The sequence below is a fragment of the Rathayibacter sp. AY1C9 genome, assembly GCF_002932315.1.
Lineage (GTDB): Bacteria > Actinomycetota > Actinomycetes > Actinomycetales > Microbacteriaceae > Rathayibacter.
In genome coordinates this window covers 57672-112795 of sequence record NZ_PSVZ01000011.1, presented here as the reverse complement: position 1 = coordinate 112795, position 55124 = coordinate 57672, and the positions used below count along the sequence as shown (strand labels likewise).

Below are 55124 nucleotides of genomic sequence, written 5' to 3'. Positions count from 1 at the left end.
GGAAGACAGGACTAAAGACTGTCGGAGCTGACCGGTACTAATAAGCCGATAACTTGATAATCACTACACTCATACCGTTGTAAAGGCTGGTAGGAGTGGCCAGAGATTGCTTGCGTCCACTTTGTGGTTCCCAGAAGACGGGCACCCCGCATCCTCCTTCGGGAGGAGCGGAACAATTGAATACACGCACGGCGTGTAACCCAGATTTGACCATGTGCCCTCGGGTGCGTGTGTCGCCAGGGTTACGGCGGCCATAGCGAGAGGGAAACGCCCGGTCACATTCCGAACCCGGAAGCTAAGACTCTCAGCGCCGATGGTACTGCAGGGGGGACCCTGTGGGAGAGTAGGACACCGCCGGACACCATTCACGATGGCCACCCAGAAATGGGTGGCCATCGCTGTTTAACCGGTCGGTCTCTGTTCGAGGACGAACAGGGCCGGCCGGAGCGACGATGACCGTCGTCGCCCGACTCCGGAACGAGGAGCAGCGATGACTCAGCACGACCCGACGCCCTCTCCGGAATCGAGGCCGCTCCAGAACGGCTTCGACGTCGTGGAGGAACACGTCCTGTCAGACGAGCTCCTCCGGCTCGAGCAGACTGCGCTCGACAAGAGGGCAGCCGGATACGTCCAGCTGCAGGAGCAGCTGCACATCCGACTCGAGAACGCGGACCGCGACCGATGACCGACGACTCGCGACTCGACTCGGCTCTCGCCGAACGGGGCATCGCCCGGTCCCGCACCCATGCCGCCCGGATGATCGCCGACGGTCTGGTGACCGTGGACGGCGTCCCTGCACTGAAGCCCTCGATCCTCGTCCGCGACGATCAGGACGTCGCGGTCGCCTGCCTCGACCACTACGTCAGCCGGGCCGCCCACAAGCTGCTCGCCGCCCTCGACACCTTCGCGACGGTGCGAGTCGCCGGCCGGAACGCTCTCGACGTCGGGGTGTCGACGGGCGGGTTCTCGCAGGTCCTGCTCGAGCGCGGCGCCGCCTCGGTGATCGCCCTCGACGTCGGGCACGCGCAGCTCGCTCCCCGGATCCGGTCCGACGATCGCGTCCACGTGGTGGAGGGGTTCAATGCGCGGGATCTCACCGCCGCCCGGCTCGCCGAAGCAGCCAGGACCGAGATCGTCCCGGACCTGGTCGTGTCCGACGTGTCCTTCATCTCCCTGCGGATGGTTCTGCCTCCGGTCGCTGCCTCCGTGAATCCGCTCGCCGACTTCGTGGTGCTGGTGAAGCCGCAGTTCGAGGTCGGCCGCTTGGGAGTGCGGGAGGGGATCGTCCGGGATCCGGAGCTGCGTCGCGAGGCCCTCTCGGACGTCCTGTGGTCGGCGTGGGACCTGGGGCTCGGCGTCGTCGGGCTGGCCGAGTCGCCACTCCCGGGGGGCGCTGGGAATCGTGAGTATCTGGCGCACCTCCACCGCGACCGCGGAACGATTCCGACAGAATGGAGGGACGCGGTCACCGCGCTCACCACCGGGTGACGCGATCGTGTCCGCCGCTGTCGACCGACCAGAAGGACACACCCTCGATGCAGTCCCCTCGTGACGAGCGCAACATCCTCGTCGTCGCCCACACCGGACGGACGGACTCCCTCGATGCGGCGGTCCTCGTCGTCGAGCGCCTCCGGAACTCCGGCGCCCACCCCGTCCTCTGCGCCGACGACAAGGGCGACATCGTCGCGGTCGCTCCGGATCTGAGCGACGTCGCCGTGCTCGGGTCCGACGTGCCGCTCGAGTCCATCGAGCTCGTGTTCGTGCTCGGCGGGGACGGGACCATCCTCCGCGCGGCGGAGATCGTCCGGTCCGGGACGGCCCCTCTGCTCGGCGTGAACCTCGGCCACGTCGGGTTCCTCGCGGAGAGCGAGCGGGACGATCTCGACGACGCCGTCGCCCGTGCGCTCGACGGCGACTACGCGGTCGAGGAGCGGATGACACTGCAGGTGCGCGTCAAGATCGACGAGGCCGTCGTCTACGAGACCTGGGCGCTCAACGAGGCCACCGTCGAGAAGGGCAGTCGCGAGCGGATGCTCGAGGTCATGGTGGGCGTCGACGGACGTCCGCTGTCGAGCTTCGGCTGCGACGGCATCGTCGTGTCCACTCCGACCGGTTCCACCGCTTACGCCTTCTCCGGGGGCGGCCCCGTCGTGTGGCCGACCGTCGAGGCGATGCTCCTCGTTCCGCTCAGTGCCCATGCGCTCTTCGCACGACCCCTCGTCGTGGGCCCGTCGTCGAGCCTCGCCGTCGAGGTCAAGGAGAGGACCGACGGCGTCGGCGTCCTCTGGGCCGACGGCCGGCGCGCCTACGAGCTGCCGCCGGGAGCGCGCGTCGTCTACCGTCGCTCGCCCGTGCCCGTGCGCTTCGCGCGCCTGCACGACGCCCCCTTCACCGATCGACTCGTGCACAAGTTCGGTCTCCCCATCCGCGGATGGCGGGGGTCGGCGGAGACGGAGTAAGGCCCGATGCTCGAAGAGCTGCAGATCCGCGACCTCGGAGTGATCGCCGAGGCGACGCTCCCGCTCGGACCGGGCTTCACCGCGGTCACCGGCGAGACCGGCGCCGGCAAGACGATGGTGGTCACGGCGCTCGGCCTCGTGCTGGGCGCGCGCTCGGACGCGTCCGCGGTGCGCTCGGGAGCGAAGCAGGCCTGGGTGTCGGGGCGCTGGCTGGTCCCCGAGGAGGGCCCGGTCGCCGAGCGCGTCCACGACGCCGGCGGCGATCTCGACGGCCCGGAGCTGCTCCTCGCGCGGTCCGTCTCGGCGGAGGGACGCGGGCGAGCCGTCGTCGGCGGCCGGAGCGCACCGGTCAGCGTGCTGAGCGAGCTCGCCGATCAGCTGGTCGTCGTGCACGGGCAGTCGGACCAGATCCGCCTCCGCTCCGCCGCGGCGCAGCGCGAGGCGCTCGACCGGTTCGGCGGACCCGGTCTCGCCGACGCCCTCCGCGACTACGCGAGCGCCTTCGAGCGCTGGCGGGCCAACCGGGAGGAGCTCGACTCGCTCACCGAGGCCCGGGAGACGCGCGCCCGCGAAGCCGAACGGCTCCGCTCCGCCCTCGCCGAGATCGAGGTGGTCGCCCCCCAGCGCGGGGAGGACGTCGAGCTCGCGGCGCAGTCCGCCCGGCTCGGGAGCATCGAGCAGCTCCGGCTCGCCGCCGGCGAGGCCCGCGAGGCGATCTCGTCCGAGGAGCTGGACGGGCGGGACGCGCTCGGGCTCCTCGAGACGGCGCGGCGCGTGCTGGAGCGGGCGGCCGAGCACGACGCCGCCCTGCAGCCGACGGTCCAGACGCTCGGCGAGGCGGCGGTGCTCCTCGTCGACGCCGCCGGCGGGCTCTCCTCCTACCTGGCGGAGCTCGACCTCGACGGCGCGCACGACCTGGAGCTGATCGAGAACCGGCGGGCGGAGCTGTCCCTGCTCGCCCGCACCTACGGACCGACCCTGGACGACGTGCTCGACCTGGTGGACTCCTCCGGACTCCGCCTGCTCGAGCTCGACGGCGACGACGAGAGGATCGCGGCTCTCGAGGCCGACACCGCTGCCGACGCGGACCTCGTCGACCGCCTCGCGACCCGGCTGACCGAGCTGCGGACCGCGGCGGCCGCCGAGCTGGGGGAGCGGGTCAGCGACGAGCTCACCGCGCTGGCCATGGCGGATGCGCGCCTGCACGTGAAGGTGACGGCCGCGGGGGAGCCGAGCGTCCACGGGCGCGACTCCGTCGAGATGCTGCTCGAGCCGCACACCGGGGCCGCACCCCGGCCCCTCGCCCGCGGAGCCTCGGGAGGCGAGCTCTCGCGGGTGATGCTCGCGATCGAGGTCGTGGTCGCCGCCAACGACCCCGTGCCGACGTTCGTCTTCGACGAGGTCGACGCAGGGGTCGGCGGAGCGGCGGCGATCGAGATCGGCCGACGGCTCGCGCGGCTCGCCGAGACGTCGCAGGTCATCGTGGTGACCCACCTCGCGCAGGTCGCCGCATTCGCCACGAACCACCTCCGCGTCGAGAAGGGCTCGGACGGCGCGGTGACCTCGAGCGCCGTGACGCAGCTCGACTCCGAGGAGCGGGTGTCCGAGATGGCGCGCCTGCTCTCGGGGCTCACCGACTCCGCCAACGCTCTCGCTCATGCGCGGGAGCTCCTCGAATCGAGTCGGCGGGGCTGATCGCGAGCGGCCCGGGACGACATCGATCCGTCCCGGGCGGTCCGCCGCCGCCGTTCTGCTGTTACGGTGGAACCCCGTGGTGGACTTTACGAACGCGGGCCTTTCCTCTTCTTCTCCCTCGGATCCCGAGGGCTCCTCCGGGTCCTCGACCCGGAACGCTTCGACGGCCGGGCAGGACGCCCCCTCGAAGATCACGAAGCACATCTTCGTCACCGGCGGTGTCGTCTCCTCGCTCGGCAAGGGACTCACGGCCGCGAGCCTGGGCAACCTGCTGACCGCGCGCGGGCTGCGCGTCGTCATGCAGAAGCTCGACCCGTACCTCAACGTGGACCCGGGGACGATGAACCCGTTCCAGCACGGCGAGGTCTTCGTGACCGACGATGGCGCCGAGACCGATCTCGACATCGGCCACTACGAGCGCTTCCTCGACATCAACCTGAACCAGGCCGCGAACGTCACGACGGGCCAGATCTACTCGAGGGTCATCGCGCGCGAGCGCGCCGGCGAGTACCTCGGCGACACGGTCCAGGTCATCCCGCACATCACGGACGAGATCAAGCGGCGCATGCGCCTCCAGTCGGAGGACGACCCGCAGCCGGACGTCATCATCACCGAGATCGGCGGCACCGTCGGCGACATCGAGAGCCAGCCGTTCATCGAGTCGGCCCGCCAGGTCCGCCACGAGCTCGGCCGCCGCAACGTCTTCTTCGTGCACGTCTCGCTGGTGCCCTTCATGGGCGCCTCCGGGGAGCAGAAGACCAAGCCCACCCAGCACTCCGTCGCGGCGCTGCGCTCGATCGGCATCCAGCCGGACGCCCTGGTGCTGCGGAGCGACCGGCCCGTGTCGGAGTCGAACAAGCGCAAGATCGCGCTGATGTGCGACGTCGACGAGCAGGCCGTGGTCAACGCCAAGGACGTCGCGTCGATCTACGAGATCCCGCAGATGCTCAACGAGCAGGGCCTCGACGCCTACATCATCGACCAGCTGGGCCTCCCGGCCGGCGAGGTCGTCTGGGACGGCTGGTCGCGACTGCTCGAGGCCGTGCACGAGCCCAAGCACGAGGTCACCATCGGCCTGGTCGGGAAGTACATCGACCTGCCCGACGCCTACCTCTCCGTGACGGAGGCTCTGCGGGCCGGCGGCTTCGCGCAGCAGACGAAGGTCGCCATCCGCTGGATCGCCTCCGACGGGCTCGAGGACCCCGAGGCTGCGGCCAAGGCGCTCTCCGAGCTCGACGGCATCTGCGTGCCCGGCGGCTTCGGCATCCGCGGCATCGAGGGCAAGCTCGGCGCGCTGCGCTTCGCGCGGGAGAACGGGATACCGACCCTCGGGCTCTGCCTCGGCCTGCAGTGCATGGTCATCGAGTACGCCCGCAACGAGGCCGGCCTCGAGGGGGCCTCGTCGTCGGAGTTCGACCCGGAGACGGAGTTCCCCGTCATCGCGACGATGGCCGAGCAGGTCGAGATCCTCGCGTCCGGGGACATGGGCGGCACGATGCGCCTCGGCCTCTACACGGCCGAGCTCGCCGAGGGCTCGATCGTCGCCGAGGTGTACGGCGCACCTGAGGCTGCCGAGCGCCACCGTCACCGCTACGAGGTCAACAACCGCTACCGCGACCGGATCGCCGAGGCGGGGCTCTGGTTCTCGGGCCTCTCGCCCGACGGCCACCTCGTGGAGTGCGTCGAGCTGCCCCGCGAGAAGCACCCCTACTACGTGGGCACGCAGGCGCACCCGGAGCTCCGCTCGCGCCCGAACGCCGCGCACCCGCTCTTCCGCGGTCTCGTGACCGCCGCCCTCGAGCGCCAGGAGGCCTCGCGCCTCTTCCCGGCATCGGAGGCGGGCGCCGATGAGTGAGCCGCTGTCGGACGAGCTCGTCGAGCCGGAGGTCCTGACCAGTGAGCGCGTCTTCGACGGGATGGTCTGGGGCGTCCGCGCCGAGACGTTCCGCTACGGCGGCGGCGAGCTGCGCCGGGAGTTCCTCGATCACACGGGAGCCGTCGCCGTGCTGGCCCTCGACGACGAGGACCGCGTCGCCCTGATCAAGCAGTACCGGCACCCTGTCCGCACCCGCGAGTGGGAGATCCCGGCCGGCCTGCTCGACGTCGAGGGCGAGGATCCCCTGGTCGCCGCTCAGCGGGAGCTGGGCGAGGAGACGGACCTGCAGGCCGAGCGCTGGGACCTGCTCTCGGAGTTCGCCACCTCGCCGGGCGGCAGCGACGAGGTCATCCGGATCTACCTGGCCCGCGGGCTCTCGTCCACCGGCTCCGCCTTCGACCGCGAGGCGGAGGAGGCGGACATGGAGCTGCGGTGGGTGCCGCTGGACGAGGCGGTCGAGGCGGTCCTCGCCCGCCGGGTGCAGAACCCCTCGCTGACGATCGCGGTGCTCGCGGCGCACGCGTTCCGCTCGCGCGGCTGGGACGGGCTGGGCGACGCGTCCTCGCCGTGGACGCGCCACCCGCGGGTCCGCCACCCCCGGGGGTGAGCCCCCGCGCCTGCGCCGAGGCGTACCTCCGGCAGGCGAGCGTGGAGCGCGGGCTCTCGGCGCACACGCTTGCGGCCTACCGGCGCGACCTGGAACTCTACCTCGGCTGGCTCGAGGAGCGCGGGACCGTCGATCTGGCGCAGCTCGGACGGGTCGACGTGGGGGAGTTCTCCTCCTGGCTGGCCGCACGCCCGGAGCGGCCGCTCGCGGCGAGCTCGCGCGCACGGATCCTCTCGACCGTCCGAGGGCTGCACCGCTTCGCCCTCGAGGAGGGGGTCGTCGCGGACGACGTTGCCCGGGACGTGGTGCCGCCGAAGATCCCGATGACCCTGCCGAAGGCGGTCACGGTCGAGCAGATGGCGGCACTGCTCGACGCGGCGCGCGGCGAGGAGCTCGCGGACCTGCGGGACCGGGCCCTGCTGGAGCTGCTCTACGCGACGGGCGCGCGCATCTCGGAGGCGGTGGACCTGAACGTCGACGACGTGGTCGCCGCGGAGGTGGTGCGGCTGACGGGCAAGGGGTCCAAGCAGCGGATGGTGCCGCTCGGCCGCTTCGCCCGCGAGGCGGTCGACGAGTACCTCGTCCGTGCGCGGCCCGAGCTCTCGCGGAGGGGGCGCGCGACGCCGGCGCTCTTCCTGGGGGTCCGCGGGAGCCGCCTGTCGCGGCAGAGCGCCTGGCTGGTCATCCGCGCCGTCGCCGAGAAGGCCGGGCTGGACCGGGAGATCTCGCCGCACACCTTCCGGCACTCCTTCGCGACCCACCTGCTCGCGGGCGGCGCCGACGTCCGCGTGGTGCAGGAGCTCCTCGGGCACGCCTCGGTGGCGACGACGCAGATCTACACACTGGTGACGGCGGACACGCTCCGGGACGTCTACACGTCCGCGCACCCGCGAGCGCGGCGCTAGAGCCGCGGCCCCGCGCGGCGGGGCGCGGCGGCCGGGGAGCGGGGCGCCGGTACACTCGTCGGAGGCCGCGCGGGAGCGCACGCCGCCACGGAAGCGAGGACGACGCAGGTGACACGCAAGACGGACGACAAGGCCGAGCTCACCGGTCTCGAAGCCCCGACGCTCGGCCCGACCGGCCGCCCCCTGCGCGACTTCCCGCTGCCGGTGGAGCTCACCGGTCACGGCCCCGCTCGGATCATCTCCCTCTGCAACCAGAAGGGCGGCGTCGGCAAGACGACGACGACCATCAACCTGGGCGCGACCCTCGCCGAGTACGGCCGACGCGTACTGGCCATCGACTTCGACCCGCAGGGCGCCCTCTCGGCCGGCCTCGGGGTCACGACCTACGACGCCATCACGATCTACGACCTGCTCCTCGGCACCGTGAAGGACCCGGCCGAGGCGATCCGGAGGACCCGCGTGCCGGGCCTGGACGTCATCCCGGCCAACATCGACCTCTCCGCCGCCGAGGTCCACCTCGTCAACGAGGTCGCGCGCGAGCAGATCCTCGCCCGGGTGCTCCGCAAGGTGAGCGCGGACTACGACGTCATCCTGATCGACTGCCAGCCCTCGCTGGGCCTGCTCACGGTCAACGCGCTCACCGCGAGCCACGGCGTCCTCATCCCGCTCGAGTGCGAGTTCTTCGCGCTGCGCGGCGTCGCCCTGCTGATCGAGACGATCGACAAGGTCCGCGACCGGCTCAACCCGGTGATCGAGCTCGACGGCATCCTGCCCACGATGTACGACTCCCGCACCCTGCACTCGCGGGAGGTGCTCGACAGGGTGGTCGACGCCTTCGGCGACAGCGTGCTCGAGACGGTGATCGGCCGCACGGTGAAGTTCCCGGACGCCAGCGTGTCCGGCGTCCCGATCACCCAGTTCGCGCCCGAGCACAACGCCGCGAAGGCGTACCGCAAGCTCGCCAGGGAGCTGATCTCGCGTGGCGCGGTCGCCTGAGGTCCTCCTCGAGGAGCGCGCCGCTCCCACCGGGTTCCACCTCGCGCTGACCAACTTCGAGGGTCCGTTCGACCTCCTGCTGAGCCTCATCGCGAAGCAGCAGGTCGACATCACCGAGATCGCGCTGAGCGCCGTGACGGACGAGTTCCTCTCGTACCTGCACGGGATCGACTCGCTCGAGGGGCTGGACCGCGCGTCGGAGTTCCTCGTCGTCGCCGCGACGCTCCTCGACCTGAAGATCGCCGGACTCCTGCCCCAGGGCGAGCTCGTGGACGCGGAGGACGCGGCGCTGCTGGAGGCGCGAGACCTGCTGTTCGCCCGGCTCCTGCAGTACCGGGCCTTCAAGCAGGTGTCGTCGTGGTTCGCCGAGCGGATCGCGATCGAGACCGCCCGCCACGTGCGCGACGTGCCTCTGGAGGAGGAGTACCGGTCCGCGAAGCCGGAGCTCGTCTGGACCCTGTCGCCCGCCGACTTCGCCGCCCTCGCGACCGTCGCCCTCGCTCCGCGCGAGCTGCCGACGGTGGGCCTGGACCACCTGCACGCCCCGCAGATCAGCATCCGGGAGCAGGCCGCCCACGTCGTGGCGATGCTGCGCGCCCGCGGGAGGGCCACCTTCGGCGAGCTGATCGCGGACGCCGACGAGAAAGGCGTGATCGTCGCGCGCTTCCTGGCCGTGCTCGAGCTCTACCGGCACGCCGCGATCTCGTTCGACCAGCCGGAGCCGCTCGGCGAGCTCACGCTGCGCTGGGTCGCCGAGCAGTGGAGCGATGCGAGCCTCGCCGCGCTCGGAGCCGACTATGACTCCTGACGCCGGCCCCGGGACCGTCGCGTTCGAGATCGACCGGGCGATCGAGGCGATCCTGATGGTCGCGGACGAGCCGCAGCCGCTCGCCTCCCTCGCGACCGCGCTGTCGAGGCCGATCGCCGTGGTCCGCCAGTCGATCGAGCGCCTGGTCGCCGACTACGACGGCGCCGACGGGGCGATCCGCCGGGGCTTCGAGCTGCGCGAGGTCGGTGCCGGCTGGCGGATCTACGTGCGCCGCGAGTACGACCCGGTGGTCAAGGACTTCGTCCTGACGCAGAACCCGACGCGGCTCTCGCAGGCGGCGCTCGAGACGCTCGCCGTGATCGCCTACAAGCAGCCGGTCTCGCGCGGTCAGGTCGCGCAGATCCGCGCGGTCAACGTCGACTCCGTCGCGCGCACCCTCCTCGGCCGCGGCCTCATCGCGGAGGTCGGCCACGACCCCGAGACGGGCGCGGTCCTCTACGGCACCACCGAGCAGCTGCTCGTGCACCTCGGCCTCACCTCGCTCGACGAGCTGCCGAAGATCTCCCCCCTACTGAGCGACGGAAGAGACGGATTCGATGAGCGCGCCTGACAGCGGCCCCGACGGCGAACGACTGCAGAAGGTCCTCGCGGCAGCGGGGGTCGCCTCCCGACGAGTGGTCGAGGAGATGATCGTGGCGCGGCGGATCCGCGTCAACGGCGAGGTGGCGGACGAGCTCGGCCGCCGCATCGACCCGGCGACCGACCGGATCGAGGTCGACGGGGTCGCGGTGCAGCTGGACACCTCGCGCCGCTACGTCATGCTCAACAAGCCGATCGGCGTCGTCAGCTCGCTGGCGGACGAGAACGGACGCACCGACCTCAGCCTCTACACGAAGAACTTCGAGGAGCGGCTGTTCAACGTCGGGCGCCTCGACGCCGAGACCTCGGGCCTGCTGGTGCTGACCAACGACGGCGAGCTCGCCCACGTCCTCGCGCACCCGTCGTTCGGAGTGACGAAGACCTACATCGCGAAGGTGCACGGGCAGGTGCTCCCGCAGACGATCGCGACGCTGACCTCCGGGATCGAGCTCGACGACGGACCGGTGGCCGCCGACAAGGCGCGTCTCCTCGGCCGGCCGGAGGGCCGCTCGAACGCCTCGCTCGTCGAGATCACCCTGCACTCCGGTCGCAACCGGGTCGTCCGCCGGATGATGGCGGCGGTCGGCCACCCGGTGATCGAGCTCGTCCGGCGCCAGTTCGGGCCGCTGCACCTGGGCACCCTGCGCTCGGGCGATCTGCGCGACCTGACCCGGGAGGAGCTGGGCGCGCTGCTCACGATCGCGCGGCAGGGCGGCGAGGCGGTGGCGGCCGCTCCTGCGGTCCCCTCGAAGAAGGTGAGCGCGGGTGCGCGGCGGCCCCGGCCTGACAGCGGCGAGCGCGTCGCCCCGGCGGAGCGCGGCTCGGCCGGGCGATCCTCGGATCGCGGCGGCTCCTCCGCCGGCGGCGGCGGGCGGAGCGACGGTCCTCCGCGCCGGTCCGGCGCCGACAAGCAGCGCCGCGCCGATCGCTAGGCTGTCGGGGTGAACGAGCTCCTGCACCCCGCGCCGCCCGCGATGCGGACGACCGGGACGGTGCGGGTGGTCGGCTCCGGACTGCTCGGCGCCTCCATCGGCCTCGGCCTCGCCTCCCGCGGGATCGACGTCGTCCTCGACGACGCCTCGCCCGCGAGCCTCTCCCTCGCCATCGACTACGGGGCCGGCCGCGCCGCCTCCGCCGACGACCGGCCCTCCGTCGTCGTCGTCTGCGTCCCCCCTGACGTCACCGCGAGCGTCGTCGAGCGCGAGCTCGCGGCGCACCCCGGAGCCGTCGTCACCGACGTGGCGAGCGTCAAGACCCAGCCGCTGCGCGAGCTGCGCTCCCGCGGCGTCGACCTCGCCCGCTACATCGGCTCGCACCCGATGGCCGGCCGCGAGCGCGGCGGACCGGTCGCCGCGCGGGGAGACCTCTTCGTCGGCAGACCCTGGGTGATCTGCCGCGACGGCGAGACCGCGCCCGACGCGCTCGCAAGGGTGGAGGGCCTCGCTCTCGACCTCGGCGGCACCATCGTCGAGATGGACCCGGAGGAGCACGACCTCTCGGTCGGCCTCGTCTCGCACGCCCCGCAGGTGATCTCGTCACTGCTCGGCCAGCGCCTCCTCGACGCCCCGAACGCGGCGCTCCGCCTCGCCGGGCAGGGCGTCCGCGACGTCTCGCGCCTGGCGGCCTCGGCCCCCGAGCTCTGGATGCAGATCCTGGCCGCGAACCGCGAGCACGTCGTCGCGGTGCTCGACGCCTTCCGCGACGACGTCGCCGCGGTCGCCGACGCGCTCCGCGACCTCGAGGCGCCCGGCTCGCGCCGCGTGCTCGCCGAGCACCTGGCCGCGGGCAACGCCGGAGTGGCGCGCCTGCCCGGCAAGCACGGCCAGGACCAGCGCTTCTCGACCCTGATCGTCCTCGTCGACGACTCTCCCGGAACCCTCGCGCGGCTCCTGGTGGAGATCGGCGAGGCGGGCGTCAATCTCGAGGACGTTCGCCTCGAGCACGCGCAGGGGCGCCGAGTGGGTCTCGCCGAGATCTCGGTGGTGCCCGAAGCGGTCGCGCCGCTGACCGAAGAACTGACCATACGCGGCTGGAGGATCGCCGGATGAGCACCGAGCAGAACAGGCAGGAGGGCGGCCTGAACAGGATGACGCCCGCCCGCCGGGCACAGCAGAGCATCCCGGAGGACGGGGGCGCGGCTCCCGAGCGCGAGGCGCGCTCCGAGGCCGCCGAGCAGGGCGACTTCGGCGAGGCCGTCGTGGTCGCCATCGACGGCCCGGCCGGCAGCGGCAAGTCCAGCGTGTCGAGGGCTGCCGCCCGCAGCCTCGACTTCGAGTTCCTCGACACGGGAGCGGCCTACCGCGCGCTCGCCTGGCACGGGCTCGACCGCGGCCTCGACTTCGAGGACCAGGACGCGATCGTCGACGCGCTCGACGGCTTCGACTACTCCATCGGCACCGACCCCGAGTCGTACTCGGTGTGGGTCGGTCCGACCGAGGTGACCACCGCCATCCGCGAGCCCCGGGTGACCGCGCGCGTCTCGGCCGTGGCGAAGGTCCCCGAGGTCCGTCGGAGGATCACACTGCTGTTCCGGAGGATCATCGGCGAGACGCGTCGGGAGGGCATCATCGTCGAGGGCCGCGACATCACGACGGTCGTCGCACCGACCGCTCCGGTCCGGATCCTGCTGACGGCGAGCGAAGAGGCTAGAATGGCCAGGCGTTCGCGCGAGGTCACCACGGAATCCGCCGAGGCGACGGGTCAGGCGCTGCGGTCGAGGGACCGCGCCGACTCGCAGGTGGTCGACTTCATGAACGCCGCAGAAGGAGTCACTCTTCTCGACTCCACTCATCTCGACTTCGAGCAGACCGTCGACGCGGTCGTCGCCGAGGTCCGAACTTCGAGAGCAAGGGCCGGTCATGGCACAGGACACGCACGTCGGTGACGACGAGCTGAACTTCGGAGACGACGACCTCGTCGAGCGCCTCGGCGACCTCGACGAGCAGCTCGCCTCCTCGCGCGCGCAGGCGCTCCGCAGCGGACTCGAGGACTACGACCTCGACGAGGAGGACCTCGACCTCCTCGAGTTCGCCGGGGAGGACTCGGACGAGGTCCGCTACCTCCCCGCCCTCCCGGTCGTGGCGATCGTGGGCCGCCCCAACGTCGGCAAGTCCGCGCTGGTGAACCGCATCCTCGGCCGCCGCGAGGCCGTCGTCGAGGACACCCCGGGCGTCACGCGTGACCGCGTGTCCTACAAGGCGGAGTGGATCGACCGGGCGTTCACCATCGTCGACACCGGCGGCTGGGAGCCCGACGCCCGCGGCATCGACGCCTCCGTCGCCATGCAGGCCGAGATCGCCATCGACCTCGCCGACGCCGTCATCTTCGTCGTCGACGCGAACGTGGGCGCGACCGCGACCGACGAGCACGTCGTGAAGCTGCTGCGCAAGACGAAGAAGCCGGTCTTCCTCGCCGCCAACAAGGTGGACGACGCCCGCCAGGAGCCGAACGCCGCCTCGCTGTGGTCGCTCGGCCTGGGCGAGCCCCGCCCCGTCTCGGCCGTCCACGGCCGCGGCGTCGCCGACCTTCTCGACGCGGTGCTCGAGAAGCTCCCTCTGGAGTCGGCCGTCGCCAAGCGCGAGGTCGGCGGACCGCGCCGCGTCGCGATCCTCGGCCGCCCGAACGTCGGCAAGTCCAGCCTGCTCAACAAGGCGGCGGGGGAGGAGCGGGTCGTCGTCAACGAGCTCGCCGGCACCACGCGCGACCCGGTCGACGAGCAGGTCGAGATCGCCGGCAAGGTCTGGCGCTTCGTCGACACCGCGGGCATCCGCCGCCGCGTGCACCTCCAGCAGGGCGCCGACTTCTACGCGTCGCTGCGCACCTCGACGGCGCTCGAGAAGGCCGAGGTCGCCGTCGTCGTCCTCGACGTCTCGCAGCCGATCTCGGAGCAGGACGTCCGCATCATCGACCTGGTGCTGGAGTCGGGCCGGGCGCTCGTGCTCGCCTTCAACAAGTGGGACCTCCTCGACGACGAGCGCCGCCGCTACCTCGAGCGCGAGATCGAGACCGACCTCGCCCACGTGGCGTGGGCGCCCCGCGTCAACATCTCGGCCCGCACCGGCCGCCACCTCGAGAAGCTCGTGCCGGCGCTCGAGCTCGCCCTTGAGTCGTGGGACACGCGCATCCCGACGGGCAAGTTCAACGCGTTCCTCGCCGAGCTCACCGCGGCGCACCCGCACCCCCTCCGCGGAGGCAAGCAGCCCCGCGTGCTCTTCGGCACGCAGGCCTCGTCGCGCCCGCCGACATTCGTCCTCTTCACGACCGGGTTCCTCGACCCGGGCTACCGCCGCTACATCGCGCGCCGCCTGCGCGAGATCTACGGCTTCCAGGGGTCGCCGGTGAACGTCAACATGCGCGTCCGCGAGAAGCGCGCGCGCTGAGCGCAGCCGCACCGTGTCCGGCCCGTGGGAGCTCCTCCCGCGGGCCGTCCGCGTCTCCGGGAGGAGCAGCGATCGAGTCGCGCGGGCGGATGCTGCTGCCGAGGCGTCACGGCCGAGCGGGACAGCTCTCTCGAGAGGGAGCGAGGAGCCGCGCGGTCCGGCTTGCGGAGTTGCGGCCGCCCTCGAGCCGAGCGGTCGACTCTCTCGGCGAGCGTCTGCGCAGCGGCGCCCGACGAGGCCGGTCAGTCGCCGGTGGCGAAGGGCCACCACGGCGGCAGGAGCCGTCGGTAGGCGGCGAGGTAGCTGCCGGGATCGCGGGGCGCGGGCAGACGGAGCCACTGCTCCATCAGGCCGACGGAGCCCGCCGCGAGGAACGAGGCCGTCGCGTCCTCGAGGAAGCCGAGCGGTGCGTCCGCGGCCGGGACGTCGAGGATCCCCGTGTCGAGCGTCGCGGAGACGGCGGTGCGGAAGTGCCCTGCCAGCATCGCGCGGAGGCCCGAGTCCCCGCCGGGGGCGTCGAAGGCGCGGAGGTAGAGGTCGCGGTGGCCGTCCAGGTGGCCGAGGACGCGGGAGGTGCCCTCGCGGATGCTCGCGTCGGTCGCGGCACCGCTCCGGAGCTGCTGGAGGTAGCCCTCCCGGATCGCGTCGAGCTCGTCCTGCAGGGCGGCGCAGAGCAACTCCGCGGCGGACGAGGCGTGGGCGTAGAAGGTGGAGCGGTTCACGCCGGCGAGATCGGTGATCTCGGAGACGGTGAGGGTGGCGACGTCGCGGCCGGTCGCGAGTTCGACGATCGCCCGGTGCAGGGCCACCTGTGATCGCTTCTGCCGCGCATCCACTGCTGACGCCTCCCGAGCTGCCGACGGCGCGTCGACCCGTGCCGACGCGTTCCGCCCAGCGAGTCTACGGGGCCCGCTCGTTTTCACTTCCGGCGTCGGCATCCGCTAAGGTAGTCGAGTTGCCCGGGCCTCGGCCCGGTCTGCCACGGGCTGTGGCGCAGCTTGGTAGCGCACTTGACTGGGGGTCAAGGGGTCGCAGGTTCAAATCCTGTCAGCCCGACGGAAAGCCCTGATGAGACCACTGGTCGTCGTCAGGGCTTCCGTCGTTTCCGGGCCTCGTCGTGACGCTGCGGACCGCTCACCGGAGCGCTGCGGCGACCTCGGCGAAAGCCACGCGACGTCGAGCGGAGCGCGCCTCCCGCTCGGCGGGATCCCGTGCCCAGAGCGCCTGTCGCGACGGATGGAAGGTGCGGATCACCGTGAGGCCGCGCTCGCGCTCGATCGCCGGGTGCCGCCTGAGGAGGCGCCGCCAGCCGTGATCGGCGTCGCCGCCCTGCAGGAGGACCACCTCGACGTCGGGGGCGAGCGCGAGCAGATGCAGGACGGTCTCGACGCCGGCGTCGAGCTGCTCGGCGTTCGGCGCCTGGTTGATGTACCAGGGGTAGGCGTTCCACGGCAGCAGGTCGACGGGGGCGAGCCCCACCTCGTCCATCAGCCCGGCCATGAGCTCGGCCGTCGGGTCGTCGTTCTCGGTGCAGAGGAAGCCGCTTCCGATGCCGTCCTGAGTGGCGGGGCCGGGATCGCGGAGGACGCTGAGGACGCGCGCCTCCACTCCGCCGTGCAGGGGCGCGACGTAGGGCAGCCAGCCGCGTCCGTAGGGGTTCCGCAGCTCGTCGACCCAGCGGTTCACGGGAGCCACGTGCGGTGCGTAGCGCTGCTCCCACTGGGCGCGGCGGAAGGAGAGGTCGGCCATGGAGCGGGGCATGTCCGCACTCTAGAGGGTGACCGGGGCGGCGCGGCACCCTTCCTGGTCGTCGGCCGTGCCGGCGGCGTCCGGACTGAGAGGCCGGAGCGGCATGCACGGCGTCTCCCCGACCGCCCGCAAGGGCGGCGGCAGGCCGGCTCCCTAGCGTCGGTGGACGTGACCCACTCCGCTCCGCTCGCCCGCTGGTGGCGCGAACGCTGGTGGGCGCGGCTCACCCTCCTCGCGATCCTGTGCGGTTCGACGGCCCTCACCGGCTGGAATCTCGCCCGGGGCGGAGACGCCGTCTTCTACGAGGCGGCGGCACGGTCGATGTCGGAGTCGTGGCACGCGCTCGCGTTCGGAGCCTTCGATCCCGCCGCCACGGTGACGCTGGACAAGCTGGCGGGGTTCGCGGTGCCGCAGGCGCTGAGCATCCGGCTGTTCGGCATGTCGACGTCGTCGATCGCGCTGCCGCAGCTGATCGAGGGGCTGATCACGGTCGCGGCGTGCTCGGTCGTCGGGCTCCGGTGGGGCGGCCGGGGGCTCGGGCTGGTCGCGGCGGCAGCGGCGGCGAGCACGCCGATCCTCGTGTCGATGTTCGGGCACCCGATGGAGGACGGGCTGCTCACGGCGGCACTCGCCGTGGCGCTGGTGTGGTGGCAGCGCGCGGTGCTGACGGAGCGGTGGTGGCCGCTGCTGATGACCGGGCTGTCCATCGGGATCGGCTTCCAGGCGAAGATGATGCAGGCCTGGTTCGTCCTGCCGGCGCTGGTGGTGGCGACTCTCGTCGGGGTGCGCGGGTGGCGCCGAGCGCTCGCCTGTGCGGGCGGGCTCCTGGCCGTCGCGGTGGGCGCCTCGGTGGCGTGGATGGTCGCGATGCAGGCGGTGCCGGCAGGGGACCGGCCCTACATCGACGGGTCGACGGGGAACGACGTCTTCGCGATGGTGTTCGGGTTCAACGGGCTCGACCGGCTGATCCCGGGAGCGGTGCCCGGCGCCGTCGTCGCTTCCGCCCACGTGGCGACGATGGGCGGAGCAGCGGGGTCTTCGCCGGCCAAGCTGCTGCTGGCGCAGTACGCGACGCAGGTCGGCTGGCTGTATCCCGCGGCGCTCGCCGGGCTGGTGCTCGGCGCCGTGCGCTGGTGGCCGCGGCGGGGGAGGCGGGGAGGTGCCCGCGGTGCCTTCGCCCTCCTGGTCTGCCTCGCGGTGTGGCTGGTGACAGCGGCGGGCGTGCTCTCGGTGGCGACGGTGCCGCACATGGCGTACGTCGCGGCGATCGGCGTGCAGCTGGCGCTCCTCGCCGCGCTGGGCTGGGCGGAGGGGGTGCGGCTGCTCGCGTCGCCCCGGGTCGGCGCGCGGCTGGTGCTGCCGCTCCTCCTGGTCGGGCAGACGGCGTGGAGCGCGGCGCTCGCCGTGGGCGGGCAGCTGCCGTCGGTGCTGGGCCTGCCGCTCGCGGCGCTCGCCGGAGCAGGGCTCGTCGTGGTCGCGGTGGCGGCCCGGTGGAGTAGGGGCGGTGCGGCGGCGAGCAGAGGCGCGGCCCGGCATCGTTCGATCGCGCTCGCAGCGGCCGTCGTGATCCTGGCAGGGCCGATCGCGTTCAGCCTCCAGGTGCTCGACGCGTCCCTCGACGGGTCGGGCGGGGACGCGCTCGTCGGCCTGCGCTTCCCGCAGAGGGCCGAGACCTCGGCTCCGTTCGCGGTCTCGTCGCCGGACGCGGTCGGCGGGCACGACTCGATGACCGCCGACGAGACCGCACTGGTCGCCGCTGCTCGTGCCGCCGGCGGCGGGGTGGACGGAGCGCCCCTGTTCCTCACCGACTCCTGGGCGATCTCGGCGCCGATCATCACGGCGACCGGCGCGAGCGTGCTCACCGACGGCGGCTACTCCGGCCAGGCGCGGGTCTTCACCGAGCAGGACGTCGCCGGGATGATCGCGGCAGGACGCACGCCTCTGCTGGTTCTGAAGAACTCGGCGCCACCGACCGAGTCGGTGCGGAAGGCCGTGGTGGCGGACGGATGCACACAGCTGCAGGAGTGGGGGCCGGCGGCGACGGAGTCGGGAGAGCACGCCTCCGCGGTCACCGGGTTCTCGTTGTGGCGGTGCGTGGCGATGCCGCACGGCTCGGCGGGCGGGGTGTCGGGTGCCGGCCAGTGACGCCGTAGGGCAGTTCTCGCCTGGACGAGATCGGCTCCCGCCGGAACGATCGCCCTCGTCCTTGCGCTCGACGGGTCAGGCCAGGCCGAGGAGGTCGAGCGTCCAGGCGTGAGCGAGGACGTTCTCCTGGTGGGACTCCTCGGGCGTCAGTCCGCTGAGGTGACCGCCCGAGGTCGCACGGAGGACGACGTGCGCGGGATCGTCGCGCTCAGCCACTGCCCGGTAGGCGCTTGCGAATTCCGCGATCGCCGACGCGTCGACTCGGGCATCGCGGAGACCGGCTCGAATCCACGCGCGCGGAAGCGGTCGGCTCCGCCCCACCATTGTGGCGATCGTCGCGAGTGGAGAGAGCCCGCTCGCGAGGATCCAGTCAGGGTCACCGAACTCCTCACGGTCGGACGCCGCCGCGGCTGCGGAGCGATCATCGAGCGCGCCGACGGGATCGAGGAAGGGATGCACGAGGTGGAGGCCACGGAGTTCTGCGGGGCGACGGAGGCAGACCGTCGCAGCGACCAGCGCGCCCGCGCTCGCCGCGGTGAGAAGGAGCCGGTGCGAGTCGATCCCTGGAAGCTCACGAAGCAACGCCAGGCAGGCGAGGAGGTCCTCGATCGGGCGCTCGCGGCCGAGGCCGGTCGCCTGCCGATGCCACTCCGGGCCGTTCTCTCCGCCCCCGCGGACATGGCAGTAGGCGATCGCGGCTCCGCGCGCGAGGAGGTCGTCCGTGAAGGGATCGAACGGCCCCTCGAGGCTGATGCCGTAGGCGCCGTAGACGTGGACGACGACGGGACAGCTGTCGGCGCCGTCAGGAGTCATCAGGGTGAGCGGGACGAGGGTGCCGTCCCGGCTCGGCGCAGTGAGTGACGTGACCTTCATCCGTTCTGTGACCTCGGTGGCGAGTGCCTTACCCGGTACAGGGGTGACGCAGTGGGCGCGGTGAGCAGGGGAGGAGACGAGCATGATCGGGTGGCGGGTGATCGGATCGACGGCGGGAACAAGGGTCCCGGCCGCCGGCGCGAGCCAGAGCGCGTCTGCCCCGCCGCCGGGCAGCCACACCGCTCTCCTGCCGGACGACCGACCGAGTACGAAGAGCTCACCCTGGGCCTCCTGCAGGTGCTCCGCCTGAAGGGCCTTCGGAACGGGAACCTCGAGAGGACGCGTCGAGCCGGTCATCCGGACGACTCCGTGCCGTCGATACAGGACCGCGAGGCCGCCCCTGCAGGCGGAGACATCCGCGTTCTCCGTGCCGAGGTCGAGGCGACGGCACGTCGGGGGACTGCTCTCCTCTCCGGTCAGCACCCAGTACCGGGAGTCGCGCGCCCCTCTCGATGCGAGTACGGCGATCGCCCCGGCGACGCTGCGCAGATCGAGCCTCCGAGCCTGATCGGGCTCTTCGAGCAGCACGTGGGGAGTCGTCAGGCTGCGATGCCACCAGACCGCCTGCCAGGGCCGACCCGCGTCGTTCCGCCTTATCCAGAGGAATCCGTCCGAGAACGATCGGATGCGCGGGGAGACGGGGCGCTCGTCCTGAACGATCTCGACGGCTCCGCTCCTGGTCGCGACGGCGACGCGGATGCGGTGATGCTCATCACCGTCCTGATCGCTCACAAGTGCGAAAGCGGCGGCGCCCGGCGAGAGCACCAGAGACTCCTGCGGTGCGATGACGAGGGTGTGCTGCACGGGGCGCCCGTCGGGATCCCGGAGGAGCACCTGCCGGGGGCCTGTCGGCTCCGCGGCTGCGCTCGACGGCTGCAGAGCTGCGAGATGTCGCAGCCGTCCGGCGATCGCAGAAACCCGAGGCGGCAGTGCGTCGCGACCCGTGATCACGTCAGACACCCTGCTCACGCAACCTCGGTCCAGGGGGACGGCGAAGCCGAGCCTGCGCGGGAATCAGGAGGATCAGCGAGAGCACGATCCACGAGCCGATGAGGCCGAGAACGACGCTCGGGACCGGCCAGATCACTACCCCTTCGCCCAGTGCTGCGCGACTGACGAGCCAGCAGACCGCGCCGGTGGCGGCGACGGGTGCGGCAGCTGCTGTGGAAGCGGCGAGGGACATCGCGAGGCTCTCGGAGACGACGAGCCCGATGATCTGTCGGCGCTGCAGGCCCGCTGCCTGGAGCAGGGCGATCTCGCGCTCGCGGTTCTGCGCAGAGAGAGCGACGACAGTGGCGCTGGTGGCGAGCATCGACACGGCTACGACTGCGACGATCGTCAGAACATCGGTGAGATCGGCGCGGGTCCCGGGCCGGACCGCCGTCGTCATGGCGACGACGGACTCCACCGCGCACAGGAGCACGGCGATCGCCCCCAGCCCTGCCGTGAGCGGCGCGATCGTGGCGGTGCTGACCTGCACCCGGGCTGCTGCCGCGCGGATTCCGAGAGCTGCGACGACGAGACCCGATCGGGCGGAGAGCGCGTGCAGAGCCCGGAAGACGAGCGCGATCACCTCCGGGCAGAGGAGGTAGACGGCCACGAGGACGCTGCCTCCTACGTCGACGGCCAGGTTGAACATCGGCGCCGGTCCGGTCGCTCCGAGTTCTCGAGCAGAGGCGGATGCCGTGACAAGGCCGGAGGCGATGAGGAGGAGGGCGATGCCGCAGCCGATCCGCACCGCGCGCATCGCCGTACCCGGTCGACCGCTCCTGACTTCACGCAGCGCGGCGCTCGGCGGCGTGCGGGCGGCGCGGCGCGCGGGCAGGACTCCGCCCGCCAGAGCGGTGAGCGTGCCGAGCGCCAGCGTGACCACCGGAGCCCAGGGCGCGAGCGAGAAGCTCGGAAGATCGACCTCGGACGAGACGGCACCGTTGAATGCGGGAACCGCCCAGAACGCCAGCAGTGTCGAGAGGAGCGCTCCGATGCCGGCGCCGAGGAGACTCACGATGCCGAGCACGAGGAGAGTGACGACGAACACCTGGGCTCGGGAGGCGCCCAGCAGGAGCCAGAGCGCGTGCGTGCGTCCTGTGGCCAGAACGCTCGCTCGGCCGACGATCGTCAGGGCGACCCAGCCGACGAGCGCCACGACAGTGTAGATCGTGATCGAGAGGATCCGGAACTCCCCGAGCGCGACGCCGGCCTCCGTGACAGCGGCGGTGAATGCGGGGTCGCCGGTCCAGGCGAACTGCTGAACGCACAACCCGATCAGCGTCGCCATCAGGGCGACCACAGCGATCGCGGGAGACCATCGGCGCCACTCGTCGGCGAACAGGCGTACGACGTAACGGGACACGAGTCAGGCCCCGGCCTCTTCGAGGATGCTCAGCAGCTCATGGCTGGTGCAGCGTCCGGTCGTCCGCACGGTCCGACCATCGTGCATCACCACGACCGTGTCCGCGAGGGCTGCGGCGTCGAGATCGTGCGTGACCATCACGATCATCTGGCCCTCGTCCGCCATCGTCCTCAGAGTCGAAAGGACGACCCGCGAGCTCTGCGAGTCGAGGGCGCCGGTCGGCTCGTCGGCGAAGACGATGCCGGGCCGCCGTGCAAGGGCGCGGCAGAGAGCGGTCCTCTGCTGCTCACCTCCCGAGAGCGTTCGCGCCGGCGCACGGCGCCGGTCGCGCAGGCCGAACGATTCCACGAGTCCACCGATCAGGTCGTGCGGCACGGGTGATCGGTCGAGCCTGAAGGGGAGCGCGATGTTCTCCTCGACGTCGAGGAAGGGCACGAGGTTGTACTGCTGGAACACGAACCCGATCTGGGCGCGGAGCATGCGAGCGCGATCGGCCGCTGACAGCCTGTTCACGTCCCGGCCGTTGACCTCGACGACGCCGGACGTCGGCCGGTCCAGTCCGCTGAGACACATCAGGAGAGAGGACTTGCCGGAGCCGGAGCGGCCGACGACAGCGGTGAGCCCGCCCCCTTCCAGATCGATGTCGCAGCCCCGCAGGACGGTCGTCCGCTGCCGGCCTACGGTGATGACCTGCTCGACGGCTCGAGCCTGGAGGGTGGGGATCATGAGCGTTTCTCCTCGACGAAGGTGGGGACGTCTTACTCGTGAGACGCCCGCGATCCACGTCATGCTGGATCGCGGGCGCCCGGTAGCGACTATCAGCAGTTGCCCCACGTGATCGAGCTGGGCCAGCCCGGGCACGGCGAGATGACGCTGAAGGTGCTGACGCGCGCGGCGTCGTGCGCGTCGGCCTCACCTTCGAGGGTCTGGAAATCGAGGATCCGGTTCATGTGATCACCTCCTCTCCTCGTCTCGGGCCGACTCGGTCAGAGTCCGAACGGCAGGGCGGAGCGTCCGGTCTCGAGCTCGTCGAGCGCTGCGAGCACTCCGAGCGAGCCGGTCAGGTAGTCCGACGAGAGTCGGAGGTTCTGGTTGCCGCGGAAGAAGACGCCGGTGTCGTCGAGCACGGCGTGCAGGCGCAGCGACCGGACGTGCGAGCGGAGGACCTCCTCGAGTTCCGCGCTCGGGCGGTGCAGTACGCGGCGGCGGAGGTAGACGAGGAATCCGGACAGACCGTGGGCGAGTGAGGCCTGCGCGCACTGCTGGTAGGACGCGGCGGCGTCGATGGACGCGAGGGGATCGGCGAAGAGCTCCTCGCCCGTGACCCGCCGCAGCTCCAGGATCGCCAGGCCGGGCCCGGTCGAGCCGATCCCCAGGTAAGGAAGAGTCCTCCATCCCTCATCGAACTCGAGAGTGTTGTTCCGGGTGATCGCACAGCGCGCCAGATCGGCGTCGACGGCTCGTATCGCGAGCCTGATGTACAAGTCGTCGCCAGTGGCTTCGTGGAGTCGGGCGAACAGGATCGCGGCCGCAGACCATCCGTGCAGGAGGCCGACGGAGGCTCCTCGGACGTCCTCATCGAGCAGCGTGGTGAGATGGTGGGCCGCCTCCGACGGGTCCCCTCCGTCTGCGAGCTCGGCGAGCCCTGCACCGGCCCACCCCGACCACAGCGTCGGACCTGAAGGGGCGGCCGAGGGCCTGCGGTCGAGGACCTCGAGTGTGCGCGCGAGTCCTGCCTGGCGAGCCGCGTAGCGAATTCCCTCGCGTCCGCAGAGACCACGCGACCGCACCTGGGCCACGCGAGCGGCGAGCCAGTGATCGGCGGCCTCGAGGTCGACATCTCCGGATCGTCCTAAGACAGCGACGACTCCAGCCGCGCCGTAGGGGAATCCGGCACGGTGGTCCGCGCTGTCGCGGGCGAGGACAGGGATGTCTCCGGGAACGACCGGCGAGTCGTCCGTCCACTGAAGCACCGATGCGACACCGCGGGCGATCTGGCCGCGCAGCTGGTCGTCCGAGAGGGCGGCGAGTCGACCGACGTCTTCGTCGATCGACCTCTGACCGGAGGCGGGGAGTACGTCGAGGGTGGAGGTCCTGATCGACCGCAGCACGGCGGGCGGAACCGCGAGATCGTCTGCGGCTGCTCGGAGGAGCTGCTCGATCTTCGCGACGTTGCCCTGGTCGGCGATCGTCGCTTGGGGGAAGAGGAGATCGAGTTCGAGGATGCCGAGCGACCACTCGTCCGCTTCCGTCCCCTTCAGGCCTTCCAGGGGCTCGTAGCCGGGCGCTCCCTGGCGACAACGCCACTCCGGATCCATTCGATGCGCGAACTCGAAGTCGAGGAAGCACGGGTGCGTGCCGTTCCGCATGATGACGTTCTTCGGGTGGATGTCGCCGAGCAGCCATCCTGCGCGGTGCACGGAGGCGAGAGCGGCGTCGAGGCGAGCGACGGTCGTGGTCAGCCAGGAGGTGTATGCAGGGTCACCGACGCGCCACGGTGCTGGTCGGAGCAGCGGAGTCCTCGTCATCCATTCGCGCTTCAGATCGTTCCCCTCGATGTGCTCCATGACCAGGTATCGGTGCTCCCAGGCCGTGAAGGATCCGTAGAAGACGGGTACGCAGTCCAGGGACTGCAGATCGACGAGCACCTCCTCCTCATGAGCCAGGCGAGTCACGGCGTCGACTCCGTCGGCGTCCAACCCGGCGTGCGGGCGCGCCTCCTTGAGGACCACGATCGTCCCGATCGGCACGAATTCGTCGGTCGTCGCTTCAGCGAGATAGACACCACCACCGTTCGAGAAGTGCAGCGCTGAGAGCATCGTGAAGCCGAAGGCGACCTCTTCCTCGTTCTCCGCCCCGACAGTGACGGACTCCGGTAGTGAAGCCCACGGGGGAGGTGTGAACGTCGGCCGCCGGACGTCCTCCACCTCGTTCCCGTCCGGGTCGAGCACCGTCGAGACGAAGCCGCTCTCCGTCTCGGACGGGACGAAGGCGCCGTAACGGAAGTGCACAGGCCCGGACTTCCACCGCCGGTCGGACAGTACGTACGGGCCTCTGAACCCGCGAAGACGGACGTCGAGGTCCTCCAGCGCTCGGGCGAACTCGTCGTCCGAACCGGGATACACGGTGATGAACTTCCCAGCTCCCGCTCGATCGGCGTACTTGCCGTTCTGCATCAGAAGGTGAGAGGTGGTCGAGAGATGCTTGAAAGGCAGTCGGGAGGCGAAGCAGTAGCGTGCAGCAGCGGCGAGGACCTTCTCCGCGTCATCGAGTGTCGACGAGAGGTGGAGCTTCCATCCCTGACGAGGGAGGAGGCAACCGTCCGGCATCCAGTTCCGCCACGGCCGCGACTCCCTCACCTGCCAGTCCTCCGGAGCGAAGGACGCGACGTCGAAAGCGTCGCCATCGATGTCGTCCCCCTCCTCGGCGACCGCGTAGAACGGGTTGCCCGGGCGGCAGTACCGGAGATATTCGAGGTCGAGCGGCATCGCTTCCCTTTCCTGTCCGACTTGTCTCGCGGTGCGGGATGCGGTTCCCGGCGCTGACTTCGAGGCTAGGAAGGTCCGCAGTCGACCACCTCCCGCCGAAGTCACGGATGAGGATGACCGGAGTCACGGTGAGGGCGTGACTGCGGTCACGGGTCGGCATCCCGGAGTCGGAGCTACAGTTGTCGACATGGGCTCAACTCCGGAGACGGCGGCGGAGATCTCCGCGCCGTCAGCGGCAGGACACGAGCGGGTAGCGGTCGCGCCGTCCCTGTCGAGCACCGTGGACAGGACCGTCATCGCACTTCAGGCGATCGCCCTGTGCTGCCTCGTCCTGGCAGGGATCCTGGGCGTCGTGGACTCCGCGCAGAGAGGCACGGGTGCAGCGGTCGCGGTCACATGGCTCGCGCTGGTGCCTGTGATCGCCGGGCTCTGGGCCGTCCGGCCCCGACTGATCCGAGCGGGACACGGGGTCGCCGTGACGACGGTGTCCATCGTCGCGGCGACGCCGGTCGTCGTCTTCGGCCGGCTCGATTTCACGATCCCGGTCCTCCTCCTCGTCGTGGCGTTCGCGGTGGTCGACGTCTCGCTCCGCGCAGGGGCGCACGCGATGATCTGGATCGCCTCCGTCGGACTGGCCCTCCATGTCGGGGGCGCCGTCGGCTCGGGGAGGGCGCTGCTCTCCGGAGTGCTCGACGGTCTGCTCAACGTGGTGCCCGTGGCCGTGCTGATGTGCTTCGGGATCGCCCTGGGACTCTCTCTTCGCGGCTTCGAGAGCGAGCGATCCGCCGACCAGCGTGTGATCAGGCGGTTGCATCGCGCCTCCGAGACGGAGAAGGAGCTGCTGCTGTCGGACGAGCGCGCCCGGAGCGCACGCGAGCTCCACGACGGCCTCGGGTACAAGCTGACCCTCGTCTCGATGAGTCTCGAGCTCGCTGATCGCCTGCGCTCCGCCGATGCCGAGCAGGCGTGGGCCGAGGTCCGCACCGCCCGATCCACGTCGAGCGAGGCTCTCGCGGACATGCGGATGTGGGTACGAGCGCTCAGTCCCTTCCGGGACGCGGGCGCCCGCGGCCTGGCTGCGCTGGAGTTGATCGCGGAGTCCTTCCGCGGCACGGGCGTGACCGTGGATGTGGTCGGCGACGAGGCGTCGGACCGTGTGCTCACCAGCGACGATGAGACCGCGCTCGTCGTCTACCGAGGCGTGCAGGAAGGGCTGACGAACGCTCTGCGGCACGGCGCTGCCCGCAGAGTCCGCATCGATATCGAGACGGACGACGTCCGGCTCGAGCTCTCGCTGCTCAGCGACATCGGCGCGGGAAGGAGCAACGGGATCAGCGACGGCGAGCCTGTGCTGGGGTTCGGGCTGCGCGGCCTCGACGATCGCGCGACGGCTCGCGGAGGTCGGTTGACGGCGCGGCGCATCGGCGACCGGTTCCTCCTGCGCCTCTCGATCCCTCTCGGAGGCGCCGACGGGGAACGGGAGAGCCGCGCCTCGTGACGGAGACGACACCGAGGCGAGTGCTGCTGGTGGAGGACCAGCAGATGATCCGCCGTGGGCTGGTCATGCTCCTCTCGACGGTCGAGGGTGTCGTGGTCTCGGCCCAGGCCGAGAACGGACAGGCTGCTCTGCACATTCTGCGCACGACGGAGGTGGACGTCGTCGTCACCGACGCGCGGATGCCGGTCATGGGCGGCGTGGAGCTCGCCGCCGAGTGTGCGCAGCTCCATCCGCGTCTGCCCGTCCTCCTTCTGACGACCTTCGACGACGACGCGCTCGTGCAGGCGGCCCTCTCGGCCGGCGCTTCCGGATTCCTCCTGAAGGACACCTCGGTGGAGGGTCTCGTCGTGGCCCTCGACGCGGTGATCGCCGGCGGGATGGTGATCGATCCGCGCGTCGCCCGGCCGGCCGTCCAGCCGGGTCGCACCGGCGAGAGCCCGCTGACGCTGCTCACGCGGAGCGAGCGGGTGGTCGCCGAGCTGGTGGCCGAAGGGCGGAACAACAGGGAGATCGCGGCCGCCCTCGTGCTCGCCGAGGGCACCGTGAAGAACCACGTCTCGGCGCTGCTGCGCAAGCTCGGCCTCCGCGACCGCACCGCCCTCGCGCTCACGCTCTACAAAGGCTTCCGCCCCGACGGCGCCTGAAGGCGCTGGTCGGATTGCGGCCCAGGCGCGGCCGTCCTCGGGCGCCCGACCCGCCGCCTATCCTTGAGGGCGATGTCGAACTCCCGCGCCGAGGCCGCCTACCTGCGCTCCCTCGGCGCCTTCCGGACGCCGACCCTGGATCTCCTCCACGGCCGGTACGCCCCGTTCGTCGTCGCCGCCCTGTCGCTCGTGTTCACCGTCGACCGGCAGGTGGTGGCCGTCGCTGACGCGCACGCCGAGGTGGGGGAGCTGCTCGAGGAGCTGCGCTCGGCCGGGTACGACGAGGTCGAGCGCGCGCTGCCGAGCGGCACGGCGCGCGAGGTGTGCCGCTACTGGGTCCGCGTCGGCTGGCTCGTGCCGCAGATCGAGGGCGAGGCCGAGGTCTACCGGCTGAGCGCCCACGCCGTGAGCGCCCTCGAGATCACCGGGCGCACCGGAGGTGGACGCACGCGCGTCTCGAACTCGCGGGTGCGCACCCTGCTGGAGGCGGTCGAGCGGCTGGCCGCGGACGTCGATCCCGACCCGGAGGCCCGCCTCTCGCGGCTCCGCGAGGAGCGGGCGCGCCTGGACGCCGAGATCGCCGCACTCGAGGAGGGCGCCGGTCTCGAGCCGGCCGACGACGAGCAGCTCCTGGAGGAGGCCGAGAACGTGGTGCACCTCGCCCGCGAGCTGCCGGCCGACTTCGCGCGGGTGGCGGAGTCGATCAAGGCGATGCAGCGCGACGTGGTCGCGGACCTGCGCCGCGACGTCCGCCCGACCGGCGAGGTGCTGCGGGAGTACCTCGAGCGAGGTCAGCACGTGATGCAGGCCACCAGCGAGGGCCGTGCGTTCGCCGGAGCCCTCCGCCTCCTGGGCGACCCCGAGCGGATCGACGCGCTCGCCGATCAGCTGCACACCGTGCTCGTGCAGCCGTTCTCCCGCCTGATGGACCCCGCCCAGCGCGCGGAGCTGGCCGCGATCGGCCGCCGGGTGGAGCTGGGCGTGCAGGAGGTCCTGACCGCGCAGCGCCGCGCGTCCCACGTCATCACGGGCCAGGTCCGCACCCACGACCCGGCTCGCGACCGCCAGGTGGACGAGCTGCTGCGCGACGTGATGGCGGGGCTCCAGGAGTGGACGGGCGGGATCTCGCCGGACGCGCCGGTCGCGCCGCTGCGGCACCTGCCCGTCGCCGGGATCGGCCACCTGCGCCAGACCCTGGGAGACGTGCGTCCGGCCGGCGGGCCGGCGCCCCTGGCCGGAGACGACGGCGACGCCGAGTTCGTCGGCGACGACAGCCGGGCCTGGGGCGGTCCCCGCTACGCGGAGCTGGAGGCCTACGTGGCGGAGCTCGGCGACGAGTTCGATCTGGCGGACGCGTTCAGCGCGGCTCCGGAGGACACGCGACGGCCCGTCGACCTGCTCGGGCTGCTCGAGATCGCGCACCGGACGGGCCTCGTCGACCGCGAGGGCTACTCCGTCGTGAGCACGCGCCGACCCGACGGGACCGTGCGCCGCTTCGCCTTCGGATCCGTGACCGCCCGCACCGAGGAGGAGACCGACGATGAGTGACACCCTGGCGACCGACGGGACCGCCGCCGATCCGTTCATCGCGCCCGTGTCGATGGAGGAGGACCCCGACGAGCTCTTCCCCGGCGACCGCGGCGTCCTCGACACCGAGGTGCGCCGGGTGCTCGTGCACGTGCTGCAGCGCCGCTTCCTCCTCGCCGACCGCCACCGCGAGCAGTGGGCCGTGCTCCAGGAGCACCGGCAGCTGATCGAGTCGCGGCTGAACGACCTGTTCGTGCGGCTCGTCGTCGACCACGAGCGCGGGGTCGCCTACAAGCAGCAGGTGCGCTCCGACGAGGTGGAGATGCCGGTGCTGCTGCGCGACCTCCCCTACACCCGCGCCGAGACGCTGGTGCTGGTGCACCTGCGCACGGTCCATCAGCGGGAGTCGGCGGCCGGCGAGGCGTCGGCGCGCGTGGACGTCGAGGAGGTCGAGCAGACGGTGCTCAGCTACTTCGCGGACGCCGAGCGCGACACAGCCCGCCGGCAGCGCATGGTCCGCAAGGCGCTGGAGCGGCTCGGGCGCGACGGCATCGTCGACGAGGAGTCCGCAGGGCGGTACCGGATCAGCTCGATCGTGGAGATCGTGCTGAGCGCGCCGAAGCTGCGGGAGCTGAGCGACTGGCTGCGCGGGCGGGCGGGCGAAGACGCTTCCTCGGTGGTCGCAGAAGCGGCGCCCGCCGAGGAGCCCGGCTCGGACGATCCGGAGCAGGCGGACGACGACGCGCTCGAGGACGACGGCCTCGACGAGGACGCGGACCCGCCCACGGACGGCGTCCTGCCCGGAGCCGATGTCGCGGACGACGAGCCGCTGGACGACGAGCCGACCGACGACGACACCCCCGACCCGGAGGACGACCCCCGATGACGATGCTCGACACCCTCTTCGGCCTGATCCCCGCCGCCTCCCGCGGTCAGCAGTGGCTCGCCGAGGACCTGCAGCTGGTCAACTGGGGCGGCTACGACGGCGCGCACCGGGTCCGCTTCTCGCCCGGCGCCACGCTCCTCTGCGGCGGCTCCGGCTCCGGCAAGTCCACGCTGATGGACGCCTACATCGCCCTGATGATGCCGCACACCACGCCGTTTAACGGCGCCTCGAACGGCGGAGTGACGGGCCGTCCGCGCGGCGAGGACCAGCGCAACATCCTCTCCTACGCGCGCGGCAAGCTCGACGAGTCGCGCACGGACGAGGGCACGACCATGCGCGTCCTGCGCGGCGACGGAGTCGACACCTGGACCGCCGTCGCGATGACCTGGGTCGACCACGACGGCTCGCGCTTCAGCGCGGTCCGCGCCTGGTACGTCCCGGCCGGCTCCCGGGTGCTCGAGGAGACCGTGCGGATCCGCGCGAGCGCCGAGGGCCCGGTCGACCTCGCCGCGCTCGACCGGGCGGCGGCGCACCGCTTCTCCGACGCGTCGCTGCGCGCGGCGGGCCTGGATCCGCTCGGCACCGACCGCGAGTTCTCGGCGCGTCTGCACGCGGTGCTCGGCATCGGAGCGGCGGGAGCCGGATCGAAGGCGATGAGCCTGCTCGCCCGCATCCAGGCCGGTCAGCAGATCACGACCGTCGACGACCTCTACAAGCGGCTCGTGCTCGAGGAGCCCGAGACCCTGGCCTCCGCCGACGCGGTCGTCGCCCACTTCGACGAGCTCGAGAGCACCCGGCAGCGGATGCTCACCGCGCGCCAGCAGGTCGCGGCACTCGAGCCGTTGCGGGGCCTGCGCCTGCGCATCGCCGCGTCCGCGGAGCGCGTGCGCCTCATCGACGCGCTCGGGGAGTTCGACGCCCCGGTGTCGCCGGCGGCCCTGTGGCGCGCTGAGCAGCGCCTCGGCCTGCTGCGCGACGTCGAGGTCGAGCTGCGCGAGCGCACCCGCGCCGTCGACGCCGTGCTCCGCGAGAAGCGGGCCCTCGCCGAGGCGGCGGAGTCGGAGCGGGACGGGCTCGCCGAGGTGCTGCGGGCCTCCGGCGGCGACCGCCTCGAGACGGCCCAGCGCGAGCTCCGCGAGGTGGAGCGGCGGCTGGGCGCGGCGCGCGAGAACCGCGCCCGGCTCGAGGAGGACCTGCGCGCTCTCGGCGAGCCGGAGACCACCCGCGAGCGGTTCGAGGCGGTGCTCGCCCGGGCGGCGAGCGCGGCCGACGCCAAGCGCAGCACCCGTGCGGCCTGGTCGGACGCGGTCGCCGAGCGGAAGGCCGCGGCGCGCGATCTCGCCGAGCTCGAGGCGGAGCAGCGCTCGGCCTCGGACCGTCGGGACAGCATCCCCCGGCCTCTGCACGAGGCGCGCGAGCGGATCGCGGAGGCAGCCGGCCTCACCGCCGACGACCTGCCCTTCGTCGGCGAGCTGGTCGAGGTGCGTGCCGAGTTCGAGCCCTGGCGCGAGGCGTTCACGCTCGCCCTCGGCGGCTTCGCGACGACGCTGATGATCGACTCCGCCCACCTCGACCGCTTCCGCCGCGCCATCGACTCCCTCCGGCTCCCGGTCCGGCTCCGCTACGAGGGCGTGGAGACCGGGCTCGAGGAGGTGCGGGGCCTCGACCCGCAGACGCTGCCCGGGCGCCTCGACTACCGCGCCACCGCCTTCACCGGCTGGCTGCAGGACCGGCTCGAGGACCGCTTCGGCTACGTGTGCGTCGACAGCGCTGCGGAGCTCGGGCGCCACCGGCTCGCCCTGACCCTCACCGGTCAGCTCTCGCAGGGGCAGCGCGGTGCGCACGGCGGCCACGGCGCCGCGAACGTCCTCGGCTTCTCCAACACCGGTCGTCTCCGCGAGCTGAACGCCCTGGTCGAGGCGGCCCGGGCCCGCAGCGCGGCGGCCGTCTCGGCGGCGTCGGCGGCGGAGGAGGCCCTCGATGCGCTCGACGACCGGATGACGCGCCACGCCCGCCTCGCGCTGGTGAGCTGGGAGACGGTCGACGTCGAGTCGCTGCTCGCCGAGCAGGAGCGATGGGAGGCGGTCGGCGCCGAGGCGGCGGAGGCGAACCCCGAGCTCGCCGGGCTGCAGGAGCAGATCGACGGGCTGCGCGGCCGCCTCGAGCGCCTCCGCCAGGAGATCGCGCGCGCCGGTGTGGAGCGCGAGCGGATCGAGGCGGAGTGGGCCGTCGTGGTCGACGACGTCGACGCGAGCCAGGCGGTTCTCGATGCGGCGGAGCAGGCAGGACGCGAGCTCGACGACGACCAGCGCGCCTTCCTCGACGCCCGGTTCACGCTGACCGAGGCCGCGGCGTCCGGCAGCGCCTCGGACGTCCTGGTCCGCTTCGACGCGGCGCTCGCCACGGCAGCGCAGCGACTGGCGGAGGACCGCCGCTCCGCGGCCGAGGCGCACGAGCAGCAGCGCGAGAGCGCCGGCCGGATCATGGCCGGCTTCCTCGACCGCTGGCCGAACCCCAACCTGCTCGCGGACCCCGAGGCGTCCGCGGGCGACTTCGAGCGGCTGCTCGACGCCCTCGAGACCAGCGGCCTGCACCGGCTCGAGACCGAGTGGCGCGACAGCCTGCTCACGCTCTCCGGCAACGACCTCACGAGCTTCGACTCCACGCTCGGCCGCTCACTGCGGGAGATCCGCGAGCGGATCGAGCCGATCAACGTGATCATGCAGGATCTGCCGTTCTACGACGACGGCCACCGTCTGCAGATCACGACGCGCGAGAACCAGTCGGAGGTGCGCCGTCGCTTCCGCCGCGAGCTCCGCGAGGTGCGCGCGCAGATCCAGGCCGTGTCCGCGGAGGAGGAGCGCGAGCAGGTCTACCGGCGGATGTCCCGGCTCATCCAGCGGCTGCGGCGCACCGCGCCCGACTTCGGCGACCTCGTCGACGTCCGCAACCACGTCCGGGTCAGCGCCGAGCGCGTGGACGCCGTCACCCGAGCGCACGTGGCGCTGTACGACCACATCGGCGAGAAGTCCGGCGGGGAGTCGCAGGAGCTGATCGCCTTCATCGTCGGAGCGGCGCTGCGCTACCAGCTCGGCGACGCGGGAGCCGACCGCCCCCGGTACGCCCCGGTCTTCATGGACGAGGCGCTGATCAAGGCCGACGCCCACTTCACCAAGCGGGCGATCGGTGCGTGGCGCGGTCTCGGCTTCCAGCTCGTGATCGGCGCCCCGAACGACAAGTACAGCGCGATCGAGCCGCACGTCGAGGTGGAGTACGACATCCTCAAGGACACGCGCGGACGCTCCTGGGCCAGGCCGAAGGTGGGCCTGGTCCCCTAGGGCTTCGTGCCGATCTTCGCGTGGCTGCGCGAGTAGGCGAAGTAGATCGCGAAGCCCACGGCCAGCCAGATCAGGAAGCGCAGCCAGGTCTCGATCGAGAGGTTGAGCATCAGGTAGGTGCAGATCAGGGCCGAGAGCAGCGGGAGCCACGGGTTCAGCGGGACCCGGAAGCCGCGCTTCAGGTCGGGCCGCTTGCGGCGCAGCACCACGACGCCGACCGAGACCAGCACGAACGCCGAGAGCGTTCCGATGTTGACCATCTCCTCGAGCACGCCGATCGGAGTGAGCCCGGCGAGCAGCGCGACGACGATGGTCACGACCACGGAGGTGAACCACGGCGTGCGCAGGCGCGGGTGGACGGTGGCCAGGCGCCGGGGGAGGAGCCCGTCGCGCGCCATCGCGAAGATGATGCGCGTCGCTCCGATCAGCAGCGTCAGCACGACGGTGGTCAGACCGGCGACGGCGCCGGCCGAGATGACCGTCGCCATCCAGGTCTGCCCGTGGTAGGCGAACGCATTGGCGAGCGCGGCCGACGGGTCGAGCTCGCGGTAGGGGACCATGCCGGTCACGACGAGGGCGACGGCGCAGTACAGGACCGTGCAGATGATCAGCGAGGCGATGATGCCGATGGGCAGGTCGCGCTGGGGGCGGCGGGTCTCCTCCGCGGTCGTCGCGACGACGTCGAACCCGATGTAGGCGAAGAACACCAGGGAGGCGCCGGCGATGATGCCGCCGACGCCGAACGTGGCCGGCTCGATGCCCGAGAGGAACTGGAGCAGCGGCTGGGTCAGACCGGACGCGGACTGCGAGGGCTCGGCGGCGGGGACGAACGGGGTGTAGTTGGCGGTGTTCACGAACTGCAGGCCCGCGATGATGACGAACAGGACGATGAACAGCTTGATCGCGACGAGCACCAGGTTGACGCGCAGCGATTCCTTGATCCCGAAGGTCATCAGCGCGCCGAGCGCGAGGACGAGCAGGATCGCCGGCACGTCGACCACGCCGCCGTAGGTGAGCGCCGGCGGGAGGGTCACTCCCAGCTGCTGCAGCAGCGACCCGAGGTACGCGCTCCACCCCTGCGCGACCACGCTCGCTCCGAGGAACAGCTCGAGGATCAGGTCCCAGCCGATGATCCAGGCGAAGAGCTCGCCGAGGGAGGCGTAGGAGAAGGTGTAGGCGGAGCCCGACACCGGGACCGTGGAGGCGAACTCGGCGTAGCACATGGCCGCGAGGGCGCAGGCGAATGCGGCGACGACGAAGCTCAGGACGATCGCCGGTCCGGCGATGTCGTGGGCGGCGCGGCCGGTGAGGGTGAAGATGCCGGCGCCGATGACGACTCCGACGCCGAAGACCGTGAGATCGAGCGCGGTCAGCGACTTCTTGAGCTTGTACTCGGGCTCATCGGTGTCGGCGATCGACTGCTCGACGGACTTGGTGCGGAGGAGGCTCACGGTGGTTCTCTCTGTGGGCTGCGGGGTGGAGGCGCGAGGGCCACTGGGGAGGATAGCGGGGCGGGCGCCTCTGCCGCGCCGGGCGTCGCGCGAGTACGCTTCCCGGCCATGAGCAGGATCTTCTCCGTGGCGTTCGCCGACGTGCACCCCCTCTACGTGGCGAAGGCGGAGCGCAAGGGCCGGACGAGGGAGGAGGTCGACGAGGCGGTCCGCTGGCTCACCGGCTTCTCGGACGAGGAGCTGGCCAGGCACCTCGAGAGCAGGACGACCTTCGAGGAGTTCTTCGCGGCGGCGCGCCTGCCTCCGCAGGCCTCGGCGATCACAGGGATGATCTGCGGCGTGCGGGTCGAGACGATCGAGGATCCGCTGATGCAGCGCATCCGGTACCTCGACAAGCTGATCGACGAGATCGCGAAGGGACGGCCGATGGCGAAGGTGCTGCGGGCTCCCGCGGCCGGCTGAGCCGCCGGCCCCGAGCGCTCCTCCACAGGCGCCGATTCGCTCCGGTTCTCCCCGGTCGGGGCCGGCGGGATCTCGCGCCGCCGGCGACGCGAGCAGGGTGTCGGACATGACATCCACACAGCGAACCCCTGCTCTTCCGTCCCGCCGCCGCGATCCCGAAGTCCTGCGGGCGAGCGCGATCCAGGACCTCCTGGCGGCCGTCCCCTCCATCATCGGCATCCGTCCGGAGGAGTCCGTCGTGGTGGTGCCGTTCCTCGGCACGCGCGCCGGGGGAGGCTTCCGGATCCCGCTCCCGGAGACGCTGCGCGGGATGGAGGCGGAGGCGCTGGCGGGCGGCTGCGCGGCCATGATGGAGACGATGCCGCGGGCCACCGGTGTGCTGGTGGTGGTCTGCACCCGTGCGGGCTACGCCGAGGAGCGGGGGATCCCGCATCTCGACCTCGGCCACGCGGTGCTCCGGCGCCTGGAGCGCACGCGGCTGGACATCATCGCCGTGGCCTGCATCGCCGCCGACGGATGGGGGCGCTACACGGACGCCGAGGAGTGCCGCAGGCCACGTCCGCTCCTCGAGATCGAGCGGAGCGAGACCGGCGTCCTCGCCCGAGCGGTGGCCGATGAGCCTCTGGACATCGACGCGCTCTCCGTGCTGCCGCCGGTCGTCGAGGAGGATCGCGCGCTCGTCGCGGAGGTGCTCCGCCGGCCGCCCCTGGTCGGCGACACGGAACGGCTCGTCGAGCGCTGGCTCAGCGGACCGCGGGACGTCCGCCGCGAAGGACTGATCGTGCGGACCCTGCAGTCGCCGCCCCTCCGAGACCGGGTGACCGTGCAGATCGCGCGGAGCCCGCAGGCGGGAGTGGGAGTGCCGCCCGGCGCGGTGGGCGACGCCCGCGCCGGAACGGACGACGACCACGACCTCGAGCTGTCGGCAGTGCTGCTCGGCAGCGGGCGCGCTCCGGAGCGCGCCCGTCTGGCGCGGGCGACCGGGCTCCTCGCCCGTGCCGCCGCGCTGGCGCCGGAGGAGGCGCGCTCCTCCGTGCTCACCGTTCTCGCGTGGTGCTGGTGGGCGAGGGGAGTCTCGAGCCTCGCCGGGCTCCACCTCGACGAGGCGCTGCGGCTCGACCCCGACGACTCGATGGCCCGGCTCTACGCCTCGCTGTTCGCAGCCCGCCCCCTGCCGGACTGGGTGCTCGCGGCCGCTGCCGAGGCCCTCGACGCCGCGAGCGCCTGAGGTCGGGCGCCGGCCGGTGCGCTCGCCCCGGAGACGGATGCTCTTGCGCGGGGGAGGGGACGGCCCTAATATGCAACCATATGGTTGTACGAATGGACGCCGACATCGACCTGCTCTTCCGGGCGCTGGCCGACAGCACCCGCCGCGACATCGTCGCCCGGGTGCTGGTCGGCGAGCAGTCCGTCTCCGCACTCGCGGCGCGCTACGAGATGTCGTTCGCGGCGGTGCAGAAGCACGTGGCCGTCCTCGAGCGGGCGGCACTCGTCCGCAAGCGGAGGAGGGGGCGGGAGCAGCTGGTGCAGGGCGAGGTCGCCGCAGTGCGGCGGGCGTCGCGCCTGCTCGACGCCTACGAGCAGCTGTGGGCGGGGAGGATCGACCGCATGTCGGACCTCCTCGACGAGGAGTGACACCCGCGAGCCGACCGGCGCGCGGGATCTGCTGGAGGGAGAGGCGCGATGAGCGTGCTGCAGTCCGTCAAGGACATCGAGGAACTGACCCTGACCGTGACCGCCGAATTCGACGCGGGGATCGAGCGCGTCTGGCTCCTCTGGACGGATCCGCGCCGCCTCGAGCGCTGGTGGGGGCCGCCGACCTGGCCGGCGACCTTCGAGCGGCACGAGCCGGTCGAGGGTGGACGGAGCGCCTACGTCCTGACGGGACCGGACGGCGAGCAGGCGCGCGGCTGGTGGCGCGTGACCCGGGTGGAGGAGCCGACGCGGTTCGAGTTCGAGGACGGCTTCGCCGACGAGCGCGGCGACCCGGTCGACGCGCTGGGGATCACCCGGGCCACGGTCACCCTCGACGAGATCGAGCCGGGGCGCACGCGGATGGTCCTCCGCAGCCGTTTCGAGTCGGTCGAGCAGCTCGAGCAGATGGTCCAGATGGGCATGGAGGAGGGACTCCGCCAGGCGATGGGGCAGATCGACGCGATCCTGCTCGAGGACTGAGTCGGCGCCGTCGCCCCGGAGGCCTCGGCGCTCGCCGCGCCGAGCCTCCGTGTGGAGGAGCCGCCCGCGCTACTGCTCGGAGTCGGTGAGGGCGGCGGCGTAGGCGCGGACGGAGCGCTGGTACCGGGGGAGCCCCGGAGCCAGCGCCTCCAGCGCGATCCGCAGGGCCTCGTCGACGCGCCCGGCGCTGTGCAGGGCGAGCGCGAGGAACACCTCCCGCGCGGAGCCCACCGCGGGGTGCGCAGCGGCGCCGGCGAGGAGGTCGATCGCCTCATCGGTGCGGCCGAGGTTCCGGAGTGTCGAGGCGTACTGGATCGTCAACCGCGCCCGCCGCTCGTCATCCAGGCCGGCGGCGAGGGCGCGCTCGTACTCGACCGCCGCCTCCGCCCCGTGTCCCGCGCTGTCGAGGGCGCCGCCCAGCTCGAAAGCGGCGACTCCGTCGTGTCCCGGGTAGCGGGCTGCGAGGACGCGCATCCGCTCGACGACGCCGTCCGGGTCGTCCTGAGCGTCGAGGCGCTCGACCGCCGCGAGCCAGAGGGCGAGCGCGTCGGTCTCGGGGCGATCGGGGTCGGAGGCGCGTGTCTCGGTCACGCCTCCGACGCTACCGCGCCCGCACAGTGCGGCGGAGCGGGGCTACGAGGCGGTCGAGTCGGCGCCGTCGTCGTCCGACCCGCCGTCGTCGGAGCCGGAGGTGCCCGCTCCGACCGGCGCGGCGCGTCGCCCGGCCTCGATCAGGGCGGTCGACGCAGCCGCTCCGCCGATCAGGGCGAACAGCGCCCAGCCGGCTCCCCACTTGCGCTTGCCGATCAGGGCGTCGAACGAGAGCGCGCCGGGGCCGTCCGCGACGATCGAGGCCGTCGCCGCGACGAGGACGGCGTTGTACTCCCACCCGCCGCCCGCGTTCCACAGGCCGTTGCTCCAGTGCACCTTGCGCACGGCGGTGACCATCGTGGCGACGAGTCCGGCGGCGGCGAGCGGAGTCGCGGCGCCGAGGGCGAGAGCGGCGCCTCCGGCCGTCTCGGTCACCGCTGCGGCGACGGCGTTGCGCCGGGCCGGATGCATCTCCAGGCTCGACATCATCTGCTCGGTGCCGTCGAGGCCGGGGCCGTCGAACGAGCCCCGCAGCTTCTGCAGACCGTGTCCGACGAAGAGCCCGCCGACGGCGAGACGGAGAACGAGTGAGCCGACCTTCATGGTGACCTCCGGGGTGGGGTGGGGACGTGTAGTGCGAGGGTCCCGGCTGCGCCGCGCCCGGTCAAGGGGTCGCGCCCGGTGAGCGGGCCGCGCGGGAGGCGTGCGCGCTCGGGGAGGGCTCAGAGCAGCGCGTAGGCGGAGGCGTCCATCATCACGGTGCCGTCGGTGCACACCTGGAGCTCGGCCGGGGCGCGGACCGCGCCGTCCGGGGCGTCGAGGACCTCGGCGACGAGGAACGCGGAGGTCCCGACCGCGCAGCCGTAGGCGCCGGGGGAGTGCCAGGCGACCCGGACGTCCGCCCGGGCGCCGGGGACGAGGATCACGGGAGCATCGGGGTTCGGGCCGGACGCGTCGGCGACCGCGCTGATCCGGTTCCCGTCGGCGTCGGTCGCGTAGACGCCGGGGATGCCCGCGAGAGCGCAGTCCGAGGAGGAGGTGCTGGTGAGCACGAGGTCGAAGGCGCTGTTCCCGGCACCCGACGCGTCGGGGTCGGGGCGGTACTCCATCGTCAGGTCGGAGCCCGTGCAGCGCGCCGCCGCCGGATCCGCGGCGGGAGAACCGGTCGACGAGGGCTCGGGGGTCGCCGTGACCGTCACGGTCACGGTGGGAGTCGGCGTCGGAGCGGGAGTCGGCGAAGAGGTCGCGGTCGCGGTCGGCGTCGGGAGCGGCGTCCGCGCGGACGGGGCTCCGCCGCTGCCCGCGCAGCCGGTGAGGACGAGGACGAGTGCTGCTGCTGCCAGCGCGGAGGCGCCGGTCCGGTGCGAGAACGTGCTCATGTCCGCAGTCTGCCACCGCCCGGACCGATCGGCTCCGCGGATCCGCGAGCATGCTCGGAGGTCCCGGTCAGGGAGGCGGAGGACGGATGCGGCGGGCGTCCGGAGGTGCCCCTCCCCGCGCCCGCCGCACCGGTGTCGGCGCTAGACGCGGACGACCATCTTCCCGGTGTTGCCGCCGCGCATCATCGAGAGGAACGCGTCCACGGCGTGGTCGATGCCGTCGACGACGGTCTCGTCGTAGGCGATCTCTCCGTCGGCGAACCAGCCGGCCATCAGCCGGTTGAACTCCGGCGCGTGGTCGAGGTAGCCGGACAGCGTGAATCCGCGCAGCGTGAGACCGCGGGTGATGATGTTCGCCATGTTGTCCGGGCCGGGCGTCTTCTCGGTGCTGTTGTAGCCGGCGATCGCTCCGCAGAGCGCCGCGCGGCCGCCGTCGCGGAAGGCGTCGAGGGCCGCTTCGAGGTGGTCGCCGCCGACGTTGTCGAAGTACACGTCGATCCCGTCGGGCGCGGCCTCGGCCAGCTGCTCGCGGACCGGGCCGGAGTGGTAGTCGAAGGCGGCGTCGTAGCCGTACTTCTCGGTCAGCAGGGCGACCTTCTCGGCCGAGCCCGCGGATCCGACGACCCGCTCGGCTCCGAGGAGGCGCGCGATCTGGCCGGCGGCCGAGCCGACGGCTCCCGCGGCGCCCGAGACGAAGACGGTGTCGCCCTCCTTCATGCCCGCGATGGCGGTGAGCCCGACGTACGCGGTGAGTCCGGTCATCCCGAGGATGCCGAGGCGGAGCGAGAGCGGCACTCCGGGGATCTCGGGGACGACGCGGAACTGCGACGACTCGGCCTGCACGACGTCGCGCCAGCCGAGCTGGTGCAGGACCGCGCTGCCGACGGGGAACGCGGGGTCGTCGGAGACGGTCACCCGGCCGACGGCACCGCCGGTCATGGTCTCGCCGAGGGCGAAGGGCGGGGTGTAGCTCTTCACGTCGTTCATGCGGCCGCGCATGTAGGGGTCGACCGAGAGGAAGGCGTTCTCGACGCGGATCTCGCCCGCGGCCGGGTCGCCGTACTCGACGGTCGCGGTCCGGAAGTCCTCGGCGACGGGCCAGCCGTCGGGGCGGCGGACGAGCTGGATCTGGGTGCTGGTGACGGTGCTCATAGGACCTTTCGTGGTGGTGGAGCGGAGGGGATCAGAGTGAGAGGCCGACGGCGAGCGCGATCACCGCGAGCAGACCCGGGGTCATCTGGGTCAGCGCGGCGCGGCGCTTGGTCGGAGCGGAGAGGAGCAGGACGAGTGCTGCGGCGACCATCGATCCGGCGCCGGCGAACACGAGGGCCGCGCCGACGGCGGTGGCGCCGATCGCGACGGCGACGATGCCCGCCGCGGTGACGACGGCGAGGAAGAGGTTGTAGAAGCCCTGGTTGTAGGCCATCTCCTTCGTCGCCTCCGCCTCGCCGGCGGTCGTGCCGAACGTCGATCGGGCGCGCGAGGTCGTCCAGAGGACCGACTCGAGCACGAAGATGTAGACGTGCAGCGCCGCGGCGAGAGCGGCGAGCACCAGTCCGAGAACGATCACGGCGGGCCTCCAGGCGATGGTCGTGATGCGGAGGGCTCCGCACCGATTGTGTAACGACCAGTCCACAATATACTGGAGCGAGCGGTCCGCGCCAGTGCGGCGCCGCAGCTGTCACCCCTCAGGAGGAGCACCGTGGGTCGCACGCAGGGCTTCGACACCGAGCAGGTCGTCCGCGCCGCCCGCGCCGTCTTCTGGGAGAGCGGCTTCGAGGAGGCGTCGCTCCCGGACCTGGAGTCCGCGACCGGACTGCGCCGCTCCAGCCTCTACCACGCCTTCGGCAGCAAGCGCGGGCTCTTCGACGCTGCCGTGCAGAGCTACCTCGACGAGGTGGTGCGGCCCCGGCTCGCCCCGCTCGTCGATCCGCGAGGGGCGTCGCCGACGGCGCTCGAGGAGTACTTCGCCGGGCTGCGGGCGGCGCTCGCCGACTCCCGCACGCTCTCGGCGAGGAGCGGCTGCCTGCTGCTCAACGCCGCGGGCGCGCCGATCGCGCGCGACGACGCCGTGCGCGAGGTGATCGCCGACTACCGGGCCGAGCTGCTGGGCGCACTGCGCACCGGAGCGCTGGCCCGCTGGCCCGACGCGCAGGCGTGGGCGTCGGCTCAGGCGGACGTCCTCGTGTCGCTGCTGGTGGCCGCGCTCGTGCTGGCCCGCGTCGATCCGGCGCAGTCGCTCGCCACCGTGGACGCCGCGCTCGCGCTCGTCCGGTCCTCCGCGCCCTGACGGCCGGCGCGACGAACGCCGGAGCACCGCTCTCGCGCCGGGCCCGCCCTCGCACCCGGCGCGCCGGGTCGGTCCGCACAGCACGACGCCCCCGTGCGCCTCGCGTCCCCGTGGGACGGATGCGCGCGGGGGCGTCGGGCGGGCGGGTTCAGTCGGTTCCGGCGTCGAACGCCGCACCCTCCGAGGCCAGGTCGGTGGCGCGTCCGAGCGCATCGGCCGCTGCGGACCCGCCGCCCTCGGTGATCGCGTCGGCCTCGCCGATCTCGAGCTCGCCGACGAGCTCGGCGGTCGGACCGCCGACGAGGCCGGCGGCCGCGTACTGCTCGAGCCGCGAGCGGGAGTCGGCGATGTCGAGGTTGCGCATCGTGAGCTGCCCGATGCGGTCCTCGGGGCCGAAGGCGGCGTCGCCGACCCGCTCCATCGAGAGCTTGTCCGGGTGGTAGCTCAGCGCGGGGCCGGTCGTGTCGAGGATCGTGTAGTCGTCGCCGCGGCGCAGACGCAGGGTGACCTCCCCGGAGACGGCCGAGCCGACCCAGCGCTGGATGGACTCGCGCAGCATCAGCGACTGCGGGTCGAGCCAGCGGCCCTCGTACATCAGGCGGCCGAGACGGCGGCCCTCCGAGTGGTACTGGGCGACGGTGTCCTCGTTGTGGATCGCGTTCAGCAGGCGCTCGTAGGCGATGTGCAGCAGCGCCATGCCGGGGGCCTCGTAGATGCCGCGGCTCTTGGCCTCGATGATCCGGTTCTCGATCTGGTCCGAGACGCCGAGCCCGTGGCGTCCGCCGATCGCGTTCGCCTCGAGCACGAGCGCGACGGCGTCCGAGAACTCGACGCCGTTCAGCGCGACGGGGCGGCCGGCCTCGAAGCGCACCGAGACGACCTCGGAGGCGATCTCGACCTCGTCGCGCCACGACGCGACCCCCATGATCGGCTCGACGAGCTCGAGGCCGCTGGAGAGCTCCTCGAGGCGCTTGGCCTCGTGGGTGGCGCCCCAGATGTTGGCGTCGGTCGAGTAGGCCTTCTCGGTGGCGTCGCGGTAGGGGAAGCCGCGGGCGACCAGCCACTCCGACATCTCGGTGCGGCCGCCGAGCTCGTTGACGAACTGCACGTCGAGCCAGGGCTTGTAGATGCGCAGGCGGGGGTTGGCGAGCAGGCCGTAGCGGTAGAACCGCTCGATGTCGTTGCCCTTGTAGGTCGAGCCGTCGCCCCAGATGTCGACGCCGTCCTCGCGCATGGCGCGGACGAGGAGGGTGCCGGTCACGGCGCGGCCGAGGGGGGTGGTGTTGAAGTAGGTCTTGCCGCCGGAGCGGATGTGGAAAGCGCCGCACTGCAGGGCGACGAGCCCCTCCTCGACCAGCGCGCTCTTCGCGTCGACGAGGCGCGAGATCTCGGCGCCGTACTGGGCCGCGCGGGACGGGACGCTCTCGATGTCGGGCTCGTCGTACTGGCCGATGTCGGCCGTGTACGTGCAGGGCACCGCGCCCTTCTCGCGCATCCAGGCGACGGCGACGGATGTGTCGAGGCCTCCCGAGAATGCGATTCCGACACGCTCGCCCACGGGCAGACTGCTCAACACTTTCGACATGCCTCCGATTTTAGGAGGAACGGGGACCTCCTCCGTGCCGCGGGAGGTCCGAGCCGCCTCCCGGGGCGCCCGCGCGGGGTGCGCTCCGGCTGTGGGAGCACGTCCTCCGTCGATCCGCGTCGATCGCCGCCGCCCCCGACCGGGGCGCGCGAGCCGGCCGGAGGCTCCGTGGTCCGGAGGCGGCGCCCGCGCAGCCGGCGCGGATCGCCCGCTCCGGCTGAGTGGTTCCGCGCGGCCCGGATGGACGGCCGTGGCGAGCGCGTGCCAGGCTCCGCTCGACCCCCGCTTCCGCCGCCGCCGCCTCCGAAAGGGCTCTCCGTGCCACGACCTCCTCATCGCCTCGCGGCGATGGCCCTCGCCTGCCTGCTCGCCGCGGGCGGTTCCGCCGCTCTGGCGCCGTCCGCCCTCGCGACGCAGGCCGTCGCCGAGACTCCGACCGCCTTCGTCCCGGGGGAGACTCCGCCCGCAGAGGCGCGCGGATCGCAGACCTACACGAACGCTCTCCTCGGCGGCGACTCGCTCGACGCGGGGGAGCGCATCTTCTCGAACGGAGACTCCGCGAGCTTCGAGATGCAGGCGGACGGCAACGCCGTGATCTACGACGCCGGGCGCCGCCCCGTCTGGAGCACCAGGACCCAGGGCACCGGAGCGACCACGGTGCGGATGCAGGAGGACGGCAACCTCGTCGTCGTGACCGGCTCCGGCACGCCCGTCTGGGCGTCCGGGACCGCGGGAGAGACCGGCGCGCTCGCCCTCATCCAGGACGACGGGCAGCTCGTGCTCGTCCGCCCGAACGGGGACACGGCCTGGTCCTCGGCCGACGAGCAGGAGCCCGAGCCGGAGCCGATCGCCGACGTCCTCGACAGCGGGCGCGAGCTCTCTCCGGGACAGCAGCTGACCGCCTCTGACGGCCGCTCGCGCGCCGCGATGCAGAGCGACGGCAATCTCGTCGTCTACGTGGACGGATCCCCGCGCTGGAGCTCCGTCACCTCCGGAGCGGGCAACCGCCTCGCGATGCAGACCGACGGGAACGCGGTGGTCTCGGCCGCCGGGTCCGGCGTGCGCTGGCAGGCGGGAACGCCCGGGAACCCGGGCGCGCGGATGCGGATGCAGAACGACGGCAACCTGGTGATCACCGCCGCCTCCGGACGGCCGCTCTGGGCGAGCTCGACCTCGCGCGCGCCTGAAATCCGAGACGTCCTCTCCTCCGGCTCGCGGCTCAGCCGGGGACAGCAGCTCACCTCGCCGGACGGCCGGTCGCGCGCCTCCCTGCAGGGCGACGGCAATCTCGCGGTCTACTCGCGGGGGGACGTCCGCTGGGGCGCCGGCACCCAGGGCGAGGGCGAGACGCTCTCGATGCAGTCGGACGGCAACGCCGTGGTCACCTCCGCCTCGGGCCGACCCCTCTGGGCCTCGGGTACGGCGGGCAACCCGGGATCCCGCCTGCAGATGCAGAACGACGGCAACCTGGTCGTCTACTCCGCCTCGGGCCGCGGGCTGTGGGCGAGCGACACTCCTCCGGCGCCGCCCGCGCCCGCCGTCCGGGACACCCTCTCCTCCGGGAACCGGCTGACCGCCGGTCAGCTGCTGCGCTCCTCCGACGGAGGAAGCGAGGCGGTCATGCAGGGCGACGGCAACCTCGTCGTCTACTCGCGCGGCTCGGCCCGCTGGGCGGCCGGCACGTCCGGAGGCGGCAACCGGCTCGAGATGCAGTCCGACGGCAACGCCGTGGTCTACGCGGGCTCCGGCGGAGCGCGCTGGCAGTCCGGCACGGCGGGCAGCCCGGGCTCCCGGATGGTCATGCAGAACGACGGCAATCTGGTGATCTACTCGCCGCAGGGCCGCGCACTCTGGGCGAGCACGCAGGCCGCGGCACCGGCGCCGGCACCGGCGCCCGGCCCGGGACGACCTGCTTATCCCGGCGACGCTGTGAACTGCGACGACTTCCCGGACCAGGCCTCAGCTCAGCGGTACTTCGACCTGTACGACCCGTACTACGGCGATGTCGCAGGGCTCGACAGGGACGACGACGGGTTCGCCTGCGAGTCCAACTGAAGGCAGCGAAGGTCCGCCCCTGCCGGAGGGGCGGGCCTTCGGCCGTCCTCCGACGACGAGAGCCTCACCCTCCTCTCTCAGGTCCGAGCGGTCCCCTGCAGGCCTCCGGGCCACGCTCGCGGGTATCGAGTGGCGAAGACAACCCGCCTGCGCGAGAGGCTCTCCGGCGGACGACCATCGACAAGGCGCCTTGCGCACTGATGCTCCGCTGCCGCGCGAGCTCCCGCGCCGCCGGGTGACGCGGCATGCTGGGGCAGGACTCCGCCGACGACGCGGATCGGAAGGACGCCATGACCCCGACGATTCCCTCCAGCCGCGAGAGCCTGCTGGTCACCCCTGACGAGCTCGCCGAGCTCATGGCCTCCACCGAGCCGCCGCTCGTCCTCGACGTGCGCTGGCGCCTCGACCGGCCCGACGGCCGCCCGGAGTACCTCGCGGGCCACCTGCCCGGCGCGGTGCACGTCGACCTCGATCACGAGCTGGCCGCCCACGGCGAGCCGGAGGAGGGGCGCCACCCGCTGCCTCCGATCGAGGTGCTGCAGGAGGCGGCGCGCGGCTGGGGGCTCCGCCGGGGCCGGTCCGTCGTCGTGTACGACGACGCGCGTAGCGTCCCGGCCGCGCGGGCCTGGTGGCTGCTGCGGGCGACGGAAGTGGAGGACGTCCGCCTGCTCGACGGGTCGCTCGCCGGCTGGATCCGCTCGGGGCGGGAGCTCGAGACGGGCGACGTCCCGCGCGAGCGGGGCGACGTCGAGCTGGCCTACGGTCGGCTCCCGGTGCTGGACATCGACGAGGCGGCGGCGCTGCCCTCGGCGGGCGTCCTGCTCGACGCCCGCGCCCCTGAGCGGTACCGCGGCGAGGTCGAGCCGATCGACCCGCGGGCGGGCCACATCCCCGGCGCTCGGAACGCTCCCGCGTCCGCGGCGCTCGACTCCGAGGGGCGGTTCCGGCCCGCCTCCGACCTGCGCGCGGGATTCGAGGCGCTCGGCGTACGGGAGGACGCCCCCGTCGGCGTGTACTGCGGCAGCGGCGTCTCGGCCGCGGTCGACGTCGTCGCGCTCACGCTCGCGGGCTTCGCGCCGGCGCTCTACCCGGGCTCCTGGTCGCAGTGGTCGAGCACGCCGGGCCGGACGGTGGCGACCGGCCCGGAGGCCTGAACCGCCTGCTCCGGAGCGCCCGCGGAGCTCAGCTGAGGCGGGAGTGCTCGCCGAGGTGGTGCCAGGTGCGGTTGTGGTAGACGAGCGGCGCCGTGGTCTCGGAGTCCTCGGGCACGTGGGCCTCGAGGGCGTGCACGGCGACGATCGTGGACGATCCCGCCTCCATGCGGTTGATCACCGTGCCGCGGATCCAGGCGGCGGCGCCCGGGAAGAACGGCTCGCCCGTGGGCAGCCGCGACCAGAGCGACGTGTCGGCGAAGCGGTCGATGCCGCTGGTCGAGCCCAGACGCGCCAGGTCGAGCTGCTCCGCCCCGAGCAGGTGCACGACCAGCGTCTCGGACGCCTGGATGGCTGGAGAGCTGGACGAGGCGGACGAGAGCGAGAAGACGAACAGCGGCGGCTCGGCGCTCACCGAGAAGACGGAGGTCGCGGTCAGGGCGACCGGGCCGGTGCCCGGGTCCGCGGTGATCAGCGCGACTCCGGCGGCGTGGTTGCGGAACGCGAGCTTGAAGTCCTCCGGGGAGAGTCCGGCGAAGGCGCGGTGCTCCGGCTCGCGGTCCGGGGTGGTGGCGAGGTTCTCGCGGCTCATCGGAGACTCCTGATCGATCGAGGGTGCGGCACGGGGTGGTGGCCCGCCGTCGCGCCGCAGCACGGCTCCTCCAGACTGGCGCACCGACCGGGGGAGGGCCGCCCCATTGCGGAGTATGACGCCGCCACCTCGGGGAACGCCGATCCGCCGCTCCCTGTTCCCGATCACGCCGCATCGGGTGCCCGTCCTCGGCGCCGGAGCCCGCGCACCCGTCGCTCGCCCTCAGCGCAACCCGTCGCCGCGGCCGCGGTCTGCGCGCAGACTCGAGGGCATGGCCCACCGTCAGCGCACGTCCACCGCGCACCCCGAGAGCAAGACCTGCGCCTCCTGCGGTCGCGAGATCGAGTGGCGCGCGAAGTGGGCACGGGACTGGGAGGACGTCCGCTACTGCTCGGACGCCTGCCGCCGTCGCGGAGTCGGACCGGAGGAGGCGCGCCTCGAGGAGGAGATCCGCACCGTCCTGCTCGCGCGAGCGGCGTCGTCGACGGCGTGCCCGTCCGAGGTCGCGCGCCGGGTCGGCGGCGAGGAGTGGCGGCCGCTGATGGAGCCCGTCCGCCGGGCCGCGCGCCGCCTGGTCGACCGGGGCGAGATCGACATCGTGCAGGGCGGACAGGTCGTCGACCCCTCGCGGGCGAAGGGCCCGATCCGGCTGCGGCGACGCCCCGGAGGACCCCTGTCGCCGGGCGGCGCCGCGGGCTAGCCTCAGCAGATGCCCAGCAGCGACGCCGTCGTCCTCACCGTCCCCGGACCGCACGGCGACCGGGAGGTGCGGATCTCGAGCCCCGAGCGCGTGCTGTTCCCGGAGCCGGGCATCACCAAGCGCGAGGTCGCGGAGTACCTGATCGCCGTCGGCGAGCCGTTCGTCGCGGCGAACGGCGGCCGCCCCGTCTCGCTGCAGCGGTTCTCCTCCGGGATCGAGGGCGAGCAGTTCTTCTCGAAGAACCCGCCCAAGGGCGCGCCCGAGTACGTCCGGTCCGTCCCGGTGACGTACCCGAGCGGGCGGGTGCATCCGCAGCTCGTGATCGACGAGCCCGCGGCCGCCGTCTGGGCGGCGCAGATGAACACCGTCGTCTTCCACCCGTGGGCGTCCCGCGCCGATGCGCCCGACCTGCCCGACCAGCTCCGGATCGACCTCGACCCGCAGCCCGGCACCGACGTCGCCGACGCGGTCGTCGCCGCGCACGCGCTGCGGGAGGTCCTGCGGGAGGCCGGCCTCGACCCGTTCGTGAAGACGTCCGGCAACCGCGGCCTGCACGTCTTCGCGCCGATCGTCGCCGAGCACGAGTTCCTCGACGTCCGCCACGCGGTGATCGCCGCGGCGCGCGAGCTGGAGCGGCGGATGCCCGAGCAGGTCACGACGGCGTGGTGGAAGGAGGAGCGCGGCGAGCGGATCTTCGTCGACTTCAACCAGGCCAACCGCGACCGCACGATCGCCGGTGCCTACAGCCCGCGGCCGCTCGCGCACGCTCCCGTCTCCACTCCGCTGGACTGGGACGAGCTCGACGGCGTCGACCCGCGGGCCTTCACGATCCGCACGGTCCCGGCGCGCCTCGCCGAGCGCGGTGATCCGTGGGCCCGGATGCACGACGCCCCCGGTCACCTCGACGCCCTGCTCGGCTGGTGGGAGCGCGATGTCGCCGCCGGCCTCGGCGAGCTGCCGTTCCCGCCCGACTTCCCCAAGATGCCGGGCGAGCCGCCCCGCGTGCAGCCCAGCCGCGCGAAGAAGGCCTAGCCGAGGACGTCGCCGAGGTCGTACGCGGTCGGCTGCTCCAGCTGCTCCATGGTGCAGGAGGCGGCGTCGCGGTCCGGGCGCCAGCGCTCGAACTGCACGGTGTGCCGGAAGCGGTCGCCCTCGCGCTGGTCGTAGCGGACCTCGAGCACGAGCTCGGGACGCAGACGCACGAAGGAGGTGTCGCGGCCGCTCGAGAACCGGCTCCGCTCGCCCTCGCCGCGCACCGGCGCTCCCCCCGCGTCGCGCTCGACCGCGGGTGCGAGCTCCTCCAGCAGCTGCACGCGACGCTCGTCGCTGAAGGCCGAGGCCCCGCCGACCTGGCGGACCTCTCCGTCGTCGCCGTGCAGGCCGAGCAGGATCGAGCCCACGCCCGGCTTGGAGGCGTGCTCGCGGTACCCGATCGCGATCACGTCGGCCGTGCGGTTGTGCTTGACCTTGAGCACGGCGCGCTTCCCGGGGGAGTAGGGCGCGGCCAGGGGCTTCGCCACGACGCCGTCCAGTCCTGCGCCCTCGAAGCGCTCCAGCCAGTCGCGCGCCAGGGCCTCGTCGTCGGTGGCGCGGCCGAGGTGCAGCGGATGCGGGACGCCGGCCATCACCGCGGCGAGCGCCTCCCGCCGCGCCGAGTACGGCTCCTCGAGCATGCTGCGCCCGTCCACGGCGAGCAGGTCGAAGGCGACGAGCATCGCCGGGGTGGTCTCCGCCAGCATCCTCACGCGGCTCGCGGCCGGATGGATGCGCTGCGAGAGCAGGTCCCAGTCGAGCCGCTGGGCACCCGGCTCGCCGGTCGCCAGGACGATCTCGCCGTCGAGCACGCAGCCGTCGGGGAGCAGCCGGAGGAAGGCCTCGACGAGCTCGGGGAAGTACCGGGTCAGCGGCTTGGAGCCGCGGCTCCCGATCTCGCACTCCCCGCCGGAGACCGAGACGATCGCGCGGAACCCGTCCCACTTCGGCTCGTAGGAGTATCCGCCCGCGACGGCGGTCTGCTCCGGCACCGCAGGAACGGCCTTGGCGAGCATCGGGGCGACGGGGAGCGCGAACGGGAGGTCCATGCCCTGATCATCCCGGCCGCGGTCTCGGACCGCACCCCCTTCCGGAAGGGGCCGTGGTCTCGGACCGCACCCCCTTCCGGAAGGCTGTGGACCGGGACGTTCCGGGCCCGCCGCGGAGGTTCGAGGCGTAGCGTTCCCGGCATGAGCATTGACTGGAAGCGCTGGACGCCCGTCGCCGTCGTCCCCGCGGTCGTCGTCGCCGCGGCCGTCGCCCTCCCCCTCTCGGCGAGCGCCGCGGGGGACCTCCCCGAGAAGTCCGCCGCCGACCTCCTCGCCTTCGTCGCCGAGAGCGACGCCACGGCGTTCTCCGGCGAGATCCAGCAGACCTCGGACCTCGGCCTGCCCGACCTCTCGGCGCTCGGCGGCTCCGCCGGCTCGGCGTCCGCCGACCCCGCCGACTCCCTCGTCGAGCTCTCCACCGGCTCGCACCAGGCGCGCGTGTACGTCGACGCCGAGAAGGGCGCGCGCCTCCAGGTGCTCGACCGGCTGGCCGAGCGCGACGTCGTCGCCTCGACGACCGACGGAGTCTGGATCTACGACTCGAGCGCGAACACCGCCACCCACCTCGTGCCTCCCGCGGGCGGAGCGCCCGAGGCCTCGCCGGGCGATCAGGTCGTGACGCCGTCGTCCGCCGCCGAGCAGCTGCTCGCCGCGATCGACCCGACGACCACGGTCGCGGTCGGCTCGGACGTCAGCGTCGCCGGGCGCGATGCGTACGAGCTCGTGCTCACGCCCCGCGACGGCGGCACCCTCGTGGGCTCCGTGACCGTCTCGATCGACGGCGAGACGGGCCTCCCGCTCGGGGTAGCCGTGACCGCCCGCGGGGGCACCGCGCCCGCGTTCAGCGTCGCGTACACGAGCATCGACTTCTCGACACCCGACGCGTCCCTCTTCTCCTTCACGCCCCCGGCCGGCGCCGAGGTGACGGAGCAGGCCGCTCCGGTCGACGACGCGGCGGACGCCTCCGACGCGCCCGCCGCGGGCACGGCCGAGCACTCCGACGTCGTCACCACGGGCTCCGGCTGGACGAGCGTCGTCGAGCTGCCCGCCGGTGACGCCGACGCGCTCTCCTCGCTCGACGCGGTCACCACGCCGGTCGACGGCGGCCGCATCCTCTCCTCCGCACTGCTGACCGTCCTCGTCACCGACGACGGACGCGTCCTCGCCGGAGCGGTCCCGGCCGAGACGCTCCGCGACGCGGCCTCCGCTCGGTGACGGCGGGCGAGCTCGCAGTCGAGACGCGGGGCCTCACCAAACGCTTCGGGCGCCAGGAGGCGGTCTCCGGTCTCGACCTCGCCGTTCCCCGCGGCGCCGTCTTCGGCTTCCTCGGCCCGAACGGCTCGGGCAAGACCACGACGATCCGGATGCTGCTCGCCCTCGCCGCGCCGACCGCGGGCAGCATCACCGTCCTCGGGCAGGCCATGCCCCGGCGCGCGGCCGAGGTCCTGCCCCGGGTGGGGGCGCTGGTCGAGGGGCCGGGCTTCTACCCGTTCCTCTCCGGAGCGGCCAACCTCCGGCGCTTCGACGCCGCGGAGGCGGGCACCTCGTCCCGCACCCGCGACACCCGTGCGAAGGAGGCCCTCGCCCGCGTCGGTCTCTCGGCCGCGGCGCGCAAGAAGGTCGGCTCCTACTCCCTGGGCATGAAGCAGCGGCTCGGCATCGCGGTCGCCCTGCTCTCGCCGCGCGACCTGATCGTGCTGGACGAGCCCACGAACGGCCTCGATCCGCAGGGCACCCGCGAGGTCCGCGCTCTCGTGCGCGGACTGAACCAGGACGGCACGACCGTCCTCGTCTCCAGCCACCTCCTCGCCGAGATCGAGCAGCTCTGCACCCACGCCGCCGTCATGCGCACAGGGCGCCTCGTGGCCCAGGGCGGGCTGGACGAGCTGCGCGGGGACGCCGCCTCGGTCGAGCTGCTGACGCCCGACCGCGAGCGCGCGATCGTGGCCCTGCACACCCGGGGTCTGGAGCCGCGCACCGCGCCGGGCCCGCACCCCGCCGATCCGCCGCTGGTCGTCGCCGCTCTGCCGCCCGGGCTCGCGGCCGAGGCGCTGGTCGCCGACCTCGTGCGGGCCGACGTCCGCGTCCGCGGGTTCGCCGTCCGCCGCCCCTCGCTCGAGGAGCGCTTCGTCGAGCTGACCGGGGAGGGCTTCGATGTCGAGCGCTGACGCGACCGTCCGCCGAGCAGGGATCGGGTCCCTGCTCGCCTCCGAGCTCGCCCTGCTCTTCCGCCGGCGCCGCACCTGGGCGCTGCTCGCGGCCCTGGCCGCCATCCCGATCCTGCTCGCCGTCGCGGTGCGGCTCTCGGGCGGCGACGGAGGCGGGCCCTCCTTCGTGGGCGCGATCGCCGGCAACGGCCTCTTCACCGGCTTCGCGGCCATCACGGTCGCCGTCCCGCTGTTCCTCCCGCTCACGGTCGGGGTCGTCGCCGGCGACGCGATCGCGGGCGAGGCCTCGCTCGGGACGCTGCGCTACCTGCTGGTCAGCCCCGTCGGCCGCGTGCGGCTGCTCGCGGTGAAGTTCGCCGCCTCCCTCGCCTTCTGCCTCGCCGCAGCACTCACCGTCATGGTGGTCGGGATCCTGATCGGCCTGGCGCTCTTCCCGGCGGGACCGGTGACGCTGCTCTCCGGCAGCACCGTCCCGCTCGCCGACGCGATCGGCCGGGCCCTGGCGATCGCCGTGTACGCGGCGCTCTCGCTGGTCGGGCTCTCGGCGATCGGCCTCTTCATCTCGACGCTGACCGATGTGCCGGTCGGCGCCATGGCGGCCACCGTCGTCGTCTCCATCGCGGCGCAGATCGTCGGCTCGCTCTCGCAGCTGGACGCCCTCCACCCGTTCCTGCTGACCGACCGGTGGTTCGACTTCGCCGACCTCCTGCGCGACCCGATCGCGTGGAGCTCCTTCGGCGAGAACGCGCTGCTCCAGCTCGCCTACGTCGCCGTGTTCGGGTCCCTCGCGATCGGCCGCTTCACCACCCGCGACATCCTCTCCTGATCCTGGGACGACGGAGGCCGCCCTCCCGCACTGCGGTGGGGGCGGCCTCCGATGTCGACGGGGTCAGTCCTGGGGAGCGATCCCGAAGCTGACGGAGCCGCCCTCGTCCACCTGCGCGTCGAGGACCTTGTCGCCGAGAGCGACGGAGGCGGCGACGTCGAGGAACACGCGCGCTCCGTCCTGCTCCACGACGGCGTCCGTCGTCTCGGGGGCCGCGGCGACCGCGACAGCGAAGTTGCGGGCGTCGAGATCGGTGCCGCTGATGCGCAGGCCTCCCTCGACGGGGGTCTCGGTCTGCCCGGTGATGGTCTTGACGACGGTGCTGGCGTTGTCGGTGAGCGTGAGCATCGGGTCGTTCCTTCCGTCCGTGGTCGATGAGGGGGCCACGTTGCCGGGATCCGGCGGCACCCTCAAGGCGGCGGAGCGGATGTGGAGGGGATGCACACCTGGACGGCCCGGGGAGTCGCGGCGCTCGCCGGAGCCGCGCCGGACCGGGGGCGCCGCATCGCCTGCCACACTGGCCGGATGCATCCCGCCGACTCCTGCCCCTGCGGAAGCCGCCGCCACTACGCCGACTGCTGCCGCCCCGCCCACCTCGGCGAGGAGCCCTCGCCGACGGCGGAGCGCCTGATGCGCAGCCGCTACAGCGCGAACGTCCTCGGCAGCGCTCCCTACCTGCTCGCGAGCTGGCACCCCTCGACCCGGCCGCGCCGCATCGACCTCGATCCCGACGTGCAGTGGCGCCGGCTCCAGATCGTCGACATCTCGTTCGGCGGGGAGGGCGACGAGGAGGGCCTGGTCGAGTTCCGCGCCTCCTACCGCTCGCCCGCCGGCCCCGGCCTCGTGCACGAGCGCAGCCGCTTCCTGCGCGAGGACGGTCGCTGGCTCTACGTCGACGGCGAGATGCTCGGCGACGAGGCCTGATCCGTCCGGGCCGTCCTACTCTGGAGGCATGGCCAAGGACTTCCGCCGGGCGGACGACGCGTCGCGCTACGAGCTCCACCTCGACGGCGCCTTGGTGGGCGTCCTCGACTACCGCGAGGCGCCCGGCAGCGTCTCCCTCGTCCGCTCCTTCACGACCCCGCCCTTCCGAGGCCGCGGGCTCGCCGGGGAGCTGGTCTCCTTCGCCGTCGCCGACATCGAGGCCGCCGGCGGGCGGAGCGTCGTGCCGATGTGCTGGTACGTCGGGCAGTGGTTCGAGCAGCACCCCGAGAAGGCGCACCTCCTCGCTCCCTCCTGAGCCGCTCGCTCACTCGCGGACCGCGGGCTCCACTCCGGCCAGGTCCGGGCCGAGGCCGATGTCGACCAGGCGCAGACGGCCCGCGTAGGAGTCGCCCGGAGGCAGCAGCAGACCGGCCTTGATCGCGCCGAAGGCGACCGTCACATCGGCGCGCAGCACGGTGGGATCGGGGACCGACCCGTCGTCGGGATGGATTCCGCTCGGCAGGTCGACCGCGACGACCACCGGGCGCTCGGCCCGCCGCTCCAGCGCGTCGAGCACCGCCTCGACGACGACGCGCGGCCGCCCCCGCAGCGCGGGCTCCGTCGCTCCGATGCCGAGGATCCCGTCGACCAGGACGTCCGCCCGCGCCACCGCCGCGGCGAGGCCGGGCGCGTCGTCGGCCGGCACCTGCCCGCAGCCCTCGTCGAGCGCCACGGCGAGGCCCCGGCGGTGCACCCGCTCGGCCGTGAGGACGAGGACGACGTCGGTTCCGGAGGAGGAGAGCTCGGCGGCCGCGTAGAGCGCGTCACCGCCGTTGTCGCCCGGACCGACCAGGACGAGCACCGAGGCCGGACGGGAGCGGTCGGAGCGCCCGGCGAGCACGAGACGCAGCTCGCGGGCGAGGCCGTCGGCGGCGCGCTGCATCAGCGGCTCCCGCCGGGCCAGGTGCGGAGCCTCGGCGGCCCGCACTTGCGCGGACGTGTATCCCTCGACCATGCGCTCCACTGTGCGCGCGGCGCTGCGGGCGTGCAACCCCGTCAGCTCTCCTGCACCGCCCGGTCCGACTCCTCGACGATCGCCCGCATCGCGGCCTCCGCAGCGTCCGCGTCGCCCGAGGCGACGGCGGCGGCCACCGCCCGGTGCAGCCGCACCGCGGTGGAGTCGGCCTCGCGCGGCATGAGCGCATTGCGGGTGCGGCCGGCGAGGACCTCGGCGACCAGATCGCCCAGCTGCGCGAGCATCCGGTTGCCGGACGCGGCCAGGAGGGAGCGGTGGAAGGCGGTGTCGGCGGCGAGGTAGGCGGACTGGTCGGCTGCGCGGGAGTGGGTGGAGAGGGCGTCGCCCGCCTCCGTGAGCGCCCGCCGTTGCTCCTCGGTCGCGTTCGCCGCGGCGAGCCGGGCGGCGAGCGGCTCCACCCCGAGCCGGAGCTCGCTGAGCTGGTGCAGCTGGCGCCGCCGGTCCGGGCCGTCCAGTCCCCACGCGACGACCCGCGTGTCCAGGGCGTTCCAGCACTCCGGAGGCTGGACCCGCGTCCCCGCGCGGCGGCGGGACGTCACGAGCCCGAGCGTCTCGAGGACGCGCACCGCCTCCCGCATCACCGAGCGGGAGACCCCGCGCCGCTCCGCACGCTCGTCGGCGCTGAAGGTGGTGCCCGGCGCGAGCTCGCCGCGCACGATCTGCGAACCGAGCTCGTCCAGCACCGAGTGGTGCAGCGAGGGCGTCGGCGCGGGCATGCGGTCATCCTGCCATCGCCGGAGTCGCGCCCCGGCCGATCTTCGGGCATGATCGGGACACACGCAGGTTATGTCGGACAAAAGCCGGCCGCTGGCCGTCGGCTCGACCAAGGACG

Annotated in this window: 52 protein-coding genes, 1 tRNA gene, 1 rRNA gene and 1 pseudogene; 36 read left to right on the top strand and 19 right to left on the bottom strand. The window is 72.7% G+C overall.

Annotated elements, in window-relative coordinates; all coding sequences use genetic code 11:
- Positions 1-243 precede the first annotated feature (243 nt).
- From rrf to der, 15 genes and pseudogenes are all read left to right on the top strand, one after another.
- Positions 244-360, top strand: a 5S ribosomal RNA gene (rrf, locus tag C5D09_RS09735).
- A 130-nt stretch (positions 361-490) separates the two neighbouring features.
- Positions 491-685 carry a hypothetical protein gene (locus C5D09_RS09730; protein ID WP_104269186.1) on the top strand — a complete coding sequence of 65 codons (195 nt, stop codon included), beginning with the start codon at positions 491-493 and terminating at the stop codon, positions 683-685.
- Entirely contained in the window at positions 682-1488 is an 807-nt protein-coding gene (locus tag C5D09_RS09725) for a TlyA family RNA methyltransferase (RefSeq protein WP_104269185.1), read from the top strand. Before C5D09_RS09730 ends, C5D09_RS09725 begins: the two co-directional genes overlap by 4 nt.
- Positions 1489-1535: 47 nt before the next feature.
- Positions 1536-2459: an NAD kinase gene (locus C5D09_RS09720; RefSeq protein ID WP_104222498.1), complete on the top strand. Its 924-nt coding sequence runs from the start codon at positions 1536-1538 to the stop codon at positions 2457-2459.
- Positions 2460-2465: 6 nt separating this feature from the next.
- Positions 2466-4154, top strand: a complete 1689-nt coding sequence (gene recN / locus C5D09_RS09715; protein ID WP_104269184.1) for a DNA repair protein RecN — start codon at positions 2466-2468, stop codon at positions 4152-4154.
- Positions 4155-4344: 190 nt separating this feature from the next.
- Positions 4345-6009, top strand: coding sequence for a CTP synthase (locus tag C5D09_RS09710; protein WP_104269193.1), 1665 nt, complete (start codon positions 4345-4347; stop codon positions 6007-6009).
- Positions 6002-6637: an NUDIX hydrolase gene (locus C5D09_RS09705; RefSeq protein WP_104250719.1), complete on the top strand. Its 636-nt coding sequence runs from the start codon at positions 6002-6004 to the stop codon at positions 6635-6637. Before C5D09_RS09710 ends, C5D09_RS09705 begins: the two co-directional genes overlap by 8 nt.
- Positions 6634-7542, top strand: a complete 909-nt coding sequence (xerD, locus tag C5D09_RS09700; protein ID WP_104269183.1) for a site-specific tyrosine recombinase XerD — start codon at positions 6634-6636, stop codon at positions 7540-7542. Before C5D09_RS09705 ends, xerD begins: the two co-directional genes overlap by 4 nt.
- A 108-nt stretch (positions 7543-7650) precedes the next feature.
- Positions 7651-8538: a ParA family protein gene (locus C5D09_RS09695; protein ID WP_104222502.1), complete on the top strand. Its 888-nt coding sequence runs from the start codon at positions 7651-7653 to the stop codon at positions 8536-8538.
- Positions 8522-9346, top strand: a complete 825-nt coding sequence (locus tag C5D09_RS09690) for a ScpA family protein (protein ID WP_104267431.1) — start codon at positions 8522-8524, stop codon at positions 9344-9346. The genes C5D09_RS09695 and C5D09_RS09690 overlap by 17 nt, the downstream gene beginning before the upstream one ends.
- The gene (scpB, locus tag C5D09_RS09685) at positions 9336-9917 is read left to right on the top strand and encodes an SMC-Scp complex subunit ScpB (RefSeq protein ID WP_104238575.1); all 582 of its coding nucleotides are present in this window, start codon (positions 9336-9338) and stop codon (positions 9915-9917) included. Before C5D09_RS09690 ends, scpB begins: the two co-directional genes overlap by 11 nt.
- Positions 9904-10662 (top strand): annotated as a pseudogene (locus C5D09_RS09680) (pseudouridine synthase); the annotation flags it as partial. The gene scpB and the pseudogene C5D09_RS09680, both read left to right, overlap by 14 nt.
- Before the next feature lie 258 nt (positions 10663-10920).
- On the top strand, positions 10921-11994 hold the full coding sequence (locus C5D09_RS09675) for a prephenate dehydrogenase (RefSeq protein WP_104222605.1): 1074 nt from the start codon (positions 10921-10923) through the stop codon (positions 11992-11994).
- A complete protein-coding gene (cmk, locus tag C5D09_RS09670; protein WP_258066967.1) occupies positions 11991-12830 on the top strand; it encodes a (d)CMP kinase in 840 nt (279 codons plus the stop codon). The genes C5D09_RS09675 and cmk overlap by 4 nt, the downstream gene beginning before the upstream one ends.
- On the top strand, positions 12805-14325 hold the full coding sequence (gene der, locus C5D09_RS09665; protein ID WP_104222506.1) for a ribosome biogenesis GTPase Der: 1521 nt from the start codon (positions 12805-12807) through the stop codon (positions 14323-14325). The genes cmk and der overlap by 26 nt, the downstream gene beginning before the upstream one ends.
- A gap of 242 nt (positions 14326-14567) precedes the next feature.
- Here the strand turns inward: der and C5D09_RS09660 are convergent, their stop codons facing one another.
- Positions 14568-15134 carry a TetR/AcrR family transcriptional regulator gene (locus tag C5D09_RS09660; RefSeq protein ID WP_104225419.1) on the bottom strand — a complete coding sequence of 189 codons (567 nt, stop codon included), beginning with the start codon at positions 15132-15134 and terminating at the stop codon, positions 14568-14570.
- A gap of 173 nt (positions 15135-15307) precedes the next feature.
- Here C5D09_RS09660 and C5D09_RS09655 point away from each other — a divergent pair.
- A tRNA-Pro gene (locus C5D09_RS09655) sits at positions 15308-15381 on the top strand.
- 78 nt (positions 15382-15459) lie between these two features.
- On the opposite strand, the gene C5D09_RS17830 is transcribed toward C5D09_RS09655, so the two are convergent.
- The gene (locus C5D09_RS17830) at positions 15460-16086 is read right to left on the bottom strand and encodes a uracil-DNA glycosylase (RefSeq protein ID WP_104225418.1); all 627 of its coding nucleotides are present in this window, start codon (positions 16084-16086) and stop codon (positions 15460-15462) included.
- A gap of 156 nt (positions 16087-16242) precedes the next feature.
- On the opposite strand from C5D09_RS17830, the gene C5D09_RS09645 reads away from it, so the two are divergent.
- Complete coding sequence (locus C5D09_RS09645; RefSeq protein ID WP_104263039.1) at positions 16243-18219, top strand: glycosyltransferase family 39 protein; 1977 nt, start codon at positions 16243-16245, stop codon at positions 18217-18219.
- A 75-nt stretch (positions 18220-18294) separates the two neighbouring features.
- Here C5D09_RS09645 and C5D09_RS17995 read toward each other — a convergent pair whose 3' ends face one another.
- From C5D09_RS17995 to lanKC, 5 genes are all read right to left on the bottom strand, one after another.
- Complete coding sequence (locus tag C5D09_RS17995; protein ID WP_181125674.1) at positions 18295-19032, bottom strand: prolyl oligopeptidase family serine peptidase; 738 nt, start codon at positions 19030-19032, stop codon at positions 18295-18297.
- 1012 nt (positions 19033-20044) lie between these two features.
- Positions 20045-21445, bottom strand: coding sequence for an FtsX-like permease family protein (locus C5D09_RS09635; protein ID WP_104269180.1), 1401 nt, complete (start codon positions 21443-21445; stop codon positions 20045-20047).
- A 3-nt stretch (positions 21446-21448) separates the two neighbouring features.
- Positions 21449-22171: an ABC transporter ATP-binding protein gene (locus tag C5D09_RS09630; protein ID WP_104225415.1), complete on the bottom strand. Its 723-nt coding sequence runs from the start codon at positions 22169-22171 to the stop codon at positions 21449-21451.
- 92 nt (positions 22172-22263) lie between these two features.
- The gene (locus C5D09_RS17820) at positions 22264-22395 is read right to left on the bottom strand and encodes a hypothetical protein (RefSeq protein ID WP_258059251.1); all 132 of its coding nucleotides are present in this window, start codon (positions 22393-22395) and stop codon (positions 22264-22266) included.
- A gap of 36 nt (positions 22396-22431) precedes the next feature.
- Positions 22432-24933: a class III lanthionine synthetase LanKC gene (gene lanKC / locus C5D09_RS09625; protein ID WP_104269179.1), complete on the bottom strand. Its 2502-nt coding sequence runs from the start codon at positions 24931-24933 to the stop codon at positions 22432-22434.
- 187 nt (positions 24934-25120) lie between these two features.
- Here lanKC and C5D09_RS09620 point away from each other — a divergent pair, with 187 nt between their 5' ends.
- From C5D09_RS09620 to C5D09_RS09600, 5 genes are all read left to right on the top strand, one after another.
- Positions 25121-26431: a sensor histidine kinase gene (locus tag C5D09_RS09620; RefSeq protein WP_104222531.1), complete on the top strand. Its 1311-nt coding sequence runs from the start codon at positions 25121-25123 to the stop codon at positions 26429-26431.
- A complete protein-coding gene (locus tag C5D09_RS09615; RefSeq protein WP_258063688.1) occupies positions 26428-27075 on the top strand; it encodes a response regulator transcription factor in 648 nt (215 codons plus the stop codon). Before C5D09_RS09620 ends, C5D09_RS09615 begins: the two co-directional genes overlap by 4 nt.
- Positions 27076-27147: 72 nt before the next feature.
- Entirely contained in the window at positions 27148-28623 is a 1476-nt protein-coding gene (locus C5D09_RS09610) for a DUF3375 domain-containing protein (RefSeq protein ID WP_104269178.1), read from the top strand.
- Positions 28616-29488: a DUF4194 domain-containing protein gene (locus tag C5D09_RS09605; RefSeq protein ID WP_104269177.1), complete on the top strand. Its 873-nt coding sequence runs from the start codon at positions 28616-28618 to the stop codon at positions 29486-29488. Before C5D09_RS09610 ends, C5D09_RS09605 begins: the two co-directional genes overlap by 8 nt.
- Entirely contained in the window at positions 29485-32826 is a 3342-nt protein-coding gene (locus C5D09_RS09600) for an ATP-binding protein (protein ID WP_104269176.1), read from the top strand. Before C5D09_RS09605 ends, C5D09_RS09600 begins: the two co-directional genes overlap by 4 nt.
- On the opposite strand, the gene C5D09_RS09595 is transcribed toward C5D09_RS09600, so the two are convergent.
- The gene (locus C5D09_RS09595) at positions 32823-34277 is read right to left on the bottom strand and encodes an amino acid permease (RefSeq protein ID WP_104269175.1); all 1455 of its coding nucleotides are present in this window, start codon (positions 34275-34277) and stop codon (positions 32823-32825) included. The genes C5D09_RS09600 and C5D09_RS09595 overlap by 4 nt on opposite strands.
- Positions 34278-34385: 108 nt before the next feature.
- Here C5D09_RS09595 and C5D09_RS09590 point away from each other — a divergent pair, with 108 nt between their 5' ends.
- The 4 genes from C5D09_RS09590 (at position 34386) to C5D09_RS09575 (ending at position 36914) form a co-directional block, all read left to right on the top strand.
- Positions 34386-34739 (top strand): DUF2200 domain-containing protein, encoded by a 354-nt coding sequence (locus C5D09_RS09590; RefSeq protein WP_104257296.1) that lies wholly within the window; start codon positions 34386-34388, stop codon positions 34737-34739.
- 106 nt (positions 34740-34845) lie between these two features.
- Positions 34846-35967, top strand: a complete 1122-nt coding sequence (locus tag C5D09_RS09585; protein ID WP_146085624.1) for a DUF4192 family protein — start codon at positions 34846-34848, stop codon at positions 35965-35967.
- Positions 35968-36059: 92 nt separating this feature from the next.
- Positions 36060-36374: an ArsR/SmtB family transcription factor gene (locus C5D09_RS09580; RefSeq protein ID WP_374953252.1), complete on the top strand. Its 315-nt coding sequence runs from the start codon at positions 36060-36062 to the stop codon at positions 36372-36374.
- Between the two features lie 48 nt (positions 36375-36422).
- Positions 36423-36914, top strand: a complete 492-nt coding sequence (locus C5D09_RS09575) for an SRPBCC domain-containing protein (protein ID WP_104269173.1) — start codon at positions 36423-36425, stop codon at positions 36912-36914.
- A 69-nt stretch (positions 36915-36983) separates the two neighbouring features.
- Here the strand turns inward: C5D09_RS09575 and C5D09_RS09570 are convergent, their stop codons facing one another.
- From C5D09_RS09570 to C5D09_RS09550, 5 genes are all read right to left on the bottom strand, one after another.
- Positions 36984-37505, bottom strand: coding sequence for a tetratricopeptide repeat protein (locus C5D09_RS09570; protein WP_258066966.1), 522 nt, complete (start codon positions 37503-37505; stop codon positions 36984-36986).
- Positions 37506-37547: 42 nt separating this feature from the next.
- A complete protein-coding gene (locus C5D09_RS09565; RefSeq protein WP_104269172.1) occupies positions 37548-38108 on the bottom strand; it encodes a DoxX family protein in 561 nt (186 codons plus the stop codon).
- A gap of 119 nt (positions 38109-38227) precedes the next feature.
- Positions 38228-38884 (bottom strand): DUF4232 domain-containing protein, encoded by a 657-nt coding sequence (locus C5D09_RS09560; RefSeq protein WP_104269171.1) that lies wholly within the window; start codon positions 38882-38884, stop codon positions 38228-38230.
- Positions 38885-39025: 141 nt separating this feature from the next.
- Positions 39026-40036 carry an NADP-dependent oxidoreductase gene (locus C5D09_RS09555; protein WP_104222542.1) on the bottom strand — a complete coding sequence of 337 codons (1011 nt, stop codon included), beginning with the start codon at positions 40034-40036 and terminating at the stop codon, positions 39026-39028.
- A gap of 31 nt (positions 40037-40067) precedes the next feature.
- A complete protein-coding gene (locus C5D09_RS09550) occupies positions 40068-40454 on the bottom strand; it encodes a DUF1304 domain-containing protein (RefSeq protein WP_104269170.1) in 387 nt (128 codons plus the stop codon).
- Positions 40455-40586: 132 nt separating this feature from the next.
- Between C5D09_RS09550 and C5D09_RS09545 the strand changes: the two genes are divergently transcribed.
- On the top strand, positions 40587-41174 hold the full coding sequence (locus C5D09_RS09545; RefSeq protein ID WP_104247166.1) for a TetR/AcrR family transcriptional regulator: 588 nt from the start codon (positions 40587-40589) through the stop codon (positions 41172-41174).
- A 148-nt stretch (positions 41175-41322) separates the two neighbouring features.
- Here C5D09_RS09545 and argG read toward each other — a convergent pair whose 3' ends face one another.
- Positions 41323-42759 (bottom strand): argininosuccinate synthase, encoded by a 1437-nt coding sequence (argG, locus tag C5D09_RS09540; protein ID WP_104222545.1) that lies wholly within the window; start codon positions 42757-42759, stop codon positions 41323-41325.
- A gap of 348 nt (positions 42760-43107) precedes the next feature.
- Here argG and C5D09_RS09535 point away from each other — a divergent pair, with 348 nt between their 5' ends.
- On the top strand, positions 43108-44814 hold the full coding sequence (locus C5D09_RS09535) for an excalibur calcium-binding domain-containing protein (RefSeq protein WP_181135023.1): 1707 nt from the start codon (positions 43108-43110) through the stop codon (positions 44812-44814).
- A 290-nt stretch (positions 44815-45104) separates the two neighbouring features.
- Positions 45105-45968 carry a sulfurtransferase gene (locus tag C5D09_RS09530; RefSeq protein WP_104269190.1) on the top strand — a complete coding sequence of 288 codons (864 nt, stop codon included), beginning with the start codon at positions 45105-45107 and terminating at the stop codon, positions 45966-45968.
- Positions 45969-45996: 28 nt separating this feature from the next.
- On the opposite strand, the gene C5D09_RS09525 is transcribed toward C5D09_RS09530, so the two are convergent.
- Positions 45997-46557, bottom strand: coding sequence for a flavin reductase family protein (locus C5D09_RS09525; RefSeq protein WP_104222547.1), 561 nt, complete (start codon positions 46555-46557; stop codon positions 45997-45999).
- Positions 46558-46828: 271 nt separating this feature from the next.
- Between C5D09_RS09525 and C5D09_RS09520 the strand changes: the two genes are divergently transcribed.
- Positions 46829-47257 (top strand): DUF2256 and DUF3253 domain-containing protein, encoded by a 429-nt coding sequence (locus C5D09_RS09520; protein WP_104233370.1) that lies wholly within the window; start codon positions 46829-46831, stop codon positions 47255-47257.
- Between the two features lie 9 nt (positions 47258-47266).
- Positions 47267-48289 carry a non-homologous end-joining DNA ligase gene (gene ligD, locus C5D09_RS09515; RefSeq protein WP_181027141.1) on the top strand — a complete coding sequence of 341 codons (1023 nt, stop codon included), beginning with the start codon at positions 47267-47269 and terminating at the stop codon, positions 48287-48289.
- Here ligD and C5D09_RS09510 read toward each other — a convergent pair.
- Positions 48286-49338 (bottom strand): ATP-dependent DNA ligase, encoded by a 1053-nt coding sequence (locus C5D09_RS09510; protein WP_104269168.1) that lies wholly within the window; start codon positions 49336-49338, stop codon positions 48286-48288. The two genes, ligD and C5D09_RS09510, sit on opposite strands and share 4 nt — an antisense overlap.
- Before the next feature lie 141 nt (positions 49339-49479).
- Between C5D09_RS09510 and C5D09_RS09505 the strand changes: the two genes are divergently transcribed.
- The 3 genes from C5D09_RS09505 to C5D09_RS09495 are packed head-to-tail and all read left to right on the top strand — an operon-like array spanning position 49480 to position 52332.
- On the top strand, positions 49480-50553 hold the full coding sequence (locus C5D09_RS09505; RefSeq protein ID WP_104269167.1) for a DUF2092 domain-containing protein: 1074 nt from the start codon (positions 49480-49482) through the stop codon (positions 50551-50553).
- Positions 50550-51506 (top strand): ABC transporter ATP-binding protein, encoded by a 957-nt coding sequence (locus tag C5D09_RS09500; protein WP_104269166.1) that lies wholly within the window; start codon positions 50550-50552, stop codon positions 51504-51506. The genes C5D09_RS09505 and C5D09_RS09500 overlap by 4 nt, the downstream gene beginning before the upstream one ends.
- Positions 51493-52332: an ABC transporter permease gene (locus tag C5D09_RS09495; protein ID WP_104255477.1), complete on the top strand. Its 840-nt coding sequence runs from the start codon at positions 51493-51495 to the stop codon at positions 52330-52332. The genes C5D09_RS09500 and C5D09_RS09495 overlap by 14 nt, the downstream gene beginning before the upstream one ends.
- A 63-nt stretch (positions 52333-52395) precedes the next feature.
- On the opposite strand, the gene C5D09_RS09490 is transcribed toward C5D09_RS09495, so the two are convergent.
- Positions 52396-52680: a hypothetical protein gene (locus tag C5D09_RS09490; RefSeq protein ID WP_104222553.1), complete on the bottom strand. Its 285-nt coding sequence runs from the start codon at positions 52678-52680 to the stop codon at positions 52396-52398.
- Between the two features lie 177 nt (positions 52681-52857).
- Here C5D09_RS09490 and C5D09_RS09485 point away from each other — a divergent pair, with 177 nt between their 5' ends.
- Positions 52858-53256, top strand: coding sequence for a YchJ family protein (locus C5D09_RS09485; protein WP_104233402.1), 399 nt, complete (start codon positions 52858-52860; stop codon positions 53254-53256).
- 28 nt (positions 53257-53284) lie between these two features.
- A complete protein-coding gene (locus C5D09_RS09480; RefSeq protein ID WP_104225396.1) occupies positions 53285-53572 on the top strand; it encodes a GNAT family N-acetyltransferase in 288 nt (95 codons plus the stop codon).
- A gap of 9 nt (positions 53573-53581) precedes the next feature.
- Here the strand turns inward: C5D09_RS09480 and C5D09_RS09475 are convergent, their stop codons facing one another.
- Together C5D09_RS09475 and C5D09_RS09470 are read right to left on the bottom strand one after the other, a co-directional pair.
- Positions 53582-54271, bottom strand: coding sequence for an NAD(P)H-hydrate epimerase (locus tag C5D09_RS09475; RefSeq protein ID WP_104225395.1), 690 nt, complete (start codon positions 54269-54271; stop codon positions 53582-53584).
- Between the two features lie 41 nt (positions 54272-54312).
- Positions 54313-55008 carry a FadR/GntR family transcriptional regulator gene (locus C5D09_RS09470; RefSeq protein ID WP_104225394.1) on the bottom strand — a complete coding sequence of 232 codons (696 nt, stop codon included), beginning with the start codon at positions 55006-55008 and terminating at the stop codon, positions 54313-54315.
- Positions 55009-55124 lie beyond the last annotated feature (116 nt).

Coding starts and splice junctions, on each gene's coding strand:
- C5D09_RS09730 (WP_104269186.1), top strand. CDS start 491: ATGACTCAGCACGACCCGACGCCCTCTCCGGAATCGAGGCCGCTCCAG.
- C5D09_RS09725 (WP_104269185.1), top strand. CDS start 682: ATGACCGACGACTCGCGACTCGACTCGGCTCTCGCCGAACGGGGCATC.
- C5D09_RS09720 (WP_104222498.1), top strand. CDS start 1,536: ATGCAGTCCCCTCGTGACGAGCGCAACATCCTCGTCGTCGCCCACACC.
- recN (WP_104269184.1), top strand. CDS start 2,466: ATGCTCGAAGAGCTGCAGATCCGCGACCTCGGAGTGATCGCCGAGGCG.
- C5D09_RS09705 (WP_104250719.1), top strand. CDS start 6,002: ATGAGTGAGCCGCTGTCGGACGAGCTCGTCGAGCCGGAGGTCCTGACC.
- scpB (WP_104238575.1), top strand. CDS start 9,336: ATGACTCCTGACGCCGGCCCCGGGACCGTCGCGTTCGAGATCGACCGG.
- C5D09_RS09675 (WP_104222605.1), top strand. CDS start 10,921: ATGCGGACGACCGGGACGGTGCGGGTGGTCGGCTCCGGACTGCTCGGC.
- cmk (WP_258066967.1), top strand. CDS start 11,991: ATGAGCACCGAGCAGAACAGGCAGGAGGGCGGCCTGAACAGGATGACG.
- der (WP_104222506.1), top strand. CDS start 12,805: ATGGCACAGGACACGCACGTCGGTGACGACGAGCTGAACTTCGGAGAC.
- C5D09_RS17830 (WP_104225418.1), bottom strand. CDS start 16,086: ATGCCCCGCTCCATGGCCGACCTCTCCTTCCGCCGCGCCCAGTGGGAG.
- C5D09_RS17995 (WP_181125674.1), bottom strand. CDS start 19,032: ATGACTCCTGACGGCGCCGACAGCTGTCCCGTCGTCGTCCACGTCTAC.
- C5D09_RS09630 (WP_104225415.1), bottom strand. CDS start 22,171: ATGATCCCCACCCTCCAGGCTCGAGCCGTCGAGCAGGTCATCACCGTA.
- C5D09_RS17820 (WP_258059251.1), bottom strand. CDS start 22,395: ATGAACCGGATCCTCGATTTCCAGACCCTCGAAGGTGAGGCCGACGCG.
- lanKC (WP_104269179.1), bottom strand. CDS start 24,933: ATGCCGCTCGACCTCGAATATCTCCGGTACTGCCGCCCGGGCAACCCG.
- C5D09_RS09620 (WP_104222531.1), top strand. CDS start 25,121: ATGGGCTCAACTCCGGAGACGGCGGCGGAGATCTCCGCGCCGTCAGCG.
- C5D09_RS09610 (WP_104269178.1), top strand. CDS start 27,148: ATGTCGAACTCCCGCGCCGAGGCCGCCTACCTGCGCTCCCTCGGCGCC.
- C5D09_RS09605 (WP_104269177.1), top strand. CDS start 28,616: ATGAGTGACACCCTGGCGACCGACGGGACCGCCGCCGATCCGTTCATC.
- C5D09_RS09600 (WP_104269176.1), top strand. CDS start 29,485: ATGACGATGCTCGACACCCTCTTCGGCCTGATCCCCGCCGCCTCCCGC.
- C5D09_RS09590 (WP_104257296.1), top strand. CDS start 34,386: ATGAGCAGGATCTTCTCCGTGGCGTTCGCCGACGTGCACCCCCTCTAC.
- C5D09_RS09585 (WP_146085624.1), top strand. CDS start 34,846: ATGACATCCACACAGCGAACCCCTGCTCTTCCGTCCCGCCGCCGCGAT.
- C5D09_RS09580 (WP_374953252.1), top strand. CDS start 36,060: ATGGACGCCGACATCGACCTGCTCTTCCGGGCGCTGGCCGACAGCACC.
- C5D09_RS09575 (WP_104269173.1), top strand. CDS start 36,423: ATGAGCGTGCTGCAGTCCGTCAAGGACATCGAGGAACTGACCCTGACC.
- C5D09_RS09565 (WP_104269172.1), bottom strand. CDS start 38,108: ATGAAGGTCGGCTCACTCGTTCTCCGTCTCGCCGTCGGCGGGCTCTTC.
- C5D09_RS09560 (WP_104269171.1), bottom strand. CDS start 38,884: ATGAGCACGTTCTCGCACCGGACCGGCGCCTCCGCGCTGGCAGCAGCA.
- C5D09_RS09555 (WP_104222542.1), bottom strand. CDS start 40,036: ATGAGCACCGTCACCAGCACCCAGATCCAGCTCGTCCGCCGCCCCGAC.
- argG (WP_104222545.1), bottom strand. CDS start 42,759: ATGTCGAAAGTGTTGAGCAGTCTGCCCGTGGGCGAGCGTGTCGGAATC.
- C5D09_RS09535 (WP_181135023.1), top strand. CDS start 43,108: ATGGCCCTCGCCTGCCTGCTCGCCGCGGGCGGTTCCGCCGCTCTGGCG.
- C5D09_RS09530 (WP_104269190.1), top strand. CDS start 45,105: ATGACCCCGACGATTCCCTCCAGCCGCGAGAGCCTGCTGGTCACCCCT.
- C5D09_RS09525 (WP_104222547.1), bottom strand. CDS start 46,557: ATGAGCCGCGAGAACCTCGCCACCACCCCGGACCGCGAGCCGGAGCAC.
- C5D09_RS09520 (WP_104233370.1), top strand. CDS start 46,829: ATGGCCCACCGTCAGCGCACGTCCACCGCGCACCCCGAGAGCAAGACC.
- ligD (WP_181027141.1), top strand. CDS start 47,267: ATGCCCAGCAGCGACGCCGTCGTCCTCACCGTCCCCGGACCGCACGGC.
- C5D09_RS09510 (WP_104269168.1), bottom strand. CDS start 49,338: ATGGACCTCCCGTTCGCGCTCCCCGTCGCCCCGATGCTCGCCAAGGCC.
- C5D09_RS09505 (WP_104269167.1), top strand. CDS start 49,480: ATGAGCATTGACTGGAAGCGCTGGACGCCCGTCGCCGTCGTCCCCGCG.
- C5D09_RS09495 (WP_104255477.1), top strand. CDS start 51,493: ATGTCGAGCGCTGACGCGACCGTCCGCCGAGCAGGGATCGGGTCCCTG.
- C5D09_RS09490 (WP_104222553.1), bottom strand. CDS start 52,680: ATGCTCACGCTCACCGACAACGCCAGCACCGTCGTCAAGACCATCACC.
- C5D09_RS09485 (WP_104233402.1), top strand. CDS start 52,858: ATGCATCCCGCCGACTCCTGCCCCTGCGGAAGCCGCCGCCACTACGCC.
- C5D09_RS09480 (WP_104225396.1), top strand. CDS start 53,285: ATGGCCAAGGACTTCCGCCGGGCGGACGACGCGTCGCGCTACGAGCTC.
- C5D09_RS09475 (WP_104225395.1), bottom strand. CDS start 54,271: ATGGTCGAGGGATACACGTCCGCGCAAGTGCGGGCCGCCGAGGCTCCG.
- C5D09_RS09470 (WP_104225394.1), bottom strand. CDS start 55,008: ATGCCCGCGCCGACGCCCTCGCTGCACCACTCGGTGCTGGACGAGCTC.